At 62.2% G+C, this 56,416-nt stretch carries 53 protein-coding genes, 3 tRNA genes and 1 pseudogene (2 of these 57 running past the window's edge); 35 read left to right on the forward strand and 22 right to left on the reverse strand.

Annotated features, from left to right (window positions below):
- A protein-coding gene (locus NKJ23_RS09110; protein WP_352680084.1) for a LysR family transcriptional regulator crosses the window boundary here: on the forward strand, nt 1-43 show its end. 827 nt of this gene lie to the left of the window's left edge; 43 of the gene's 870 nt are visible here — the last part of the coding sequence; its start codon lies beyond the left edge, outside the window; it ends in the stop codon at nt 41-43.
- A 434-nt stretch (nt 44-477) separates the two neighbouring features.
- Here NKJ23_RS09110 and NKJ23_RS09115 read toward each other — a convergent pair whose 3' ends face one another.
- A complete protein-coding gene (locus tag NKJ23_RS09115) occupies nt 478-1,128 on the reverse strand; it encodes a hydrolase (protein ID WP_352451920.1) in 651 nt (216 codons plus the stop codon).
- 181 nt (nt 1,129-1,309) lie between these two features.
- On the opposite strand from NKJ23_RS09115, the gene NKJ23_RS09120 reads away from it, so the two are divergent.
- On the forward strand, nt 1,310-2,203 hold the full coding sequence (locus NKJ23_RS09120) for a LysR family transcriptional regulator (protein WP_352635520.1): 894 nt from the start codon (nt 1,310-1,312) through the stop codon (nt 2,201-2,203).
- A gap of 510 nt (nt 2,204-2,713) precedes the next feature.
- Here NKJ23_RS09120 and NKJ23_RS09125 read toward each other — a convergent pair.
- Nucleotides 2,714-2,788, reverse strand: a tRNA-Asn gene (locus tag NKJ23_RS09125).
- Nucleotides 2,789-3,008: 220 nt separating this feature from the next.
- Here NKJ23_RS09125 and NKJ23_RS09130 point away from each other — a divergent pair.
- Nucleotides 3,009-3,269 carry a hypothetical protein gene (locus NKJ23_RS09130; protein WP_023676401.1) on the forward strand — a complete coding sequence of 87 codons (261 nt, stop codon included), beginning with the start codon at nt 3,009-3,011 and terminating at the stop codon, nt 3,267-3,269.
- Nucleotides 3,270-3,333: 64 nt separating this feature from the next.
- Here NKJ23_RS09130 and NKJ23_RS09135 read toward each other — a convergent pair whose 3' ends face one another.
- Entirely contained in the window at nt 3,334-3,534 is a 201-nt protein-coding gene (locus tag NKJ23_RS09135) for a hypothetical protein (RefSeq protein ID WP_352451402.1), read from the reverse strand.
- A gap of 217 nt (nt 3,535-3,751) precedes the next feature.
- Between NKJ23_RS09135 and NKJ23_RS09140 the strand changes: the two genes are divergently transcribed.
- From NKJ23_RS09140 to NKJ23_RS09175, 8 genes are all read left to right on the forward strand, one after another.
- Nucleotides 3,752-3,825, forward strand: a tRNA-Cys gene (locus tag NKJ23_RS09140).
- A gap of 89 nt (nt 3,826-3,914) precedes the next feature.
- Complete coding sequence (locus NKJ23_RS09145) at nt 3,915-4,583, forward strand: protein-L-isoaspartate O-methyltransferase family protein (protein ID WP_352635518.1); 669 nt, start codon at nt 3,915-3,917, stop codon at nt 4,581-4,583.
- Nucleotides 4,584-4,769: 186 nt separating this feature from the next.
- Entirely contained in the window at nt 4,770-6,161 is a 1,392-nt protein-coding gene (locus NKJ23_RS09150; protein ID WP_352587844.1) for a TolC family outer membrane protein, read from the forward strand.
- Between the two features lie 196 nt (nt 6,162-6,357).
- Nucleotides 6,358-7,218, forward strand: a complete 861-nt coding sequence (locus NKJ23_RS09155) for a DUF2497 domain-containing protein (protein WP_352680086.1) — start codon at nt 6,358-6,360, stop codon at nt 7,216-7,218.
- A gap of 385 nt (nt 7,219-7,603) precedes the next feature.
- Nucleotides 7,604-10,387 carry a valine--tRNA ligase gene (locus NKJ23_RS09160; RefSeq protein ID WP_352680088.1) on the forward strand — a complete coding sequence of 928 codons (2,784 nt, stop codon included), beginning with the start codon at nt 7,604-7,606 and terminating at the stop codon, nt 10,385-10,387.
- Between the two features lie 426 nt (nt 10,388-10,813).
- Entirely contained in the window at nt 10,814-12,034 is a 1,221-nt protein-coding gene (locus tag NKJ23_RS09165; RefSeq protein ID WP_352470410.1) for an OmpP1/FadL family transporter, read from the forward strand.
- A gap of 279 nt (nt 12,035-12,313) precedes the next feature.
- On the forward strand, nt 12,314-14,038 hold the full coding sequence (gene ilvD, locus NKJ23_RS09170) for a dihydroxy-acid dehydratase (protein WP_352680090.1): 1,725 nt from the start codon (nt 12,314-12,316) through the stop codon (nt 14,036-14,038).
- Nucleotides 14,025-14,861, forward strand: a complete 837-nt coding sequence (locus tag NKJ23_RS09175; protein ID WP_023678939.1) for a tetratricopeptide repeat protein — start codon at nt 14,025-14,027, stop codon at nt 14,859-14,861. Before ilvD ends, NKJ23_RS09175 begins: the two co-directional genes overlap by 14 nt.
- A gap of 24 nt (nt 14,862-14,885) precedes the next feature.
- Here NKJ23_RS09175 and NKJ23_RS09180 read toward each other — a convergent pair whose 3' ends face one another.
- The 4 genes from NKJ23_RS09180 to erpA form a co-directional block, all read right to left on the reverse strand.
- Nucleotides 14,886-15,203 (reverse strand): hypothetical protein, encoded by a 318-nt coding sequence (locus tag NKJ23_RS09180; RefSeq protein WP_023678938.1) that lies wholly within the window; start codon nt 15,201-15,203, stop codon nt 14,886-14,888.
- Nucleotides 15,204-15,280: 77 nt separating this feature from the next.
- Complete coding sequence (gene xth / locus NKJ23_RS09185) at nt 15,281-16,075, reverse strand: exodeoxyribonuclease III (protein WP_023678937.1); 795 nt, start codon at nt 16,073-16,075, stop codon at nt 15,281-15,283.
- 30 nt (nt 16,076-16,105) lie between these two features.
- Nucleotides 16,106-16,495 carry a VOC family protein gene (locus NKJ23_RS09190; RefSeq protein WP_023678936.1) on the reverse strand — a complete coding sequence of 130 codons (390 nt, stop codon included), beginning with the start codon at nt 16,493-16,495 and terminating at the stop codon, nt 16,106-16,108.
- Nucleotides 16,496-16,497: 2 nt separating this feature from the next.
- Entirely contained in the window at nt 16,498-16,845 is a 348-nt protein-coding gene (gene erpA, locus NKJ23_RS09195) for an iron-sulfur cluster insertion protein ErpA (protein ID WP_254818314.1), read from the reverse strand.
- 73 nt (nt 16,846-16,918) lie between these two features.
- On the opposite strand from erpA, the gene NKJ23_RS09200 reads away from it, so the two are divergent.
- The 13 genes from NKJ23_RS09200 to NKJ23_RS09260 all read left to right on the forward strand — a co-directional run bounded on the left by NKJ23_RS09200 (nt 16,919) and on the right by NKJ23_RS09260 (nt 34,016).
- Nucleotides 16,919-18,133, forward strand: coding sequence for a deoxyguanosinetriphosphate triphosphohydrolase (locus NKJ23_RS09200; protein WP_352568860.1), 1,215 nt, complete (start codon nt 16,919-16,921; stop codon nt 18,131-18,133).
- Nucleotides 18,134-18,194: 61 nt separating this feature from the next.
- Entirely contained in the window at nt 18,195-19,952 is a 1,758-nt protein-coding gene (gene argS / locus NKJ23_RS09205) for an arginine--tRNA ligase (RefSeq protein ID WP_352680093.1), read from the forward strand.
- A 103-nt stretch (nt 19,953-20,055) separates the two neighbouring features.
- Nucleotides 20,056-23,673 carry an SPOR domain-containing protein gene (locus NKJ23_RS09210; RefSeq protein WP_352680095.1) on the forward strand — a complete coding sequence of 1,206 codons (3,618 nt, stop codon included), beginning with the start codon at nt 20,056-20,058 and terminating at the stop codon, nt 23,671-23,673.
- Nucleotides 23,674-23,789: 116 nt separating this feature from the next.
- Nucleotides 23,790-24,809: a beta-N-acetylhexosaminidase gene (gene nagZ, locus NKJ23_RS09215; RefSeq protein ID WP_352680097.1), complete on the forward strand. Its 1,020-nt coding sequence runs from the start codon at nt 23,790-23,792 to the stop codon at nt 24,807-24,809.
- Nucleotides 24,810-24,867: 58 nt separating this feature from the next.
- Nucleotides 24,868-25,668, forward strand: a complete 801-nt coding sequence (locus tag NKJ23_RS09220; RefSeq protein ID WP_352680155.1) for a segregation and condensation protein A — start codon at nt 24,868-24,870, stop codon at nt 25,666-25,668.
- Nucleotides 25,665-26,444 carry an SMC-Scp complex subunit ScpB gene (scpB, locus tag NKJ23_RS09225; protein WP_352451389.1) on the forward strand — a complete coding sequence of 260 codons (780 nt, stop codon included), beginning with the start codon at nt 25,665-25,667 and terminating at the stop codon, nt 26,442-26,444. The genes NKJ23_RS09220 and scpB overlap by 4 nt, the downstream gene beginning before the upstream one ends.
- Nucleotides 26,445-26,622: 178 nt before the next feature.
- Nucleotides 26,623-26,844 carry a twin-arginine translocase TatA/TatE family subunit gene (locus NKJ23_RS09230; RefSeq protein WP_023678929.1) on the forward strand — a complete coding sequence of 74 codons (222 nt, stop codon included), beginning with the start codon at nt 26,623-26,625 and terminating at the stop codon, nt 26,842-26,844.
- 45 nt (nt 26,845-26,889) lie between these two features.
- Nucleotides 26,890-27,576 (forward strand): Sec-independent protein translocase protein TatB, encoded by a 687-nt coding sequence (tatB, locus tag NKJ23_RS09235; RefSeq protein WP_352680099.1) that lies wholly within the window; start codon nt 26,890-26,892, stop codon nt 27,574-27,576.
- Nucleotides 27,573-28,436 carry a twin-arginine translocase subunit TatC gene (gene tatC / locus NKJ23_RS09240; protein WP_023678927.1) on the forward strand — a complete coding sequence of 288 codons (864 nt, stop codon included), beginning with the start codon at nt 27,573-27,575 and terminating at the stop codon, nt 28,434-28,436. Before tatB ends, tatC begins: the two co-directional genes overlap by 4 nt.
- A gap of 458 nt (nt 28,437-28,894) precedes the next feature.
- The gene (serS, locus tag NKJ23_RS09245; RefSeq protein ID WP_352680100.1) at nt 28,895-30,388 is read left to right on the forward strand and encodes a serine--tRNA ligase; all 1,494 of its coding nucleotides are present in this window, start codon (nt 28,895-28,897) and stop codon (nt 30,386-30,388) included.
- Nucleotides 30,389-30,632: 244 nt separating this feature from the next.
- Nucleotides 30,633-31,391 carry a 5'/3'-nucleotidase SurE gene (surE, locus tag NKJ23_RS09250; RefSeq protein ID WP_352577592.1) on the forward strand — a complete coding sequence of 253 codons (759 nt, stop codon included), beginning with the start codon at nt 30,633-30,635 and terminating at the stop codon, nt 31,389-31,391.
- Entirely contained in the window at nt 31,388-32,053 is a 666-nt protein-coding gene (locus tag NKJ23_RS09255; RefSeq protein WP_352500868.1) for a protein-L-isoaspartate(D-aspartate) O-methyltransferase, read from the forward strand. Before surE ends, NKJ23_RS09255 begins: the two co-directional genes overlap by 4 nt.
- A 430-nt stretch (nt 32,054-32,483) precedes the next feature.
- On the forward strand, nt 32,484-34,016 hold the full coding sequence (locus NKJ23_RS09260) for a peptidoglycan DD-metalloendopeptidase family protein (RefSeq protein ID WP_352680102.1): 1,533 nt from the start codon (nt 32,484-32,486) through the stop codon (nt 34,014-34,016).
- Between the two features lie 96 nt (nt 34,017-34,112).
- Here the strand turns inward: NKJ23_RS09260 and NKJ23_RS09265 are convergent, their stop codons facing one another.
- Complete coding sequence (locus NKJ23_RS09265) at nt 34,113-34,988, reverse strand: ATP-binding protein (protein ID WP_352680103.1); 876 nt, start codon at nt 34,986-34,988, stop codon at nt 34,113-34,115.
- A gap of 291 nt (nt 34,989-35,279) precedes the next feature.
- Here NKJ23_RS09265 and yajC point away from each other — a divergent pair, with 291 nt between their 5' ends.
- The 4 genes from yajC to NKJ23_RS09285 are packed head-to-tail and all read left to right on the forward strand — an operon-like array spanning nt 35,280 to nt 39,513.
- Nucleotides 35,280-35,621, forward strand: a complete 342-nt coding sequence (yajC, locus tag NKJ23_RS09270; protein ID WP_352451381.1) for a preprotein translocase subunit YajC — start codon at nt 35,280-35,282, stop codon at nt 35,619-35,621.
- A gap of 51 nt (nt 35,622-35,672) precedes the next feature.
- Nucleotides 35,673-38,225, forward strand: a complete 2,553-nt coding sequence (gene secDF / locus NKJ23_RS09275; protein ID WP_352568850.1) for a protein translocase subunit SecDF — start codon at nt 35,673-35,675, stop codon at nt 38,223-38,225.
- Nucleotides 38,226-38,270: 45 nt separating this feature from the next.
- Entirely contained in the window at nt 38,271-38,660 is a 390-nt protein-coding gene (locus NKJ23_RS09280) for an Mth938-like domain-containing protein (RefSeq protein ID WP_352680105.1), read from the forward strand.
- Between the two features lie 25 nt (nt 38,661-38,685).
- Nucleotides 38,686-39,513, forward strand: a complete 828-nt coding sequence (locus NKJ23_RS09285) for a phytoene/squalene synthase family protein (protein ID WP_502902520.1) — start codon at nt 38,686-38,688, stop codon at nt 39,511-39,513.
- Between the two features lie 118 nt (nt 39,514-39,631).
- Here NKJ23_RS09285 and NKJ23_RS09290 read toward each other — a convergent pair whose 3' ends face one another.
- The 5 genes from NKJ23_RS09290 to NKJ23_RS09310 form a co-directional block, all read right to left on the reverse strand.
- Nucleotides 39,632-39,955 carry a type II toxin-antitoxin system RelE/ParE family toxin gene (locus tag NKJ23_RS09290; RefSeq protein ID WP_502902518.1) on the reverse strand — a complete coding sequence of 108 codons (324 nt, stop codon included), beginning with the start codon at nt 39,953-39,955 and terminating at the stop codon, nt 39,632-39,634.
- Nucleotides 39,915-40,205, reverse strand: a complete 291-nt coding sequence (locus NKJ23_RS09295) for a type II toxin-antitoxin system ParD family antitoxin (RefSeq protein ID WP_352454489.1) — start codon at nt 40,203-40,205, stop codon at nt 39,915-39,917. Before NKJ23_RS09295 ends, NKJ23_RS09290 begins: the two co-directional genes overlap by 41 nt.
- A gap of 70 nt (nt 40,206-40,275) precedes the next feature.
- A complete protein-coding gene (trmFO, locus tag NKJ23_RS09300; RefSeq protein ID WP_352680108.1) occupies nt 40,276-41,685 on the reverse strand; it encodes a methylenetetrahydrofolate--tRNA-(uracil(54)-C(5))-methyltransferase (FADH(2)-oxidizing) TrmFO in 1,410 nt (469 codons plus the stop codon).
- A gap of 381 nt (nt 41,686-42,066) precedes the next feature.
- Nucleotides 42,067-42,207, reverse strand: coding sequence for a DUF1127 domain-containing protein (locus tag NKJ23_RS09305; RefSeq protein WP_023678914.1), 141 nt, complete (start codon nt 42,205-42,207; stop codon nt 42,067-42,069).
- Between the two features lie 48 nt (nt 42,208-42,255).
- On the reverse strand, nt 42,256-42,396 hold the full coding sequence (locus NKJ23_RS09310) for a DUF1127 domain-containing protein (protein ID WP_023678913.1): 141 nt from the start codon (nt 42,394-42,396) through the stop codon (nt 42,256-42,258).
- Nucleotides 42,397-42,618: 222 nt separating this feature from the next.
- Here NKJ23_RS09310 and NKJ23_RS09315 point away from each other — a divergent pair, with 222 nt between their 5' ends.
- Nucleotides 42,619-43,737 carry a DUF2157 domain-containing protein gene (locus NKJ23_RS09315; protein WP_352680110.1) on the forward strand — a complete coding sequence of 373 codons (1,119 nt, stop codon included), beginning with the start codon at nt 42,619-42,621 and terminating at the stop codon, nt 43,735-43,737.
- Entirely contained in the window at nt 43,734-44,318 is a 585-nt protein-coding gene (locus NKJ23_RS09320) for a GDYXXLXY domain-containing protein (RefSeq protein WP_352587907.1), read from the forward strand. The genes NKJ23_RS09315 and NKJ23_RS09320 overlap by 4 nt, the downstream gene beginning before the upstream one ends.
- Before the next feature lie 91 nt (nt 44,319-44,409).
- Here NKJ23_RS09320 and NKJ23_RS09325 read toward each other — a convergent pair.
- Nucleotides 44,410-44,494 (reverse strand) — tRNA-Leu (locus NKJ23_RS09325).
- A 343-nt stretch (nt 44,495-44,837) separates the two neighbouring features.
- Here NKJ23_RS09325 and tig point away from each other — a divergent pair.
- From tig to NKJ23_RS09350, 5 genes are all read left to right on the forward strand, one after another.
- Complete coding sequence (gene tig, locus NKJ23_RS09330) at nt 44,838-46,313, forward strand: trigger factor (RefSeq protein ID WP_023678910.1); 1,476 nt, start codon at nt 44,838-44,840, stop codon at nt 46,311-46,313.
- Nucleotides 46,314-46,473: 160 nt separating this feature from the next.
- Complete coding sequence (locus NKJ23_RS09335) at nt 46,474-46,995, forward strand: hypothetical protein (RefSeq protein WP_023678909.1); 522 nt, start codon at nt 46,474-46,476, stop codon at nt 46,993-46,995.
- A gap of 212 nt (nt 46,996-47,207) precedes the next feature.
- Nucleotides 47,208-47,561 (forward strand): c-type cytochrome, encoded by a 354-nt coding sequence (locus tag NKJ23_RS09340; protein WP_502894605.1) that lies wholly within the window; start codon nt 47,208-47,210, stop codon nt 47,559-47,561.
- Nucleotides 47,562-47,707: 146 nt separating this feature from the next.
- Nucleotides 47,708-48,640 carry a heme o synthase gene (locus tag NKJ23_RS09345; RefSeq protein ID WP_023678907.1) on the forward strand — a complete coding sequence of 311 codons (933 nt, stop codon included), beginning with the start codon at nt 47,708-47,710 and terminating at the stop codon, nt 48,638-48,640.
- A gap of 316 nt (nt 48,641-48,956) precedes the next feature.
- Nucleotides 48,957-49,769, forward strand: a complete 813-nt coding sequence (locus tag NKJ23_RS09350; protein ID WP_023678906.1) for a DUF2189 domain-containing protein — start codon at nt 48,957-48,959, stop codon at nt 49,767-49,769.
- A gap of 66 nt (nt 49,770-49,835) precedes the next feature.
- Here NKJ23_RS09350 and NKJ23_RS09355 read toward each other — a convergent pair whose 3' ends face one another.
- From NKJ23_RS09355 to NKJ23_RS09390, 8 genes and pseudogenes are all read right to left on the reverse strand, one after another.
- Nucleotides 49,836-50,309, reverse strand: coding sequence for an aminoacyl-tRNA deacylase (locus NKJ23_RS09355; RefSeq protein ID WP_023678905.1), 474 nt, complete (start codon nt 50,307-50,309; stop codon nt 49,836-49,838).
- A gap of 144 nt (nt 50,310-50,453) precedes the next feature.
- On the reverse strand, nt 50,454-50,858 hold the full coding sequence (locus NKJ23_RS09360) for a cytochrome C oxidase subunit IV family protein (RefSeq protein WP_023678904.1): 405 nt from the start codon (nt 50,856-50,858) through the stop codon (nt 50,454-50,456).
- A 10-nt stretch (nt 50,859-50,868) separates the two neighbouring features.
- The gene (locus tag NKJ23_RS09365) at nt 50,869-51,591 is read right to left on the reverse strand and encodes a heme-copper oxidase subunit III family protein (protein ID WP_352466991.1); all 723 of its coding nucleotides are present in this window, start codon (nt 51,589-51,591) and stop codon (nt 50,869-50,871) included.
- 13 nt (nt 51,592-51,604) lie between these two features.
- A complete protein-coding gene (locus NKJ23_RS09370; protein WP_352466990.1) occupies nt 51,605-52,309 on the reverse strand; it encodes a cytochrome c oxidase subunit 3 in 705 nt (234 codons plus the stop codon).
- Nucleotides 52,306-54,075 carry a cytochrome c oxidase subunit I gene (gene ctaD / locus NKJ23_RS09375; RefSeq protein ID WP_352470447.1) on the reverse strand — a complete coding sequence of 590 codons (1,770 nt, stop codon included), beginning with the start codon at nt 54,073-54,075 and terminating at the stop codon, nt 52,306-52,308. The genes NKJ23_RS09370 and ctaD overlap by 4 nt, the downstream gene beginning before the upstream one ends.
- Nucleotides 54,076-54,167: 92 nt before the next feature.
- On the reverse strand, nt 54,168-54,983 hold the full coding sequence (gene coxB, locus NKJ23_RS09380; protein ID WP_023678900.1) for a cytochrome c oxidase subunit II: 816 nt from the start codon (nt 54,981-54,983) through the stop codon (nt 54,168-54,170).
- Nucleotides 54,984-55,150: 167 nt separating this feature from the next.
- Nucleotides 55,151-55,343, reverse strand: a pseudogene (locus tag NKJ23_RS09385) (efflux RND transporter permease subunit); the annotation flags it as partial.
- A gap of 6 nt (nt 55,344-55,349) precedes the next feature.
- Nucleotides 55,350-56,416 carry the 3' portion of a PQQ-dependent sugar dehydrogenase gene (locus tag NKJ23_RS09390; RefSeq protein ID WP_352680113.1) on the reverse strand. The gene runs 280 nt beyond the window's last position, so only the last 1,067 of its 1,347 coding nucleotides appear in the window; the start codon falls outside the window, past its right edge; it ends in the stop codon at nt 55,350-55,352.

A 56,416-nucleotide genomic window follows, 5' to 3' on the forward strand; every position in this document is an offset into this window, starting at 1 on the left:
GCGCTTCATCGAATTCCTGTCCGCCAGGCTGGTGGAAACTTGACCCAGATCGTTACGCGGAGAAAAGTCGGACGGCGGCGCGCTGCATCGCGCCTTAGCGTAGAAAAGACGGTGGCTCGCCGGAGTCGATGAAGCTGAGAAATATGAATTTGCCATACCCCCTACACCAGAATGCACCAGAGTCGCCAAAAATGCGCAAACGTGACCGGACGGCGCAGAAGCCCTACGCCTCGCCGGCGGGCCGACACCGACGCTCAGGGAGCGGGCCATCGCTCTACCGCGAGGGCGGGGCGAGGTGCGCACGGCAGAACTCACGGCCATCGGCATCCCCGATGCTATCTATCCAGGATGTGCGACGAGGGACTGCTCGTGAAGGTGGGTTCGGCATCACAAGGCTTCCCTGTGAGGTGAGATGGCGAGGGCCGGCAAACGGATCGATTCCGACCCTCACCGAAATGCTCGCCATCCCGGCCCGAATCAGCCTTCGCTCGGCACAGGCGTCTTGAGGAGTTGTTGCTCCCACAGGAAGGCGATGCCGCTGCCGCCGAAGTGCTGGATGAGAATCTCGGTCAGCTCTTCGACATGCTCGGTGCGCGCCCAGTCGCGCTGCCACTCGCCAGCGAGCGCCATCACGGTCATCATGTTTGCGCCAGCCGCGATCATCCGCTGGATGGCGATCTGGTGGGACTCGGTCGAAACGCCGCCCGACGCATCGGTGATCACGGACACGTCCCAGCCTTCGCCGAGGGCTTGGATGACAGGCATCGCGACGCAGACTTCGGTCCAAAGGCCTGCGATAATCAGTTGTTTGCGGCCGGTCGCCTTGACCACGTCCACCACCTTCTCGTCCTGCCAGGTGTTCACCCAAGTCCGGTCGATCACTTCCTGCCCCGGGAAGACGTCAGTGATCTGCTTGAAGAGGATGCCGCCACGACCCGCGATCACGCTGGTGAGAATGGTCGGAACATTGAAGGCTTTTGCTAGCTTCGCCAGCGCGGTCGCGTTGTTGACCACAGCTTGCGGATCGTGGCTGTTCAGGTTCGCGAGTTGGTAAGGCTGGTGGTCGATCAGAACGAGTACCGAGTCTTCAGGACGAAGAAGCGAATCAAGGCCGTTGCGAGGGGTCATCAAGACTTCCTTTCTCTGCCGCCATGGACGGCAATCTTTCTCTGCCGCTATGGACGGCAATGGGTTCACGGGAGACATGCGCCAGCGGGCGAGCGTTGCCTGGACGCAATTTGCCGTTCCTTTTGGTGATGCAGTAGTGCCATAATCAGGCAAGCTGTGTCGCGAAATGAGGAACGCTGAATTGGACATCGAAGATCTACAGACATTCGTCGCAGTGGCCGATGCAGGGGGCGTATCGGCCGCCGCGCGCCGGCTCGGCGTCTCCAAGTCAATCGTCAGTCGGCGGCTCTTTCGGGTTGAAGCGGAACTTGGCGTCCAGCTTCTTGCACGAACGACCCGCGGCGCCGCGCTCACCGAAGCGGGAATCACGTTCAGAGACCATGCGGCCCGGGCCAGCGCAGAGATCGATACGGCTCGGGAAACGATCCTCCCCACCGGTGAGCTGCGCGGCCGCCTGAGGGTTGCCATGCCGCTTACTTTCGGCGCGACCCACTTCGCCCCCGTGCTCGCGGAAATGGCGCGTCTGCACCCGAAGCTTCACATCCATACTTCCTACAGCGATCGCTTCGTCGATCTCATCGCAGAAGGTTTCGATTGCGCGATCCGGGGCGCCTACCTTCAAGACTCCAACCTGATCGCGAAGCGCGTCGGGCCGATCCATGGAAAGCTTGTCGCAAGCCCGGATTATATCGAGGTGCACGGGTCACCCGAGACTCTGGACGAACTCGTCACCCATCAGGCCCTCATGCAGGGAACGGAAGCCTGGCAGTTCATAAATGGCAGCAAGATTGTTACGGTCCAGCCGCAGGGCAGGTTCAAGGCCGATAGCGCCACGGCGCTTGCCGCCGCGGCGGCGGCAGGTCTCGGCATCGCCTGGCTCCCCGATTGCATCACACATGAATATGTGGCCTCCGGCGCGCTGGTCCCGATCATGACACGCTATCCGGTACCTCCGGGGGCCGCGTATGTCGTCCGACCGCCGGGTCAGCATCCCACGCGGAAAGTGCGGGTGCTCACCGAGATGCTGATTGAGTACTTCAAACGGAACACGGATCTTTGGGGTCTTGACAACTAGGACACGAACGGTGCGAAGCCTCCCCACCGGCAGGAGGCACGGGGGTAAATTCTCCAGGCAACGCCGCAGGCGCGACGTCCACGCGGATCATGTTCAACCGAGTAGGCGTTGAGATCTTGCCTGTGCAGATCTGGCGCGAGGCCTCTCCGCTTTGTCCCAGCGACGCCTCGCGCGCGCAGGCTCAAAGCTATGCAATCCGCCGTCCACGAACACCTCGCGCCCGTCTGTAAGCTGCTGTCGTTGAGGCAGCGACGGCAAGTAATAACGGGCGGCAACGTTCGGACGCCGCCGCGGCGAACTGAACGGCGCACTCGGGCGCGAAGCCGCCGGTCATCAGTATTTCCGCGCGGTAGCCGCCGAATAGGCGTGGGCGGGCGAGCCTGCTATTCTACGCCTGATTTCATCGGTCCTCGATGCTCTGACACTCTGGAAGCAGGACTATCGAGATCGACGCGTAGGGAGAAATTGTACGCTGGCGCGCAATATCGCGCTATGGCGTAGAAGAGGCGGTGGCTCCCCGGGCCGGATTCGAACCAGCGACCAACCGGTTAACAGCCGGTTGCTCTACCACTGAGCTACCGGGGAACAGAGGCTCTCATGTGAGTGGGGCAGCCTATAGCAAACCCGTTTCGGCTTTGCAAAGAAGCATTTCGCATTTTTTCGGTGCTTTTTGGCGCAGGGCTTGCTGGCAATGGCCGGCGAGCGCCCTCATATGAGCTGTCTCTCGCCTGTCACGGAACAGAAAAGGCCGTTGCGGCTTTCTCCGGCTGATGGTGCTACTGATGCAAACGGATCGACATTTCACATGACGGCAATGAGCGACGAACAGCCACCGGCCCGGAAAATCTCGGTCTTCGGCCGCCAGTTCACCATGCCGCGCTCGCGCGGCCTCAGGATTGCGATCGGCGTTGTGCTGATCATCGGCGGCATTCTCGGCTTCCTGCCGATCCTGGGTTTCTGGATGGTACCGATCGGACTGCTGGTGCTCTCCTACGAATTTGCCCTGGTGCGTCGTCATCGGCGCCGCTTCGTCGTCTGGTGGGAGCGACGGCGCCGGCCTGACTGAGATTGCCCCGCTGACGGCCGCCAGCCTGCCATATGTCGGCGAGCGGCGTCGTCCGCCCATACGTTTACCGAGGTTGGTCGAAGCAGCTCTCCAGACGTTCGCAAAGCTCCTTGAGAACGGCGGTAGCCGATGCCAGCCGCGCCCGGTCGCGCGGCGGCAGGGTGTTTGCGCCTTCTATGCTGAGGCGGTCGATGGCATAGCGCACAAGCTCTGCAGACTGCGACAATCCGCGCGACGTGCCGTCCTTCGTAGCTGCTCGACGCATGGCGGAGCCTCCTCTTTGCCCAACGTGGCCGCCGGTTTCGGGTTCCCGTCGCCCAGAATCATGCTTAACGATAAGCTAATATGTTATTGCTAAGATGGGCATTGCGTTGATAAGGCAGGGCATGGAATGTCGAGGAACCGTTGGGAATGCATGGTGGCCGCTTGACGGCATTTTCGCCGCAACCTATTGGAGCCGGGTGGAACGCCGGGAGCAATGAGGCCTCGTGGCGGAGTGGTTACGCAGAGGACTGCAAATCCTTGCACCCCGGTTCGATTCCGGGCGAGGCCTCCAATGCCCGAGCTCCCGCGCGTCAGCGCCAGGGGGCTTCAGTTCCGGTCGAAACAGCCGCGGCCTTTGCGCGGCAAGCGGATGGTTGGAACATGAGCGCTGATTTTGCCGAACGCCGGGTGAAGATGGTCGACGGCCAGATCCGCACCACCGACGTGACCAGCGCACCGCTGCTCGAGGCGATGCTTGTCGTGCCGCGCGAGGCCTTTGTCGGCGCCGGCCAGCGTGACCTTGCCTATATCGACGAGGACATCCGCATCGCCGATACGGCCGATGGCCCGCGCTATCTGATGGAGCCGTCGCCATTGGCCAAGCTTATGCAACTGGGCGATATCGGCCCAAGCGATTCGGCACTCGATGTCGGCTGCGGCACCGGCTATGCGGCGGCGATCCTGTCGCGGCTGGCAAGGTCCGTGGTGGCGCTGGAAGGCGATCCGGCGCTGGCCGAGACCGCCACTTCGACGCTTGCGGCGCTGGGTTGCGGCAATGTCACCGTGGTCCACGGGCCGCTGCCGCAAGGCCATGCCGCCAAGGCACCTTACGACGTGATCCTGATCGGCGGCAGCGTCGGGGAGGTGCCGGCGGCGCTGTTCGACCAGCTTGCCGAAGGCGGCCGACTCGTCGCCGTGGAGGGGCAGGGCAATTCGGGCGTAGCCCGGCTTTTTTTTAAGACTGGAGGGGTTGTAACGGGAAGACGCGCATTTAATGCGGCAATTAAGCCACTACCGGGATTCGAACGCATTCCCGCCTTCGAATTCTGAGTGATTTTGCCTTGCAGCGAAGGCGCTGTCATGATCGCTTGCGTTTGAACAATCGTTGCTGATCTGCATAACCGGGCGTTTCTGGGGGCTTTCAGCGGGGGAACGATAAAAAACGCGGCGCCGGCTGATCAGAAGGAGAAGCCAGCGTGGCGCAGTTCCCGTGCAAAACGAATGAGGGAATATAACGTGCCGTCTGTACGCAAGTTGCTTTTTACCGCTGTCCTCGTTTCGGCGACAGCGCTGTCTCCAATGGCCGCCTCGGCTGAAACGATCATCGGGGCCCTTTCAAAGGCCTACCAAAACAATTCCTCGCTCAATTCTTCACGCGCCGGCGTTCGTGTCACCGACGAGGGCGTTGCCATCGCCAAGTCGGGCTGGCGCCCGACCATCACCGGTTCCGCGAGCATCGATTATACCGCCAGCCACAGCAACCGGTTGCACCGAAACATCTCGTTGACCACCGGCAACTTCGGTGTCGAGATCGACCAGACGCTGTTTGACGGTTTTCAGACCAGGAACAATGTGGCGGCCGCCGAATCGCGGGTCCGCGCTTCGTTCGAAAGCCTGCGCAACGCCGAAGAAAACACTCTTTTCAACGCGGCAAGCGCCTATATGGATGTTATCCGCGACCGCCAGGTCGCCGTGCTGACCGAACAGAACCTGCAATTCCTGACCGAGCAGGCGCGTGCGGCGCGTTCGCGCTTCGAGGTCGGCGAAGGTACGCGCACCGACGTCGCGCAAGCCGACGCCCAGCGTGCCTCCGCGGTGGCGCAGTTGAGCGCCGCCCGCGCGACGGCGCTGGCAAGCGCTGCGACCTATCGCCAGATCGTCGGCGACGAGCCGGGCAGGCTCAGGCCGGCTTCGCCGGTGTCGAAGCTGTTGCCGTCGAGCCTCGATGCGGCGATCGCGATCGCATCGGCCGAGCATCCGGCCATCCTCGCCACGGCGCATCTGGTCGACGCGGCGGGGTTTTCGGTGAAGTCGGCAGAGGGCGCGTTGCTGCCGCAACTATCGGCGTCGGCCGGTGTTTCGAGCGCCTTTCGCGGCACCGCGCCCGGCTCGCTCTCCTCGACACAGGATGGCGTAACCAATTCGGCGAACATCGGCGCGACATTGACGATACCGATCTATTCCGGCGGCCGGACCTCGGCATTGGTTCGCCAATCAAAGGAATCACTTAGCCAGGCCCGTATCGAGGTCGATGTCAGCCGCGACACCGTGCGCCAAGCGGTGACCTCGGCATGGTCGCAATACACCGCCGCGCAGCAAAGCGTCACGGCCAACCGGCAGGTGGTCGCCGCCGCGCAGCTTGCCCTGAACGGCGTCATCGAAGAGCGCAATGTCGGCCAGCGCACCACGCTCGACGTGCTCAACGCGCAGGCGACCCTCATCACTGCCAAGATCAATCTTGTCAGCGCCGAACGCGACGTGGTGGTGGCGAGCTATGCCATCCTTTCGGCGGTTGGCCATTTGTCGGCAGACCGCCTTGCGCTCAACGTGACGAAGTACAGGCCCGAAGAGCATTACAACGCCGTCAAGGACAAGTGGATCGGCCTGCGCACGCCGGACGGCCGCTGATCGCCAAGCCGTGTTTTCAGCCGCTCGAACGACGCGCGGGCTTTCAACTCCCGACCCTAATCTGTTGAAATCCGAGATGTCGCCAGATTGGGGATTCTCGCAAGCCGTTCCGTCGGTTACGCTGTTGCCATGATTCGAATCCGGCATTGCCGGACAGGAAATCTGAGAACGAGTCACAAGGGCGGCGGATGTGACGATGGCGACGGCAAGCAGCGTACAGCGCGAACCTTCCATGGAAGAAATACTGGCTTCCATCAGAAGGATCATCGAGGACAGCGATACCGGCCGCAAGCAGCCGGGCGACGCGGACGAGCTGCGCCAGGATCTGCAACCGGCGCCGGCAGCCGGACGGGCAGCGGAGGGGGATGCGTTCCGCTCCGAACTGCGCGGCGGACTGGAGATCGCCAAGCCGGCCACGCGCGCCGAGGTGCAGCCAGCGGCCGCGCCGGTCATTGAGCGCCTGGAAACGCCGCTGCGCGCCGGCCCGGTAAAGGCAGCGGTGACGCTGGCTGAGGTGAACACCGTTCCCGCAAAGCCGGATCGGCCTGCGACAGCCAAGGCTACCGAGACGACCGACACCATCATCGCCGATTGGCGGCGCGAGATCGCCGCGGTCGGCGACGCGATGGCCAAGCCGGAGCGCGCCGAGCCACTCCGGACGCCGGACGCCGAGCCGAAAGCCGAGGTTTTCGAGAACGAGGCGACTGCTGGACCTGTGCCGGAGCCTTCGGAAATTGGGCCGGAGCTTTCGGAAAGCGGCCCGGAATCTTCGAAAATCGGCCCGGAATCGTCGAAAATCGGATTGGCGCGTCCGGCGGCCAGCGAGGCGCCGCCCGCACGTCCGGCAATCCTTTCGGAGCATACGGGCCGGCAGGTTGCCGCCGCCTTCGGCGAGCTTTCCGACGCGTTTGCCAGCCGCAGCAAGAAGACTTTCGACGAGATGGCCGAGGAGATGCTGCGGCCCATGCTGCAGGACTGGCTGGACAACAACCTTCCGACGCTGGTCGAGCGGCTGGTGCGCGAGGAAATCGAGCGCGTCGCGCGCGGCGCGCAGTAGCAATTCGGAGAGCCGCCAATGGGCGGCGCTCGACCGGCGAATTGTCGAAGTCGGCGCTGCCCCTCATCCGCCTGCCGGCACCTCCTCCTGTATAGTGACGGGGAGAAGGGGTTGACCGCAATTTAGGCGCCTTTTCCGCAACGTTCGTGATTGGCGAGAGCTTCAGTACAGGCGTCTTTCTCCCCGTCACTATACGGGGAGAAATGCCCGGCAGGGCAATGAGGGGCAGCGCAAACCTGAAGCGATTGCCGTGCAACATTCAGTTCCGCGAGTTGCACCGAACCATCACGGCGCTATCTATCGGCCATGCCCTTGCGGTTGACTTGGCAACAACCTTCCGATTTACACCGGACCACAAATTCCGGACAGCGCGGACCGTTTTCCCATGCTCGAAAAGACCTACGACGCGAAAGCCGTCGAGCCGAAGATTGCCAGGATCTGGGAAGAGGCCGACGCGTTTCGGGCCGGTGCCGGGGCCGAGGAGGGGGCTGAAGCCTTCACCATCGTCATCCCGCCGCCGAATGTCACCGGCTCGCTGCATATGGGTCATGCGCTCAACAACACGCTGCAGGACATTCTGGTGCGCTTCGAGCGCATGCGCGGCAAGAACGTCTTGTGGCAGCCGGGCATGGATCATGCCGGCATCGCCACGCAGATGGTGGTCGAGCGCCAGCTGATGGAAAAGCAGATCCACCGCCGCGACCTGACGCGAGATGAGTTCATCGACAAGGTGTGGGAGTGGAAGGCCGAGTCCGGCGGCGCCATCCTCAACCAGCTGAAGCGGCTCGGGGCCTCGGCCGACTGGAGCCGGGAGCGCTTCACCATGGACGAGGGCCTGTCCAAGGCCGTGCTCGAAGTGTTCGTGACGCTCTACAAGGAAGGGCTGATCTACAAGGACAAGCGCCTTGTGAACTGGGATCCGAAGCTGTTGACCGCCATCTCGGATCTCGAGGTCGAGCAGCAGGAAGTCAACGGCAACCTCTGGCACTTCCGCTATCCAGTCGAAGGCATGACCTTCGATCCGGAAAATCCGAAGACCTTCATTACCGTTGCGACGACCCGCCCGGAGACGATGCTGGGCGATACGGCTGTCGCCGTCCACCCCGACGACGAACGTTTCCGGCATCTCGTCGGCAAGAACCTCATCCTGCCGATCGTCGGCCGCAGGATCCCGGTGGTGGCGGATGAGTATTCCGATCCCGAAAAAGGCAGCGGTGCGGTCAAGATCACGCCGGCGCATGACTTCAACGACTTCGAGGTCGGCAAGCGCCACCGGCTGCCGGCGGTCAACATCCTTACCGTCAATGCGGCGGTGAGCCTCAAGGACAATGAGGACTTTCTCGCCGGACTGGACGTGACGCCGGAGCGCCAGACCGTCTGGGACGGCCTCGACGGCCTGGACCGTTTCGATGCGCGCAAGAAGATCGTCGAGCTGATGGAGGCGGGCGGCTTTCTCGAAAAGGTCGAGCCGCATCGCCACGCCGTGCCGCATGGCGACCGCGGCGGCGTGCCGATCGAGCCGTTTCTGACCGACCAGTGGTATGTCAATGCGGCGGAACTGGCCAAGCCGGCGATCGCCTCGGTGCGCGAGAGCCGTACCAATTTCGTGCCCAAAAACTGGGAAAAGACCTATTTCGACTGGATGGAGAACATCCAGCCCTGGTGCATTTCGCGCCAGCTCTGGTGGGGCCACCAGATCCCTGCCTGGTATGGGCCGGATGGGCATGTCTTTGTCGAAAAGACCGAGGAAGAGGCACTCGGTGCCGCCGTCGAATATTATCTGGCGCTGGAAGGGCCGTGGAAGGCCTGGGTCGAGGACAAGCTCGAGAATTTCCAGCCTGGCGAGATCCTGACCCGCGACGAGGACGTGCTCGACACATGGTTCTCGTCGGCGCTGTGGCCGTTCTCGACGCTTGGCTGGCCGGACCAGACGCCGGAGCTGAAGACCTATTACCCGACCGACGTGCTGGTGACCGGTTTCGACATCATCTTCTTCTGGGTCGCCCGCATGATGATGATGGGCCTGCATTTCATGGATCAGGAGCCGTTTCATACCGTCTATGTCCATGCGCTGGTTCGCGACAAGAACGGGCAGAAGATGTCGAAGTCGAAAGGCAACGTCATCGATCCGCTCGAGCTGATCGACGAATACGGCGCCGATGCGCTGCGCTTCACCTTGACTGTGATGGCAGCGCAAGGGCGCGACGTTAAGCTCGATCCGGCCCGCATTGCCGGTTATCGCAATTTCGGCACCAAGCTGTGGAACGCGACGCGCTTCGCCGAGATGAACGAAGTGGCGCGCGACGACGATTTCTGGCTGCAGGACGCCAAGCTGGCGGTCAACCGCTGGATCTTGACGGAGCTGACGCGAGCCGCGCGGGACATAACGGACGGTATCACCTCATACCGCTTCAACGAGGCGGCGGGTGCCGCCTACCGGTTCGTCTGGAACCAGTTCTGCGACTGGTACCTGGAACTGCTGAAGCCGGTGTTCATGGGCACCGACGAGGCCGCCAAGGCCGAGAGCAGGGCATGCGTCGCCTTCGTACTCGACGAGATCTACAAGCTGCTGCATCCGATGATGCCGTTCATGACCGAGGAACTGTGGGCCGAAACCGCCGGCGAGGGCAGGCAACGGCAATCGCTGCTTTGTCATGCGGCATGGCCGTCGCCCGACTTCGAGGACGAGGCGGCCGCCGCCGATATCAACTGGCTGGTCGACCTTGTCTCCGGCATCCGCTCGGTGCGTTCGGAGATGAACGTGCCGCCGGCGGCTATCGCACCGCTCGTGGTGATCGGCGCCAACGAAACGACACGCGAAAGGCTCGAGCGTCAGGACTCGGCCATCAAGCGTCTGGCGCGGGTCGGCGACATCTCGCTCGCCGAGGCGCCACCGAGGGGATCCGCCCAGATCGTGGTCAACGAGGCGACGATCTGCCTGCCGCTCGGCAGCCTGATCGACCTTGCCGCCGAGGCAGCGCGCCTGCACAAGGAGCTTGCGAAGGTGACCGAGGAAATAGCGCGGCTCTACAAGAAGCTGTCCAACGAGAAATTCGTCGCCAACGCGCCGGAAGAGGTGGTGGAGGCCGAGCGTGAAAAACTCGCCGAATATCGCGAGGCGCAAGAGAAGCTTTCGGTGGCATTGGCGCGGGTGCGCGATGCCAGTTGATCGAACCAGATTGGGCCGGTTGATCGAACAGATTGGGCCGGCTGATCAAACAAATTGGGCCTGCTGGCCACAATAGATTCGCCGGTCACGAATCTGCCTTCCAGACAGGCCGCCTGCCACGAAAACAGGCATTCCGCAGCGTAAATCTTGAGGCAAACTGAATGTTTTTGCCCCATTGTTGCCATAATGTAACAATGGCTGACTGGGCACGCAAAATGCCCTGTTCTGTAGTGATTTAGGGGTTTTTCCCGAGTTTTCTCGTCGATCTGTATTGTGGCGGCCATTTTCCCGCCTCGGTAAGAAGGCCGACACCTTGTCGGAAATGCGTTCAGCCAAGGTGTACATGTACGCACGGCGAATTCGTTGTTGCGCCGTTAACCTGAATTGGTTCTAGCTTGATGCAAGGATGTTTCGGGGAGGAGATTCATGTGTTATTCGCGTCTGAAAGTGCTGCTGGGCGCGGGGGCTTTTTCGCTGGCTTTGGCTGGGACGGTGCAAGCCGGGGGCTTTGACCGGGGCGGCGTCAATATCGACCAGCTGTTCGACGCGGCGCCATATTCGTTCGACGCAGGCGTCACCTATGTTTCGCCACAGCGCAAACTCAAGAATGTGCAGCGCCTCGATGGCTCGGGTTTGTCGACATCAGCGGTGGACGTTGGTGGCGACTATGCGGTGCCGCATGTCGGCATCAAGGCCAACATCTTTGAGCCCGTAGACTGTCTTGCCACCTATACGAGACCGTATGGTGCGGACGCGAATTTCGGCATGAACAACGCCTATTCGCCGACAGCGGTCAAATACGCCGTCGACACAGACGATTTCGGTCTCACCTGCTCCTACAAGGTGAACGTCGGCAAGGGCGCCATACGATTCATCGGCGGTGTCTCCTACCAGCAGGTCGACGCGTTTCTGTCCCGCCAGACACTGCTCGCCTTCGGCAATACCGGCCTCGGCGTATTCAAGCTATCCGACGAGGCATGGGGTTGGCGTGCGGGCGCAGCCTATGAGATCCCCGAGATCGCCCTGCGCGCCAGCCTGATGTACTCTTCAAGCTACAAATATGACGGGCTATCGGGAACCGTCGACACTACCGGCTTCAGGGGCGCCTTTCCGGCGGATCTGATTCCTGGCTCTACCGGCGTGTACCCAGTCTCGGCGTCGGCTGAGATACCTCAGGCTCTGGAATTCAAGCTGCAGAGCGGTATAGCTCCTGGCTGGCTGGCCTTTGGTTCCATCCGCTGGCAGGAGTGGAGCAAGCTTGGCGTCATTGCCATCAATGGCGTGCGCAGTCCGGTAACCGGTTTGCCCTCGCCCGTTTCATTCGACCTGCTTTATCGCGACGGCTGGACGGTCACGGGCGGTATCGGGCACAAGTTCACCGATCAATTGTCGGGCGTGGTTTCGCTGACCTGGGATCGCGGCACCTCGACGACCTCCGGCTATCAATCGGATACCTGGGCCGTTGCCAGCGGCGTCTCCTATTCGCCGAACGACCAGGTCGAGGTCAGGCTCGGCGGCTCGATCGGTGTGCTGACGAGCGGGTCATCGACTTTCAGCGGTGTCGGCGACGTGGCAAATGCCGTTACCTATACCTACGGCAACGACCTGCTTCTCGCTGGTTCGGCTTCCGTCAAGATCAAGTTCTAACTATTAAATTTTAAACGACAAAACGGCCGGGCACTGCCCGGCCGTTGGTTGGATGCGTGGCGTCCGGCATTCGGCCGGCGCAACAATTGTCCCCATGATATTCGCTTCTGTAATTGTGACGTTTTGGCAACAGTTTCTGAACAACCCTCGCGCCACCCGGCCGCCCGGGAACATTGCCCATTTCCCGCCATAAACCCGGCGCACCTCGAACTTGTCTCGGGACATGCGCCAAAAGGCTAGGCGAAGAGGCAGGCCGCACCGCCCGCGGCAAGGACGAGTATGGACGCCAGAGCGATCTCCAAGGCCAAGCTGCCGAGCCGCCACGTGACCGTTGGTCCCGAGCGGGCGCCGCATCGCTCCTACCTTTATGCTATGGGGCTGTCGGCGGCCGAGATAGCGCAGCCTCTGGTCGGTGTCGCCAGCTGCTGGAACGAGGCTGCGCCCTGCAACATCTCCCTGATGCGCCAGGCGCAAGTGGTCAAGAAGGGCGTGGCGGCGGCCAACGGCACGCCACGCGAATTCTGCACCATCACCGTCACCGACGGCATCGCCATGGGTCATCAGGGCATGAAGTCGTCGCTGGTGTCGCGCGAGGTCATCGCCGACTCGGTCGAGCTCACCATGCGCGGCCATTGCTACGATGCGCTGGTTGGATTGGCCGGTTGCGACAAGTCGCTGCCCGGCATGATGATGGCCATGGTGCGCCTCAACGTACCGTCGATCTTCATCTATGGCGGCTCGATACTGCCCGGCAGCTACCGTGGCCGGCAGATCACCGTGCAGGACGTGTTCGAGGCGGTCGGCCAGCATTCGGTCGGCACGATCGGCGACGCCGAACTGCTCGAGATCGAGCAAGCCGCCTGTCCGTCGGCCGGCTCCTGCGGCGCCCAGTTCACCGCCAATACCATGGCCACCGTCGCTGAGGCGATCGGCCTGGCGCTGCCCTATTCCTGCGGCGCGCCGGCACCCTACGAGATGCGCGACCGCTTCAATTTCGCTTCCGGCGAAAAGATCATGGAGCTGATCGCAAGGAACATCCGCCCGCGCGACATCGTTACTATGAAAGCGTTGGAAAATGCCGCGACCGTGGTCTCGGCCACCGGCGGCTCGACCAACGCGGCGCTGCATCTGCCGGCGATCGCGCACGAGGCCGGGATAAAGTTCGACCTTTTCGACGTGGCCAGGATATTCGAGAAGACACCCTACATCGCCGACCTCAAGCCGGGCGGCAAATACGTCGCCAAGGACATGTTCGAGGCCGGCGGCATTCCGCTGTTGATGAAGACGCTGCTCGACCATGGCTATCTTCACGGCGATTGCCTGACGGTGACCGGCCGCACTTTGGCCGAAAATATGGAACATGTTGCCTGGAATGACAGCCAGGATGTGGTCCGTCCCGCCAACAGGCCGATTACCCAGACCGGCGGGGTCGTGGGCTTGAAGGGTAACCTTGCCCCCGAAGGCGCGATCGTGAAGGTCGCAGGAATGGCGGAACTCAAATTCTCGGGTCCGGCACGCTGCTTCGATTCGGAAGAGGAATGTTTCGAGGCTGTTACGCACCGTAACTATAGCGAAGGCGAGGTTCTCGTCATCCGTTACGAGGGTCCGCGCGGCGGCCCGGGCATGCGCGAAATGCTGTCGACGACGGCGGCTCTCTACGGCCAGGGCATGGGCGGCAAGGTGGCGCTCATCACCGACGGGCGTTTTTCGGGCGCGACGCGCGGTTTCTGCATCGGCCATGTCGGGCCGGAAGCGGCTGTCGGCGGCCCGATCGGGCTGCTGAAAGACGGCGACTTGATCTCGATCGACGCGGTGAACGGCACGATCGAGGTTGCATTGTCTAAAGCCGAATTGGCTGCGAGGGCAAAGGCATGGAAGGCGCGCACGACCGACTATCAGTCGGGCGCGATCTGGAAATACGCACAGACGGTCGGATCTGCCCGCGACGGCGCGGTCACCCATCCCGGCGGTGCCAAAGAAACACACTGCTATGCGGACATCTGAGTTGTTGAGGTCGTCTGTCCTTTCGGCACTGGTTGCGCTCGCCACGTTTGGCGCGACCTTGGGCGCCGTCGGCCAGGCCATGGCCTTCGACGACAAGGTGTTCGACGACAAGACCGGCGTGAAGCCGCAGTCGAGCCCGTGGGCGGTGTTCCAGTTCGGCTTTTCCGCCTACAAGAACGGCCATAAGGAGCAGGCCGCGGAAGCCTATAAATATGCCGCGGAGAACGGCCAGATCGGCGCCACCTGGAAGCTTGCGCGCATGTATGCCGAAGGCGATGGCGTGGCGCGAGACGACTACGCGGCATTCAAGTTCTTCAGCGAGATCGTCGACCAGGATGTCGAGCCCGGTTCGCCCGAGGAAAGCTATGTTTCGGACGCGCTGGTGGCGCTTGGCGACTATCTGAGGAAGGGCATTCCCGGCAGCCCCGTCGAGGAGAACGAGGTGGCGGCCCAGGAATATTACATGCGTGCCGCCGCCAACTACCGCAATCCGAACGCCCAGTTCGAGATGGGCCAGATGTTCCTCAAGGGTGAGGGCGGCGTCAAGGCCAGCGTCAAGCAGGCCGGACGCTGGTTCCAGCTGGCGGCCGAAAAGGGCCATGCGGGCGCGCAGGCGACGCTCGGCAACCTGCTTTTCCAAAGCGGCAAGATCGTGCGGGGGCTGGCGATGATGACCGCGGCGCTCGAACGGGCCTCACCCGCCGACCAGCCATGGATCCGCGGCATGCAGGAAGAAGCGTTTGCGGCCGCCGGCGAAGCCGACCGCCGCACCGCGATCTCGCTGGCCGACGACATCCTCACCAAGGGTGGCGGCGACCAGTAGGTCGGCAGAATTTCCGTTTTGAAATCAATTGTCGGTCGGTTCCGCCGGCATGCCGCTGGGCGCCGGTGTTGAGATCGGCGTGCCCTGCAGATGTGGGGCCAGCGTGTTCTCCGGGCAGCCATCCCGCTGCTTTGTCCAGGACGTGTTGTTGAGCACCATCTCGCAACGGGCGAGGTAGCTTTGGCCGGCAAGCGTCAGGCAGGCGACCCGGCCGATCTGGAATGATTTGCCGTTAGCCAGGCACTCTGCATCGGCAAAAGCCGGCGTCGCCACCGCCATCGCAAGCGCGCAGCCGATCGGGCAGAGTGCAAATCGAGTAGTCATGGGAACCCCAGCCACCATGATGATTTCTCATCAAGCACGCGATTTGTGGCGATAAGAGGTCAACTTATCAATGTGCCGCCGGACAGCAGCTGCGGTCAGGCCGGCTGCAGCGCCAGATCGATCGCCACCGGCACGTGGTCGGAGGGTTTTTCCCAGGCGCGCACCTGTTTTTCGATCGAAGCCGAGGAAAACCAGTTGGCGGCTTCGGGCGACAGAAGCAAATGGTCGATGCGAATGCCGTTGTTCTTCTGCCAGGCGCCGGCCTGATAGTCCCAGAACGTAAAAATGTCCGGGGCGTCGGTGACGGCACGCACGGCTTCGGTGAAGCCGAGATTCTTCAGCCGCCGGAACGCCTGCCGCGTCGCGGGCTGGAACAGTGCATCGCTTAGCCAGTTTTCCGGATACTTCGCGTCGATCGGCTCGGGAATGACATTGTAGTCGCCGGCCAGGACCAGCGGCTCTTCCAAAGCAAGCCGCTCCTCGGCCCAGCGCTCAAGTCGCGCCATCCAGGAAAGCTTGTAGGAGAACTTCTTCTCGTCGTCGATCGGGTTGCCGTTCGGCAGATAGATCGAGGCAACGCGCAAGGCGCCCTTGTCGGTCGAGAACACGCCCTCGATGAAACGCGCCTGCTCGTCGGCATCGTCGCCCGGCAAGCCGCGATTGACCTCGTCGAAACGCAGCTTCGACAGGATGGCGACGCCGTTGAAGCCTTTTTGGCCGTAAGTCTCGACATTGTAGCCGAGCGCCTCGATCTCGGCGCGGGGAAACTGCTCGTCGACCGTCTTGATCTCCTGCAGGCAGGCGATGTCGGGCGCGCTTTCCGTCAGCCAATGGGTCAAATTGCCGATGCGGGCGCGAACGCCGTTGATGTTCCAGGTGACGATTTTCATGACGGCCTCGATAGGCTGGTGGTCCGGAGACTAGCGATCCGGTGGATGACGTTCGACAAGGCCGATCGTATTGCCTGCCGGGTCCTTTAGGAAGGCCATCCATTCGCTTTCCCCCGCCTGGCCGAACAGGCCTTCGGTGTCGCGATGGACGAGCGCCGGCGGCGCGGTGAAGGGAACACCGGCGACCCTTGCCGAAGCGTGGAACTCGTCGAGGCCCGATATGTCGAGATAGACGGTGCCGGCAGGCAGGCCGTCGGTGAAAAGCAGGCGCACGTCACCGGCCATGATAAAGGCGATGCCCGGCGGATCGAAACGCGCATGCAGGTTCATGCCGAGCACCTCGCGCCAGAACGCCAGCGTCGCATCGAGGTCGCGCCCGGCGGAAAGCGCGACCTGACGGACCGCGCCGATGTCGGGCATTTCTAGATCGAGAAGCTGGTGCCGCAGCCGCAGGAGGCGACCGCATTGGGGTTTCTGATCTGGAACGACTGGCCCATCAGATCGTCAACGAAATCGATCACCGAGCCGCCCATATAGACCAGCGACAGGTCGTCGATCAGGACGGTGGCGCCGTCCTTTTCGATGGCGACGTCGTCGTCATTGCGCCTGTCGACCAGGTCGAACTTGTAGGAGAAGCCGGAACAGCCGCCGCCCTCGACCGAAACGCGCAGGGCCGTCTTACCGGCTTCGCTCGCCACAATCTTGGCGATCCGCCTGGCGGCGGCGTCGGTCATCTCGACTTTCATGGCGGTCTTGGCATCAGCGCCCATGGGCGTCACCTTGCATTCGGTTTCGTATGATAGGTATGAAGCGCGACGGGGCAAGTCAACTGCGGCATACGCTATGACCAACGAGTTTGGCGACATCGGATTCGGCTATCGACCGCGCGCGGCCTATGCCAGCGACCCGGCGAAGTCGCGCGGGCGGCTGTTCGACGAGGTGGAAAGCCCGACGCGTACGCCGTTCCAGCGCGACCGCGACCGCATCATCCATTCGACGGCGTTCCGCCGGCTGAAGCACAAGACGCAAGTGTTTGTCGCGCACGAAGGCGACCATTACCGCACGAGGCTGACGCATTCGATCGAGGTAGCGCAAATCGCACGCGCTCTGGCGCGGGCACTGCGCGGCGACGAGGACTTGGCCGAGGCGGTGGCCCTGGTGCACGACTTCGGCCACACGCCCTTCGGCCATACCGGCGAGGACGCGCTGAACGAGAAGATGGCCGCCTGGGGCGGCTTCGACCACAATGCGCAGTCGCTGCGTGTGGTGACGCGGCTGGAGCGGCGCTATGCCGAGTTCGATGGGCTGAACCTCACCTGGGAAACGTTGGAGGGGCTGGTCAAGCACAATGGCCCGCTGACCGATGCCAAGGGCAAAGGGCTGAAGGGGCCGGTGCCGCAGGCTATCCGCGACTATTCCGAACTGCACGACCTCGAACTCGACCGCTTCGCTGGTATCGAGGCGCAGTGTGCGGCGATTGCCGACGACATCGCCTACAACACCCACGACATCGATGACGGCTTGAGGGCAGGGCTGTTGACGCTGGATATGCTGGAGGGCGTCTCGCTGCCGGGGTCGATCCTCAAGGGCGTGCGTCAGCGCTATCCGGCGCTCGATGACGTACGCACCGGCCACGAGCTGATGCGCCGGCAGATCACCATCATGGTCGAGGACGTGATCGTCTCGACGACAGCCAATCTGGCGCGCATCAAGCCCGGCAGCGCCGAAGCGGTAAGGGCGGCCGGCGAGCCGATGGTGAGCTTCTCCGCCGAGACGGCCGTATTGGAAAAGGAGCTGAAGGCCTTTCTCTACAAGCACCTCTACCGGCATGCGGAGGTCATGCGGGTGCGCGCCGATGCCGACCAGATCGTCAGGGACCTGTTCGACGTCTATTTCGCCGATCCGCGCGCTATGCCGGATGGCTGGCGCGAAGGGCTCGACCGGGCAGAGGACCGCGTCAAGGCGCGCAGTGTTGCCGATTTCCTAGCCGGCATGACGGACACTTATGCGCTCAAGGAACACAGGCGTTTGTTTGACCATACGCCGGATTTGAGCTAGGGCGGGCGCGATTTTGCCGGCCAACGAGCCGGATCCCTGCAAAACCGTCAGAGCCACAGCAATGAACATCTTCGCCGATTTCAACGCGCGAATCATAAAGGCCGTCGAAGCGCTTGATTTGAAAGACAAGGATGGCGTGTCGCCGGACCTGTCGCGCATCGCCGTCGAGCCGCCGCGCGATGCCAGCCATGGCGATCTCGCGACCAACGCAGCCATGGTGTTGGCCAAGCCGACCGGCCAGAACCCGCGTGCGCTGGCCGAAAGGCTGGCCGAGGCGCTGCGCGCCGACGAGGATATCGCGGCCGCCGAGATCGCCGGCCCGGGCTTCGTCAATCTCAGGCTCAAGGACGGCTTCTGGCAGGCGCATCTGACGGCGCTGCTCGGCGAAGGCCGCAACTATGGCCGCTCGACTATCGGCGACGGCAAGAAAACCAATGTCGAATATGTCTCGGCCAACCCAACCGGCCCGATGCATGTCGGCCATTGCCGGGGTGCTGTAGTCGGCGACGCGCTGGCCAATCTGATAGCCTTCGCCGGTTACGACGTGACCAAGGAATACGTCATCAACGATGCCGGTTCGCAGATCGACGTGCTCGGACGCTCAGTCATGCTGCGCTACCGCGAAGCGCTCGGCGATGAGATCGGCGACATTCCGGCCGGGCTTTATCCAGGCGACTATCTGATCCCCGTTGGTCAGGCGCTGGCCAGCGAATTCGGCCGCTCCCTGCTGCAGATGCCGGACGAGGAGGCGCTTGCCATCGTCAAGGACAGGACGATCGACGCGATGATGGCGATGATCCGCGAGGATCTGGCGCTGCTCAACGTGCATCACGACGTCTTCTTCTCCGAGCGGACGCTGCATGCGAACAACGCCCGCAAGATACGCTCGGCGATCAGCGACCTGACGCTGAAGGGCCACATCTACAAGGGCAAGCTGCCGCCGCCCAAGGGCGAGAAGCCGGACGACTGGGAGGACCGCGAGCAGACGCTGTTCCGCTCGACCGCGGTCGGCGACGACATGGACCGGGCGCTGGTCAAGTCGGACGGCACCTTCACCTATTTCGCCGCCGATGTCGCCTACCTCAAGGACAAGGTCGATCGCGGCTTCGTCGACCTGATCTATGTGCTTGGCGCCGATCATGGCGGCTACGTGAAGCGGCTGGAAGCGCTTGCCCGGGCGATTGCCGGCGACGAGGTCAAGCTTACCGTGCTGCTTTGCCAGTTGGTGAGGCTGTTTCGCGCCGGCGAGCCGGTGCGTATGTCGAAGCGGTCGGGCGAGTTCGTGACCTTGCGCGAAGTGGTCGAGGAGGTCGGCCGCGACCCGATCCGCTTCATGATGCTCTACCGCAAGAACGACGCGCCGCTCGACTTCGACTTCGCCAAGGTAACCGAGCAGTCGAAGGACAATCCGGTGTTCTACGTGCAGTATGCCTCGGCGCGCTGCCATTCGGTATTCCGGCAGGCGAGCGAGCAATTGGGCGAGGCCATGTTCGACCGCAACCAGCTGGCCGCCGAAGTGGCTTTGCTGACCGATGAGGGGGAGATCGGCCTGATCAGGAAGCTCGCCGAATATCCTCGGCTGATCGAAGCCGCGGCGCTCGCGCTCGAGCCCCACCGGCTGGCATTTTACCTCTACGAACTCGCTTCCAGCTTCCACGGACACTGGAACCGGGGCACCGATAATCCCGACTTACGTTTTGTTAAGGTTAACGACCGACAATTGACGCATGCCAGACTAGGGCTGGTGCAGGCTGTTTCGGACGTTTTGACGTCCGGCCTGACGCTGATCGGAGCCAATGCGCCCACCGAAATGCGTTAGGTTTGAGTAAAAAACCTGTCACCTTTTGCCCACATTGCGCTGGTAAGGGCCAACCCTACGCGACGTCCATGGCGTCCGAATGAGTGCGAGTTCGGGAACAATAATGGCAGACAGAACCCAGCTGAGAGCAGCCGACCACAACGACATCGCCAACGATGATCCGTTCGCGGAACTGACCAGGATCATGGGGTTCGACCCGCGCCAGCCGGTCAAACCGCAAACCCCGGCCCAGTCGAAAACCGCTGCCGCCGAACCGTCGGTGGACGAGGGCGATTTCGAGATCGATCTCGAGAAGGAGTTGATGGGCGAATTCGGCGCCGACGCCAACGACAATGCTTCCCCTGCCAAGCTTCGCGAGCCGACACCCGAACCGGCCGCCGCCGACGAAATGGAGGACGCGCTTGCTGCCTCGTTCGAACAGGATTTCGCGTTCGACGACAGTGCGGCGGATGATGCTGCTCCTGTTGCAGCCACTCCTGTTGCCGCCGACGAAATTGCCTCCGCCCCCGAAAGGGCGTTCGCTCCCGCCGTCGAGCCGGAGCTCGACGACGATTTCGATAACGCCGTCGCCGGCTCGCTCGAAGACGTGTCGCCGTTCGAGGACGACCTTTCGAGTGACGACGAACTTGCCGCCTCGCTCGACCAGGATTTTCGGCACGACGACGGTGTGACGGCCAAGATCGCGGTGACCGGCGAGGATGAACCCAGGGCCGCAGCCGAGGCGATCGAGCCGGTCGACGAGCCCGCCTTCGACGATGAGTTCGACAACGCCGTGGCAAGTTCGCTCGAAGACGAGCTGATGCTCGAAGAGCATGAGCCGATGGAGCAGACCGTCGCCGTTGAAACCGCCGCGCAAGCGGCCGCGTTCGATGACGAGTTCGACGATGCCGTTGCAAGCTCGCTCGAAGACGAGCTGATGTTCGACGAGCATGAGCCGGCGGAAAACGTCGCCGCCACGTCATCGCCGGTTGAGGCGGTTTCGGCCGATGAGGATCTTGCCGGCCAATTCGATGATGCCATGGCCGATGTCGACATGGACTTCGATGTTCGCTCGAACGGGCCTGCCGAAATCGAAGAACCAGAGTTTATCGAAGAGCAGTCGATCGAAGAGCCAGAGGCCGCCCGGCTTTCCGGCGCGGCCGCTGAAGCGGCGTTCGACGACGATTTCGATCTGAGCTTCGACGATGCGCCTGCCGAGGAAGCCGAAGAACCCATGGCGCAAGTTGCGGCCGAACCAGTGGCGCCGGCCGCTGTCGTCCCGACGGCCCCAGTGGCTGAGGAACGCAGCCTGGAAGACGAACTGAACGCGCTGCTCGGTGCGATGAGCACACGGCCGGCACAAGCGGTCAACGAACCTCAGACAAGCCCGCAGACTGCCCAGAAGCCCGTGATGGCTGTTCAGCAGCCTATCGCGCCGGTAGTTCAGAAGCCAGCAGTGGCCGCTGAACAGCCAATGGCGGCGGTCAAAGACGTCGCCAACGAACCGGTGCATGCTGTCGACGAGCTGGATTGGGAACTCGACGAGCACGAGCCCGCTGAGCCGCAGCAGTCCAGTGCCGCCGATGACGCCGATCTTGGCAGTGTCCTCCTCGATGAGCTTGAAGGCGAGGATTTCGGTGTCGAAGCCGCTGCCGGACGCGCGGATGATCTCGACAGCGATGCGCTCGATGCCGACTTCGCCAGGAATATCGGCCTGGATCACGACTCGGCCGACAAGAGTGCGGCAGCTGCTGCCGAGGAAGACCCGCTCGATGCGCTGAACTGGCTGACAACACGCGCCACACCGCCCGAGCCGGCCCGCTCGTGGAGCCGCGTGACACCGGTCGCACAGCCTCAGCCCGCTTTTGCAAGCCAGCCGGTGGCTTCGGCGCGTCCGGCACCACCGCCGCAGCCGGCCGCAACGCCGTCCTATCGGGCCGCACCGGTCGAAGAGAGGCCGTCCTATGAAGATCGGCCCGCCTACACGGAAGCTGCACCAACCTCGCATCAACAGCCTTCCGCCTATGACGAGATGCCCGATGTCGAGACGGTCGACGTGCCCGAGCGCGTGGTGGCGCTGGCGGACGATCTCGACATTCCGGAGCTCAACTTCGACGATGACGAGCCGGTGGCGCCCGCCTACGACGATCTCGATGCCGATTTTGCCAGCCTTCTCACCGAAATGAATGCAACTGACATCGCGCCTGCCCCGGTGCGCAGTGCTGGCTATGACGATGAATACGATGCCGGCTTCGCGTCTGGCTACAAGCAAGATCGTAGCGAGACGCGCGCCTATGGCGCCAAGCCTGCGGAAGCCCCCGTCAGCGCGGCGGCCGCTTCCTATGCCGATGCAGCGGACGGTTTCGATCTGGGCCCATTGCCCGGTGGCCAGCCGGTTTCGCAGGCCGACGATTTCACCTTCGATGAGCTCGACTACGATCCCGAACTGGACGAGGAGATGTCGGTTCCGGGCCTTGCCGAACGCGGGGCCGAAAGGCAGCCGCGCAGGCGCGGGCTGCTGATAGGAGCGGTGGTCGGCGCCGTGGCGATCGCCGGAGGCCTTGGCGCCTTTGCGTTGACCCTCGGCGGCAAGAGCGGCGGCGATGCGCCGGTTATCGTCAAGGCCGACAACAGGCCGATCAAGATCAAGCCGGAAAATCCAGGCGGCACCGTCGTGCCGAACCAGGACAACAAGGTTTATGACGCTGTGGTCAAGGGCGCCAAGCCCGCCGAGCCGGTTCAGCAGAAGCTGGTCACCAACACCGAAGAGCCCGTGGACCTGAAAGCCAACGAACCGGAGAGCCGCGTCGTCGATCTTTCGCCCAATGACCCCGATGCCGCGGACGATATCGACGCGCCCGGCACCGAGGCGTCTGATAGCAATGCGTCTGGCACCAACGCGCGTGACACCAGCGCGCCTGACACCAATGCGCTTGGCGCCAATGCGGCTGGCGCTACCGAAACCGTCGCCGCACCGGCACCCAAGTCCGAGGATCGCATCGCGCAGGTTCTGCAGGAGGCCGAGAAGGGTGCAACCCCCGAGATCGTCGCCGTTGCGCCGCGCAAGGTACGGACCATGGTCGTGAAACCTGACGGTTCGCTGGTGGCGCGCGAGGATCCGGCGCCTGCCGCCCCGCAGATGGCTGCTGCCGAGCCGGCCGATCCGGCGCCGCAGCATGTCGCTCCGTCGGCCCAGGCCGACGCCGCCGCGCAGACCGGCACCGTGCCCCTGATCGACCAAATCACAAGTGATCCGAAGATTGGCGACCAGCCGAGTGGCGACCAGGCGAGCGGCGATCAGGCCGAAACCTCCAAGCTGCAGCCGGCGCCCAAGCCCGACACAAAGGCTGAAGCTAAGCCGTCAGCCAGCAAGCAGTCCGCCAGCACCCCGGCCACGGTTCCGGTGGCGCCGCAGCGTCCGTCCGACCAACCGGTCGATGTGGTTGGCGAGGTCAAGCCCGATCAGGTTGCTTCCATCGATCCGGCCGCGGCCGGGGCTGGTTCGTGGTCGATACAGATCGCTTCGCAGCCGACAGTCGAAAGCGCCCAGGCGACTTACCAGGATCTGCAGCGCCGCTACGGCAGCGTGCTTTCCGGCCGCACCGCCAACATCGTCAAGGCCGAGATCGCCGGCAAGGGCACCTTCTACCGCGTCCGCGTTCCGGCGCAGTCTCGCAACGAGGCGATCAAACTGTGCACCAGCTACAAGGCTGCCGGCGGCAATTGCTTCGTGTCCCACTAGGCACCAAAACCTCTCGAAAAGTCGGCGTCCGCGCCGGCTTTTTTGCGTGAACGGAAACCTCTGATGGCAATTGTGGGCGATTCCCTTTGTCGGCGCGAAGCTCTAAACTGTTCCGCATGACCGAATCAAAATCCATGATCCTCGGCTGCGCCGGGAAATCACTGACCCGCGACGAGATCCGTTTCTATCGCAACGAATGCCCGTGGGGCTTCATCCTGTTTGCGCGCAATATCGGCGAGACCGAGCAGATCCGCGATCTGGTCGCCGCGATGCGCGACTGCGTCGGGCGTGCGGACGCGCCGGTATTCGTCGACCAGGAGGGCGGGCGGGTGCAGCGCCTACGGCCGCCGCTGGCGCCGAACTATCCGGCTGCCGGTGCACTCGGCGTCTTGTGGCGCGACGACCATGACGCCGGCACCCGTGCCGCATGGCTGATGGCGCGGCTGCATGCCTTCGACCTGCTGCGCTACGGCATCACGGCTGATTGCCTGCCGGTGCTCGACGTGCCGATCGAGGGCGCCAGCGACGTTATCGGCGCGCGCGCCTATGGCAAGGAGCCGCGCGCCGTCATCGAATTGGGTCGCGCCGCGGCGGAAGGCCTGATAGCGGGCGGCGTGCTGCCGGTGATGAAGCATATTCCCGGTCATGGAAGGGCCTTCGCCGATACGCATTTCGAACTGCCGACCGTCGACGCCTCGATCGGCGACCTGCAGCGGCATGATTTTGCCCCGTTCAGGGAGCTCAACCATTTGCCGATGGCGATGACGGCGCATGTCGTCTATAGCGCGATCGACCCGAAGAACCCGGCCACGACTTCCGGCAAGGTCATCGAAAAGATCATCCGCGGCGAAATCGGCTTCGACGGGCTGTTGATGAGCGACGACACCTCGATGAAGGCACTTTCTGGGGATTTCCCGTCAAAGGCGGCGGCGATCCTTGCGGCGGGCTGCGATCTGGTCCTTCACTGCAACGGCGTGTTCGAGGAGATGGCCGGCATTGCATCGCGCACGACCGGGCTGGAAGGCAAGTCGTTTGAGCGCGCGGAGCGGGCGCTGACCTATATCAGGAACCGCGACGTGGCGGACGAGACCGAGATTCGGGCCGAATTTGCCAGTTATTTCGACGCGGTGGCCTAGCATCAAAGGAAGCGAAGTGGCGGAAACATTGGACCTGAAGGCCGGCAAGGCCGCACCGATGGACCGCTTGTGGGCCGAGAACGACGATTCCCGGCTGACCGGCGATCCGGCGTTGGTCGTCGATGTGGCCGGTTTCGAAGGTCCGCTCGATCTTCTGCTGCATCTTGCCCGCAACCAGAAGGTCGACCTGTCGCGCATCTCGATCCTGGCGCTGGCCGAGCAATATCTGGCCTTTGTCGAGAAGGTGAGGGCGCTGAGGCTGGAGCTTGCTGCCGATTACCTGGTGATGGCGGCATGGCTGGCTTTCCTCAAGTCGAAGCTTCTGATCCCCAAGCAGCCCGGCGACGAAGGCGAAAGCGGCGAGGAGCTGGCGGCGGTGCTGCAGTTCCGGCTGAAGCGGCTGGAGGCGATGCGCGACGCGGCGGCACGGCTGGTCAACCGCAACCGGCTCGGACGAGACGTGTTTGCACGCGGCATGCCGGAAATGGTCATCGTCGAGAAGCGCAATGCCTATTCGGCCTCGCTCTACGACCTGTTGACCGCCTATGCCCAGCAGCGCCAGAAGCAGGCAATAACCCATGTGACGATCGCCAGGCGCGGCGTGTGGTCGCTCAAGGATGCGCGCGACGTGCTGACCAGGCTGATCGGGTCGCTGCGCGACTGGACGGCGCTCGACAGTTTCCTGGTCGAATATCTGGCCGGCCCGGAAGAGCGGCGCACCGCGGTTGCCAGCTCGTTTGCGGCGACGCTGGAACTGGTGCGCGAAGGCAAGATGGAAATGCGGCAGGACCAGGTGTTCGCGCCGCTTTATCTGCGCGGCCGCGCCCAGGCCATCAAGATAGTCGAGGTAACACCATGAGCGAACGCGCCAACGCTTCGGTCATTCCGTTCAAGGTCGACGACGATGCCGAGCAAGGCGCGGTCGCCGAAAACCCGGCACAAAATCAGGGGCAGAATTTGTCGCGGAATCCTGGCGAGCGGCTGCATATGGCGGAGGCCGTACGGATGGCCGAGGCGATCGTATTCGCCAGCGCCGAGCCGGTCAGCGAAAAACAGCTCACTTCGCGACTGCCCGACGGCATCAACATTGCCGCGGCAATGGCCGAACTGCAGCAGATCTATGCGCGGCGCGGCGTCAATCTGGTGCGCGTCGGCGATGCCTGGGCGTTTCGCACCGCCGGCGACCTCGCCTTCCTGATGAGCCGTGACACGGTGCAGCAGCGCAAGCTGTCCCGCGCTGCCCTCGAAGTGCTGGCGATCATCGCCTACCACCAGCCGGTAACGCGCGCCGAGATCGAGGACATCCGCGGCGTCGAGACGTCAAAGGGGACGCTCGACACGCTGATGGAGACCGAATGGGTGAGGATGCGCGGCCGGCGTCGCACGCCCGGCCGTCCCGTCACTTATGGCACGACCGACATTTTCCTCGACCATTTCGCACTGGAGGAGATACGCGATCTCCCCGGCATGGAGGAATTGAAGGGTGCGGGGCTGCTGTCCGGCCGCATGCCGTCGAATTTCTCGGTGCCGCTGCCGCCGGCCGACCCCGATGCGCTCACCGACGACGAGGATCCGCTGACCGACATCGACCTCGAAGAACTCGGCCTTTTGACGCCGCGCGTCACGGAAGATTGAGCCGAGCGCCATCTTAAAGCCACAGGCAGGATGGAACTGCGCCGATTGGTAGCGGGCCGCCGTGCCGAAAGTGCGTGACTTCGGCGACTCATTCATGAACTCTGTCGCAGTTCTGTTTGAATCCGAACCCGAAAGCGCATAGATCAGCGTCTGGGAAACCGTTCGAGAGAGATTTGCTATGGGTTCATTTTCGATTTGGCACTGGATGATCGTTCTGGTGATCGTGCTGCTGGTGTTCGGCCGCGGCAAGATCCCCGAGTTGATGGGCGACATGGCCAAGGGCATCAAGAGCTTCAAGAAGGGCATGGCCGACGACGAGACAGCCGAGGACAAGCGCACCGTCGAACACCGTTCCGACGAAACCGTTTCGGTACCGAAGGAAAAGGCCAGCAAAAGCTGAGCCCAAAACTTTAGTCGGCCAAAACTTGAGTCGGAACGTATAGCCATGTTCGAAGTCGGCTGGACCGAGATGCTGGTGATCGCGATCGTCATGATCGTGGTCGTCGGGCCCAAGGATTTGCCCAACATGCTGCGCACCTTCGGCCGCACAACTGCGAAGCTGCGGAGCATGGCGTCCGATTTCCAGCGGCAGTTCAACGATGCGTTGAAGGAAGCCGAGCTCGACGACGTCAAGAAGTCGGTCGATTCGCTGAGAAGCCTCAATCCGGCAGCCGAGATCAGGAAGCAGCTCAATCCATTCGAGCAGGCCGCCGCCGACGTCCGTTCCGGCGTCGACGCAGTGATGAAACCCAAGCCGGCCGTCGATGCCGCCGCTTCGACGGAGCAGGCGGCCGAGCCGCTTAAGAACGGCGCAACGACGATGCCGGGCGTCAGCCCGCCGGAGCCGACGCCGGCCACGCCGATCTTTCCGGCGATGACGGACGAGTCCGTCGTAGCGCCGGCAGTGCAGGCGCAAACGGCTGCAGCGGCCGTGCCGAAAAAAGCACCTGCGGCAAAGAAGAAGCCAGCGCCCGCGAAAGCCGCGGCCGCCGTCCCGGCCAAGCCGGCAAAGACCGCTGCGCCAAAGCCTGCCGCAAAAGCTGAGCAAAAAGCGCAGTTGTCAGCAGCGAAGAAGCCGGCGTCAGCAACGAAGAAGCCGGCCGCCAGGAAAACGGCGGGAGCCGCCAAGTGAGCGTTTCGGACAAGGAAAAGGACGAGATAGAAAAATCGTCGGCTCCGCTGATGGAGCACCTGATCGAGTTGCGCCGGCGGCTGATCTGGTCGATTGGCGGTTTTTTTGTTGCCTTCCTGGTCTGCTTCTTTTTCGCCAAGCGGCTGTTCAACCTTCTGGTCATTCCGTTCAGATGGGCGACCCAATGGGCCGGGCTCGACCCGCACAAGGTCGAGCTGATCTATACGGCGCCACAGGAGTTCTTCTTTACCCAGGTCAAGCTCGCCATGTTCGGCGGCATGGTCATCGCCTTTCCGCTGATCGCCACGCAGATCTACAAATTCATCGCGCCCGGCCTCTACAAAAACGAGCGCAACGCCTTCCTGCCGTTCCTGATCGCCTCGCCGATCCTGTTCCTGATGGGCGCGTCGCTGGTCTATTTCTTCTTCACGCCGATGGTGATGTGGTTCTTCCTCGCCATGCAGCAGACCGGCACCAACGACCAGGTGCAGATTTCGCTGCTGCCGAAAGTGTCCGAATATCTCAGCCTGATCATGACGCTGATCTTCTCCTTCGGCCTGGTGTTCCAGCTGCCGGTGGTGACAAGCCTGATGACGCGGGTCGGCATGCTGTCGTCCACGGCCCTGGCCGAGAAGCGCAAATGGGCGATCGTCATCGCCTTCGTCGTGGCGGCGGTGCTGACGCCGCCCGACCCGATGAGCCAGATCGGCCTCGCCATTCCGACGATCCTGCTCTACGAGGTCTCGATCTGGTCGGCCCGGCTGATCGAACGCAGCAAGGAGCGCGACCGTGTGGCCCGCGAAAAGCAGGACGCCACCGAAGAGGTGGCCGAAAAGCCGGCAGACGCGTCTTCGACGTAGTTGGGGGCGAGTGGTCTTTCGCCGGCACTGTCGTATTTTGTTCTTGCTTTGTGCCGGCAGCTATGCTATTAATTTGGGTATGGTGCTGATTCGGCGCCGAGGACCCGCCCACTGAGGCGGGTTTTTTGGTTCAGATTCCTTTCGACCAAATGTTGCGAGTGCTGCCGACATCAATGTCGGCGGGACAGCGCCCCCCTCTGTCCTGCCGGACATCTCCCCCTCAAGGGGGGAAATCGGCCGTCATCGCGGCTTTCGCAGATCTCCGGCGCTGAAAAAGCAAGCCGTCGGCGAAGCTGCCGATCTCCCCCCTTGAGGGGGAGATGTCCGGCAGGACAGAGGGGGGCGCGAAGGAACTCGGCTTGACATCTTGCATCGATCAGGGATGCGGTTTACGCCCTCTGGTCTTTGTTTTGGGCATTTCCTTACCCCGAAACCGCCGTGCCGAGGACGAACAGACCATGCTTGACATCAAATGGATTCGCGACAACTCGAAGGCCCTTGTCGAAGCGCTCCAGAAGCGCTCGTGGTCGGCCGGGGATGCGCAGTCCACGGTCGACGACCTGATCGCCGCGGATGAGGCGCGGCGCGAGCATCTGACCGAGCTGCAGACCAGGCAGGAACGCCGCAACGCCGCATCGAAGGAGATCGGCAATGCCATGCGCTCGGGCGATGCAGCTCTTGCCGAAAGGCTGAAGGCCGAGGTCGGCGAGATCAAGGCCTTCATCCAGAATGGCGAGGCGCGCGAGCGCGAGCTCGACAAGGCGCTGAACGATGCGCTGGCAGTGCTGCCAAACGTGCCGTTCGACGACGTACCGGTCGGCAAGGACGAGCACGACAACGTCGTCAAGCGCGTCGTCGGCGAGGTGCCGACGCGGCCGAACTGGGTGAAGGAGCATTTCGAGATCGGCGAAGCGCTCGGCATGATGGATTTCGAGCGGGCAGCACGGCTTTCCGGCTCGCGCTTCACCGTGCTCAAAAGCGGCCTGGCGCGGATGGAACGCGCGCTCGGCCAGTTCATGCTCGACCTGCACACGACCGAGCATGGCTATGAGGAGATTCAGCCGCCACTGATGGTGCGTGACGAGGTGCTTTTCGGCACCGGGCAGCTGCCGAAGTTCGAAGACGATTTGTTTTTTACGGACCCTCGGAGAGGAGGGTGGGCCGATGATCTAACCGATGCGTTACCGAAATTGGTGAGTGCGTGGATTCGAAGCAATCCGCAGCATACGCCTAACGAGCTTGAACATTTTATTGCAAGGTTCTTACACGACATTTCGCACGGTGCTCGGGTCGAGATCGTCGAGGCTGAAATCGGCGGTCTCGAATATGACTTGAGAAACCGTTTCGGTCTCATCCCCACAGCCGAAGTGCCGCTCACAAACCTTGTCCGCGAGGAAATCACGCCGCATGAAAAACTGCCGCTGCGCTATACCGCGCTGACGCCTTGTTTCCGTTCGGAGGCGGGTTCGGCCGGGCGCGACACGCGCGGCATGCTGCGCCAGCACCAGTTCTACAAGGTCGAGCTAGTGTCGATCACCGACCAGGAGACTTCGGTTGCCGAGCATGAGCGCATGACCGAATGCGCCGAGGAGGTGCTGAAGCGGCTCGGCCTGCCGTTCCGCACCGTGACGCTGTGCACCGGCGACATGGGCTTTGGCGCGCGCAAGACCTACGACATCGAGGTCTGGCTGCCCGGCCAGAATGCCTATCGCGAGATATCGTCGTGCTCGGTATGCGGCGATTTCCAGGCGCGGCGCATGGACGCCCGCTACAAGGACAAGGACGGCAAGGGCAACCGCTTCGTCCACACGCTGAACGGTTCCGGCACCGCCGTCGGTCGCGCTCTCATTGCCGTCATCGAAAATTACCAGAACGAGGACGGCAGCGTAACCATTCCTGAAGCGCTTCGGCCTTACATGGGCGGTCTCGCAAAGATCGAATCATCGAAGTGACAAGCTTGTCGGCCCCGCGTTCCTTCGCGCCCCCCTCTGTCCTGCCGGACATCTCCCCCTCAAGGGGGGAGATTGCGCCGTCATCACAGCTTTCGCCAACTGTTGGCGTAGCAAGGAAGGCGGCGGCTACGGAATTGCCGATCTCCCCCCTTGAGGGGGAGATGCCAAGTGGTGGAAAAGAGGGCAGGACAGAGGGGGGTATCGTAGAGCGCTGCCGTCAATCCAATTCTGCAAAGGCGGTCTCATGCGCATCCTCCTGACTAACGACGACGGCATCCATGCCGAGGGCCTTGCGTCGCTCGAACGCATCGCCCGCACGCTGTCGGACGACGTCTGGGTGGTGGCACCGGAACAGGATCAGTCCGGCTATGCGCATTCGCTGTCGATCTCGGAGCCGCTGCGGCTCAGGAAAATCGGCGAAAAGCACTTTGCGGTGCGCGGAACGCCGACCGACTGTGTCATCATGGGCGTGAAGAAGATCCTGCCCGAAGCGCCTGACCTGATCCTGTCCGGCGTCAATTCCGGCGCCAACATCGCCGACGACGTCACCTATTCGGGCACGGTCGCCGGCGCCATGGAAGGCGCGCTGCTCGGCGTGCGCTCGATCGCCATCAGCCAGGCCTATTCCTATGTCGGCGAGGACCGCGTCGTTCCCTACGAGACCACCGAAGCGCTGGCGCCGGCCCTGCTCGAAAAGCTCGTTGCCATGCCGTTGCCGGACGGCGTGCTGCTCAACGTCAATTTTCCGAATTGCGAGCCGCAAGAGATCGCCGGCACTGTGGTCACTTCGCAGGGCAAGCTGGTCCACAGCCTGTGGGTCGACGAGCGGCGCGACGGGCGCGGCCTGCCTTACTACTGGCTGCGCTTCGGCCGCGAGCCGGTCGAGGGCAAGCAAGGCACCGACCTCCATGCCTTGCGCAATCGGCTGGTGTCGGTGACGCCGCTGCAGCTCGATCTCACCGCGCATGAAATCCGCGATCAACTGGCCAAGGCGCTCGCATGAACTTGAACCACGCTGCAACGGTCGACGAGCGCGAAGGTTTCGCTGCCTTCCTGCTTCGCCTGCGCGGCAGGGGGACGGTGCCGAAGGCGCTGATCGCCGCCTTCGAGGCGACGCCGCGGCGCGGCTTTCTGTCTCCGCATTTCCACTCGATAGCCTGGTCGGACCGTATGCTGCCGATCGAATGCGGCGAGGCCATCGAAGGCGCCGACCTGCAGGCGGCGGTGATCGCGGCACTTGCCATCGAGCCGGGCAACCGGGTGCTCGAGATCGGCACCGGGTCCGGCTACACGGCGGCGGTGATGTCGCGGCTTGCCGCGCGGATCGTCACCATCGACCGTTACAAGACACTCGCCGAACAGGCCCGGCAGCGGCTCGAGGCGCTCGCCATCGGCAATGTCATCGTGCGCCAGGCGGACGGTTCCAACGGGCTGGCCAACGAAGCGCCGTTCGACCGCATCGTCGCCTGGGCGGCCTTCGACAGCCTGCCGCGCTTTCTCCTCGACCAATTGTCGAGCGGCGGCATCGTCATCGCGCCGATCGGACCCGACGAAGGCGAGCAGGTGTTGGCCAAGCTGACCAAGGTCGGCAGCCGCTTCGAACGCGAGGATATCGGCCTGGTGCGCCTGCAGCCGATCCTGCACGGTGTCGCCGCGGTGATCTAATGCATGTCGCGCAAAAGTGTGCAGCGGTTTTGCGGTAACGACATGCATAAAAACACGAATCTGAAGCGCGTCGCATGAGACCGATCGAACGCGACGCGCTTTAGACTGTGTCGATATTCAGGTGAGGCCGGCCTGCAAATGGCGGCTTCCTCCGCTTCCGGCCTTCGCCGGCCGAAGCATTCATAAGAGGTCGCGGCAGTTAAGGCTATGGCCGGCGTAGGCCGGTGCTCACGTACCCAAAAGTACGCTCCGCTCCGGTTCTCGGAACCCACCATTTTCGGCTCGGCCTGACCTGAATCTCGACACACCCGGCGCTCGATCCTCGAATATTTTAAGAAAATTTGCGTCTGATTCTACAGGTTTAACCGACCGGTAACATTAACGCGCTTTAATCACACTCAGTTGTACCGGGTCTGTGCGGGTTAGTGCGATGCAATTCAGTGTTTTGAAGGCAAACGGACGCAATCTGGCGCGTGGCTGCGCCGTCCTCATGATCGCAGGCGCTGCGACGGGGTGTAGTTCCCAGGTGGCGCGGTTCAACAGCGTCGATGACGTGTTCACCGCCTCGACCAACAACCAGCGCGCCATCATCGACAAGCAGGATGCTGCCCAGCCCTATCCGGGCGATGTTGCGGCCGCGCCGATCGACGGCAGCCACACCCAGTCGGTCAGCCGCTCAAGCCTCGAACCGGTTACGGCACAGCAGTTGCCACCGCCGGCTCCCGCCCTGGCACCCGCCGCCCGTCCGGTGCGTACCGCTGCCGCGCCGGCCCTGGCGCCTGCCGCCCCTCGTGTCGACAGGACGGCAACCGGCACCGTCGCACCGGCGGCAAGGCCGTTCAAGAACGCCGAGCCCGACGCGCCGCGCATGGCGACGGCCGCCGGCGCGCCACATGCAACCGAGATCGTCGTCAAGGATGGCGAGACCATTTCCGGCCTGTCACGGCGCTACGGCGTGCCGGCCGATGCCATCATGAAAGTCAACGGGCTGAGCGCGACCAAGGGGCTGAAGACCGGCCAGAAGCTCGTCATCCCGGCCTATGCGTATTCGAGCAACGGCGCCACGCCGAAAGTCGCCGACGCCAAGCCCGCGAATGGCACCAGGCACGACCAGCCGGCCGACGCGCCGGAGAAGGTGGCCGTGCTGCCGCAGCAGCCGAAGCTCAGGGAAGGCAAGTCCGCCGCGCAGGTGGACGCCTCGGCTGCCGCAAGCCAGCCGAAGGATGGAAAGACCGCGCCCAAAGTGGCTTCGGCGACGGCCAAGCCAGCCGGTGCCGGCGGCACCTACACGGTTCAGCAAGGCGATACGCTGTCGGCCATCGCCAGAAAGACCGGCGTCGGCGTCGTCGCGTTAAAGCAGGCGAACGGCATGCAGGATGGACTGCTCAAGATCGGCCAGACCCTGAAAGTGCCGGCAGGCGGAACCGCTGTCGTCGCCGGCGTGAAGCCGGCAAAGGTCGATCCGGTGACGACGGCCACCACCCAGCCGCCTGCCAAGGCCACGCCGACGCAGACGCTCGCCTCCTACACGCCGCCAAAGAAGGACGCGAAAGTCATCCAGCAGGCCGAGGACGACGATGCGGTGGCGCCGGACGCAACCGGCATCGGCAAGATGCGCTGGCCGGTGCGCGGCCGCGTGATCTCAAGCTTCGGCGGCGGCAAGGACGGCGTCGACATTGCCGTGCCCGAGGGGACGCCGGTCAAGGCGGCTGAAAACGGCGTCGTCATCTATGCCGGTGACGGCCTCAAGGAATTCGGCAACACAGTGCTGGTGCGGCACGAAAACGGTCTGGTCACCGTCTACGGCCACACCAGCTCGATCGAGGTGCAGCGCGGCCAGAAGGTCAAGCGCGGCCAGGAAATCGCCCTGTCCGGCATGAGCGGCACCACCGACTCGCCGAAACTGCATTTCGAAGTGCGCAAAAACTCGGCGCCGGTCGATCCTTCGACCTATCTCGAATAGAAGACGAAAGCGATTTGCGGGCCACTTGACCTTCAGCCCGCCGAGGAAGTCCGCTCCGCAAGGTGCGGGCTTCTTCTGCTGTTAGTCCTTGAGCGGCTAATCCTTCAGCGATTTGCCGAGCCGGCCTGCCAGATCCTGGGTGAACTGCCAGGCGACGCGGCCCGAACGGCTGCCGCGCGTCGTCGCCCATTCCAGCGCCTCGGCGCGCAGCGTCTCGGGATCGATGGCGAGATTGTGATGGCGGACATAGCCGTCGATCATGTCGAGATATTCGTCCTGCGAACATTTGTGGAAGCCAAGCCACAGGCCGAAACGGTCCGACAGCGAAACCTTTTCCTCGACCGCTTCGGACGGATTGATCGCCGTCGAGCGCTCATTGTCGATCATGTCGCGCGGCAACAGATGCCGCCGGTTCGAGGTGGCGTAGAAGATGACGTTGGCCGGGCGGCCCTCGACGCCGCCTTCAAGCGCTGCCTTCAGCGACTTGTAGGAGGTGTCGTCGTGGTCGAATGACAGATCGTCGCAAAACAGGATGAAGCGGAAGGGCGCTGCCTTCAGCAGGCCCATCAGCTTTGGCAGCGTGTCGATGTCTTCGCGATGGATCTCGATCAGCTTGAGCGGCAGGTCGGGCTTCGCCGAAGCGTTTACCGCGGCGTGCACCGCCTTGACCAGCGACGATTTGCCCATGCCGCGCGCGCCCCATAGCAGCACGTTGTTGGCGGCGTAGCCGGAGGCGAAGCGCTCGGTGTTGTCGACCAATATGTCGCGGACGCGGTCGACGCCGCGGATCAGGCCGATGTCGACGCGGTTGACCTTGCGCACCGGCTCCAGATAGCCGGGATCGGCCTGCCAGACGAAGCAATCGGCCTCGCCCAGGTCGGTTTGCGGCACCGGCGGCGGGGCGAGGCGGGCGACCGCCTCGATCAGGCGGTCGAGCTTCTGGCTCAGGGTATCGATGGTACTGTCGGTCATCTCTTGTCTTTTTGTTTCGCTTTCAGGATGGTGCGGCAGGCCAACCTACCTGATTTCAGCGGTTTCGAAACTCGTCCCAAGCATTTGTTCGGGCATGATCTTTTGCGAAAACCGAGCGTCGCTTTTCGGGATCACCCTCTAACACGGCTCACCAGGCCGCAAAAGCAGCCGATTTGCCCGGCCGCGCAGTTGCATTGGCAACGTTACCGACTATATTCCGGCCAAATTTGGCGGGGCCGTCAAATTCCCAGAACGGTTTGGCGGCTGTTTTTAAAATTCAGGAGTACCTCGATGTTCGTGACACCGGCATACGCCCAAGGCATCGGCGGGGACTCGTCCGCAATGTTTATCCAGATCGTGCCGTTTGCTCTGATTTTCGTGATCATGTATTTTCTGATCATCCGGCCGCAGCGTACGCAGCTGAAGAAGCGCGGCGAGATGCTGGCGGCGGTTCGCCGCGGCGACACCGTTGTCACCGGCGGCGGCTTGGTCGGCAAGGTGACCAAGGTGATCGACGATAACGAGCTGGAGATCGACCTTGGCGGCGGCACCAAGGTGACGGCGCTGCGCTCGACGATCGCCGACGTGCGCGTCAAGGGCGAGCCGGTGGCGAACCAGAACGCCAAGAAATAACCGAATTGTCGGCGGAACGATCCGCCAGTACGCCCTGACGGACGACGCCATATGCTTTATTTTTCGCGCTTCAAGATGATCCTGATCTGGCTGGCCGTGGCCGCCACAGTGGTCCTCGCTGCGCCCAACCTTTTTTCTGCCAGCACGCTGGCCAAGCTGCCCGACTGGGTGCCGAAGCGGCAGATGACGCTCGGCCTCGACCTGCAGGGCGGCTCGCACATCCTGCTCAGGATGGATCCGAACGATCTGATCAAGGACCAGCTGGAGACGACGCGCGACGAAATTCGAACGCTGCTGCGCAATGCCAAGGTCGGCTATACCGGCCTTTCCGGATCGGGCCGCAGCGTTCAGGTCCGCATCACCGATGCCAATCAGGTCGATGCCGCCAAGAATGCGTTGAAGACATTAACCGATCCGGTGCAAGCTGGCCTGTTCAGCGGCGGCTCCATCCGGGAGATGACGCTGGATGAATCCCAGCCCGGCCTGCTCAAGTTCACCGTCACCGATGCCGGCATCAAATACCGCACCTCGGCGGCGCTGACGCAGTCGATCGAGGTCGTCGGTCGCCGCGTCAACGAGCTCGGCACCACCGAGCCGATCGTGCAAAGGCAGGGCGACGATCGCGTTCTGGTCCAGGTGCCGGGCCTGCAGGATCCGCAGCGGCTGAAGGAGATCCTCGGCCAGACCGCCAAGCTGACCTTCCAGATGGTCGACCAGTCGATGCCGGTGCAGGATGCGCTCAAGGGCCGCCCGCCGGCGGGGTCCTCGGTGCTCTATTCGCAGGACGATCCGCCCGTTCCCTATCTGATCGAGAACCGCGTCATCGTCTCGGGTGAAGACCTCGACAAAGCGAGTGCGACCTATAACTCCCAGACCAACGAGCCGGTGGTTTCGTTCACCTTCAATTCCAGGGGAGCGACGCGGTTCGGCCAGGCGACATCGCAGAATGTCGGCAAGCTGTTCGCCATCATCCTCGACAATCAGGTGATTTCGGCGCCGCAGATCCGCGAACCGATCCTTGGCGGCAGCGGCCAAATCTCGGGCAATTTTACTGCCGAGAGCGCCAACGACCTCGCCGTGCTGCTGCGTGCCGGCGCTTTGCCGGCGACGCTGACTGTGATCGAGGAGCGCACCGTGGGGCCTGGTCTCGGCCAGGATTCCATCCATGCCGGCAAGGTCGCGGGTATCATCGGGTCAATCCTAGTGGTGGCGTTCATGTTCGTCGCCTACGGTTTCCTCGGCTTCCTCGCCAACATCGCGCTGGCGGTGCATGTCGCGATGATCGTCGGGCTGCTGTCGCTGCTTGGCGCGACGCTGACCTTGCCGGGTATCGCCGGTATCGTGCTGACCATCGGCATGGCGGTCGATTCGAACGTGCTGATCTATGAGCGTATTCGCGAGGAGCGACGTGCCGGCCGCTCGGTCATTCAGGCGATCGATACCGGTTTCAGCAAGGCGCTGGCGACCATCGTCGATTCCAACGTGACCTCGCTGATCGCAACCGTGGTGCTGTTCTGGCTCGGAACCGGGCCGGTGAAGGGCTTTGCCGTCACCTATGCCATCGGCATCCTGACCACGGTCTTCACCGCCTTCACCTTCACCCGCCTGCTGGTGTCGATCTGGCTTCGCCGCGCCCGTCCGAAGGAGTTGCCGCGGGCGCCAGTGACGTTCATTCCACCCGGCACGAAAATTCCGTTCATGGGCATCCGCCGCTGGACGTTCACACTGTCCAGCGTGCTTTCGGTGCTGTCGGTCATCGGCTTCATGACCATCGACATCAATTACGGCATCGATTTCAAGGGCGGCTCACTGATCGAGGTGCAGGCCAAGACCGGCAATGCTGATCTCGCCGACATCCGCGGCAGGCTGACGGAACTCAACATCGGCGAGGTGCAGGTTCAGCAGTTCGGCGAACCGAACGACGTGCTGATCCGCGTCGGCACGCAGGAGGGCGGCGAGAACGCCGAACAGACCGTCATCGACAAGGTGCGCGGCGAGCTGCAGGACCAGTATGATTTCCGCCGCGTCGAAGTGGTCGGGCCGACGGTCTCGGGCGAGCTTGCCAAGCAAGGCACCATTGCCATGCTGGTCGCGCTGCTCGGCATCCTGATCTATGTCTGGTTCCGCTTCGAATGGCAGTTCGCGGTCGGCGCCATCGTTGCGACCGTGCACGACGTGGTCATGACGATCGGCTTCTTCGTCATCACCGGCCTCGAATTCAACCAGTCGTCGCTGGCGGCGATCCTTACCATCATCGGTTATTCGCTCAACGATACGATCGTCGTCTATGACCGCGTTCGCGAGGATCTGCGAAAATACAAGCGAATGCCGCTGCCGCAATTGCTGAACAACGCCATCAACGAGACGCTGTCGAGGACGACGCTGACCTCGGTGACGACGATCCTGGCGCTGCTGGCGCTGGTGCTGTTCGGCGGCGAGGTGATCCGCTCGTTCACCATGGCGATGCTGTTCGGCGTCGTGTTCGGCACCTATTCGTCGATCTTTATCGCCGCGCCGCTGCTTATCCTGTTCAAGTTGCGGCCGCAGGCCACAGCGTCGGACGAGGAAAAGCCGGTGGGCGGCGGCAAAGCCATAGCCACCTGACGGCCTGCCGCACGGCTTGCCGCGCCAGTTAGAATCGGACCACTAGTGGCCAAAGGCATCGTCATCCGCGAGGCGCATTTCCCCGGCCGCGCGCCGATCGAAGCTTACGGCAATGGCGGCTTCCGCTTTGCCGATATGTCGCATCGCGGCTCGTTGCTGTGCCTGCCTTCGGGCATCTATGGCTGGGAACCGGCCGATCCGCTGGCGCTGATGGCGGCGGATTTCACCAAGCTGTTTGACGAGGCCGCCAAGGTCGAGATCCTGCTGGTCGGCAGCGGCAAGGATCTGAGGCCGTTGCCTGCAGCGCTGCGTACGGCACTGAAAGAAGCGGGCATTTCCGCCGATCCGATGTCGACGGGGGCGGCGGTGCGGACCTATAATGTGCTGCTGGCTGAAGACCGCGCCGTGGCCGCAGCACTCATCGCCGTCGACTGACGTGGCCGAAAACACCAAAGTCGTCATGGAGACGGTGCGCGCCGCCGATCATGACCGCTATCTGACCGCGCTCTACGCGCCCGAAGACAAGCGGGACGCGCTGTTTTCGCTCTATGCCTTCAACGCCGAAATTGCCGGCATACGCGATCGCATCCGCGAAGCGCTGCCGGGCGAGGTCCGGCTGCAATGGTGGCGCGATGTCATCGCCGCCGAAGAGGATGAGGCAGAGATTGGCCATCCCGTGGCGGACGCGCTGAAGGCGACGATTTCCACTCACCGCCTGCCCAAGGCCGCTTTCGACAATATGCTCGAAGCGCGCGTCTTCGATCTCTATGACGACCCGATGCCGTCGCGCACCGATCTCGAAGGCTATTGCGGCGAGACTGCCGCCGCGCTCATCCAGCTTGCGGCGATCGTGCTCGATCCGGCCGAAGCACCGCGCTTTGCCGAACTTGCCGGCAGGGCAGGTTGTGCGCAGGCGATGACCGGTCTGCTGCTTCTGCTGCCGCTGCATCGCAAGCGGGGACAGTGCTTTGTGCCGGCCGACATTTTGGCAGCGGCGGGATCCTCGCCGCAAGAATTCGTTACAGGCGACGGCGGGCCGGGCGCGGAACGCGCCGTTGCCGCGATGATCGCGCTGGCACGCGAGCATCTTTCCGCTTTCGAGCAGGGGGCGTCCGCTCTGCCGGTTTCGCTGCGCCCGGCGTTTCTGCCGCTGGCTCTGTTGGGCGCCTATCTCGACAAGATGGAGACTGCCCGCCGCTCGCCTCTCAAGGATGTGGCTCGGCTGTGCGTCCTGCGCCGGCATTGGCTTTTGTTCCGGCGAGCGACGCGAGGCTGGCCGGCCACATGAAGGCTGATGACCAATGAGGAAGTCCGGGGAGGCCGCCAAGCCTGGACTGCAGGCGGCGAGCATTGCCCCGGCCGAGTAGTTTTTCATCACGATGGATTACTCGATCCGCCATCGCGCATCAGCGTCTCATAATCGCGACCGCCGTAGAAGATGTTGACGATGCGAACAAGATCGTCGCTGACAACATAGGGATAATAGCCGAGTGCTCGAACGGCACCGTTCGCAACCCTGGTGCAATGTCATCGCGCGGCCGGCCGCCACGCGGTGCATTGCCGATGCTTCGGCAGCGATCTTCGATTCGAAGCACGAATTTCAGCGCTATGTCCGGATTTCCGCCGGCCTCGATGATGTGCTTGAAAATGTCAGCCAAATCGTTTCTGGCGGTTTCACGATAGTCGACCTCAAGCCGCTGAATCATCAGCGCGGCCTGAATACCGAGCAAACAGTCCTCGGAGATGATCGCGCACCTCTTCTCCGGTATAGCCAGGCCTCGTATCCTCGATCGACGCCTTTACACGCGCCCTGATCGAGGCCATGCGCTCGGCATGTTCTTCCTCCTCGCGCTGGAAGGCGCGAAGCGCTGCGCGGATGACTTCGCTGGCCGAACCGAAGGAGCCGTCTTCAACCTTTTCGCGGATCATACGCGCCATGGCGGGCGTTACGGTGATTGACAGTTTCTCAGCGGATTCCATGGAATTTGGCCTCGCGATACAAAGTAGGATGTTATCCTACTTCTGCGCCGCGCAATCCGCAAGCAGGGAGCTACTCCGCCGCTTCCGCCCGAAAAGGCAGCCCCAGCCATTCGCGGCAGTCGGCGAGCGCGCGCGATGTCACCGCATGCCGCTTGGCGACCGTCTTGTCCTTGCCGCGCAGCCGCTTGCCTTCGATCTTCGGCGCGTCCACCGGCGGGAACAGGCCGAAATTGACGTTCATCGGCTGGAAGGAGTGCTTTCCCGGCTCGTCGTCGGAGACAATATGGCCACCGGTGATATGGTTGAGCAAGGCGCCGAAGGCGGTGGTCAAGGGCGGCAGCGACGGCGCATGGCCAAGCCTTTCGGCGGCCGCGAAACGTCCGGCAAGCAGGCCGATGGCGGCGCTCTCGACATAGCCCTCGCAGCCGGTGATCTGGCCGGCAAAACGCAAGCCGGGCCGCGATTTCAACTGCAGCGACGCATCGAGCAGCGTCGGCGAATTGATGTAGGTGTTGCGGTGCAGGCCGCCTAGGCGGGCAAATTCGGCGTTTTCCAGCCCGGGGATGGTGCGGAATATGCGCACCTGCTCGGCATGCTTCAGCTTGGTCTGGAAGCCGACCATGTTGTAGAGCGTGCCCAGTGCGTTGTCCTGGCGAAGCTGGACGACGGCATAGGCCTTTACAGACGGATTGTGTGCATTGGTCAGCCCCATCGGCTTCATCGGCCCGTAGCGCAATGTCTCGACGCCGCGCTCGGCCATCACCTCGATCGGCAGGCAGCCGTCGAAATAGGGCGTGCCTTCCCATTGCTTGAATTCGGTTTTCTGGCCGTCGACCAGTGCCTGTACGAAGGCAAGGTACTGCTCCTTCTCCATCGGGCAGTTGATGTAATCCTTGCCGGTGCCGCCGGGGCCGACCTTGTCGTAGCGCGACTGGAACCAGCAGATGTCCATGTCGATCGTGTCGAAATGGACGATCGGGGCGATGGCGTCGAAAAAGGCGAGCGCGTCGGCGCCGGTTGCGTCCGCAATCGACTGGGCGAGCGACGGCGCCGTCAGCGGGCCGGTGGCAACGATCGCCTGGTCCCAGTCCGCCGGCGGCAGGCCGGTCACTTCCTCGCGTCGGATGGTGATGAGCGGGTGGGCTTCGAGCTTCTTGGTGACCGCTTCGGAAAATCCGTCGCGGTCGACGGCGAGCGCACCGCCGGCCGGCACTTGGTGCGCATCGCCGGCGCTCATGATCAGTGAACCGGCCAGCCGCATTTCGGCGTGCAGCAGGCCGACGGCATTGGTTTGCGCATCGTCGGAACGGAAGGAGTTGGAACAGACGAGCTCGGCCAGCCCGTCGGTCTTGTGCGCATCGGTGCCGCGGACGGGACGCATTTCATGCAGGACAACGGAAACGCCGGCTTCGGCCGCCTGCCAGGCGGCTTCGGAGCCGGCAAGTCCGCCGCCGATAACGTGAATGGGGTTCTTGTCCATGAGCGCCGAAATAGTCGCTTGGCGCAAGGATTGCAATTGCCAGGGATCGCACCGCAAGTGGGCTGCCTAGGAAAGACCGCCCAAAACAACAACACCCGCCGAGGGAGGAGATCCGGCGGGTGTCGTTTTGTTGGTCGATCCTCGGGAGGAGGTGAAGATCGACCGTATTCGCCATCGCCGGGGAGGAGGTCGGCTTTGACGAAATTCCTTTCGCCATTTGAAAGGGCGCGAAACCCTTTTTAGAAACAACTTAGAAACAGCGCCCGCCGGGGGAGGAGGTCCGGCGGGCGCCGTTTTTGTGGTCAACCCTCGGGAGGAGGTGAAGGCTGACCGTATCCGTCAGGGTCGGGGAGGAGGTCGACCCTGGCGAAATTCTTGTGGTTAGATCGCCCTGCGAGCGACCATCTTGATCTCGTCGCGGACGATGCCGAGATCGTTGAGCTGGCGATTCGACAGGCGACCCAGCTCGGTAACCGTCTCGCGGTAGACGCGCCAGTTACGATAGTTGCGGATCAGGTTCATTGTCGTTCTCTTTTCAAAACTGGTTCGGACCATTTGCGGCCCGAAGGATTAGACCGCCTTGCGGGCGACGTAGTGAATGTCGCTGCGGCTGATGCCGAGGTCGGTCAGTTCACGGGTGCTCAGGCGGTTCAGCTCGGACACGGTGTCCCTATAGCGGCGCCAGTTGCGATAGTTGCGGATCAGGTTCATGGTAGTCTCGTTTCGTCTTTCTTTCGGATCATTCCGTCTTTGTGTGCACCGTGAAAATAGGTGGGGTTATATCGATTTAAAAGCGCTATTGGTGCATGGCAGCAATGCAAATTGTGCAATGCAGCATTAACGCGCGTCCGGTTTTCCGCCCAGATCGGAAAATGCCGTTAGGTCAAACGCTTGGCCGGACGAGCTAAAAGGACCAAGCAAAGGGGGAGGGGCATGGCGAGCTATTCGTCACGGGTCAGGTCGGATATCGCGCGATGGCAGCAGGCTGGCCTGATCGACGCGCCGACGGCCGATGCGCTGACGCGCGACGTCGAGGCAAACGAACGCAAATCGCTGAGTTTCGGCTCGATCCTGGCGATGATGGCGGCGCTGCTGTTCGGCGCGGCTATCCTGATCTTTATCGCCGCCAACTGGGAAGTCATCCCGCGGCTGGTGCGGGTCGCGGCACTTTTTGCCGTTATCCTTGCCGGCTATGTCGGCGGCGCGGTGCTGAAGATGCGCGACCATGCGGCGATCGGCGAGGCGCTGTGGATCGTCGCGGCAGCAGCGTTCGGCGGATCGATCGCGCTGATCGGCCAGATGTATCATTTGTCGGGCGACGAGGCCTCGGCCTTGATCACCTGGGGCGCCGGCACGGCGCTGGCGGCGGTGGCGCTGCGCTCAAACCCGCTGACCGTCGCTGCCGTCGGCATCGCCGATGCCTGGCTGTTCCTGAGAGGGTTCGACTACTTCCGGCGCACGGAATTTCCGCATCTCTTCGTGGTCATGGCGCTAATTCTGTTCGCCGTTTCGTTCTGGACGCGCAGCCAGGCGGCGCGCCACCTGATCATCCTGTCGGTCCTTTTCTACCTCGTGCTGTTGGCCATGGAATACGACACGCTGCAAGTCGCCATCCCGCTCGTTGCCGCATCGGTGCTGCTTTTTACCGCTGCGATCTTTGCTGCCGGGCCGGTCGAGAGGGTTTTGCAACTCGGCGGCAGGTTGCCCTTGCACGCGCTGATCGGCTTTCTCACCGGCCTGGCGATGATCCAATTCGAACTGGCGGATGAAAGCAGCTACAATAGCGGCTTCGCCATTGCCTCGGCTGTTGCGCTGGCCGGCATCGTCGCGGCGATCGTGCTGGGCGGCCGCGAGAGCCGGGGACTGCGCTGGATTGCCTATGCGGGCTTCGCCTTCGAACTCGCCATCATCTATGTGGTGATGCTGCAATCAATGCTCGACACGGCAGGCTTCTTCCTTGCGGCGGCGGTGCTTCTCGCCGTTCTTGCTTTCATTATCATCCGCATAGAAAAGCGCATGAACGCCTCGAACATGACAGGAGCGGCGGCATGATGACCGGCAAAAGACTGATCATCTCGGCGCTGGTCCTGGCGCTCGTCCAGATCGGCTTTCTGAGCTGGATCATCGCCGGACGCGCGGCGATCCTGCGCGATGGCAAGCAGGTCCTGCTCAGGGTCGAGCCGATCGATCCGCGCGATCTCTTGCGCGGTGACTACATTCTGCTCGGCTACGATATTTCGCGCATACCGGTGAAGCTGATCGGCAACATTCCGGCCGGCAAGCTTTCCAGCGAGGAAACGTCGATCGTGGTCAGGCTGAAGCAGGGCGCCGACGGCTATTGGGGGCCGACCGCGGCTTGGTTCGGGCAAGCGCCGGCGCCGGCAGCATCCGATGAAGCCGATATCGTCGGACACGTCTCCGAGGGCTGGAATATCAGCCAGGGAGCAACGACGATCGCGCCGGATTACGGCATCGAGCGCTTCTATCTGCCGGAAGGCGAGGGGATGGCGATCCAGAACGACATGCGGGTGCGGCCGTTCGGCATCCGGGTGGCGATTGCGGCCAACGGCACCGCGCAGATCAAGGCGCTGGTGGACGGCGACAAGACACTGTTCGAGGAGCCGCTTTACTAGATCGCGCTACGGCCTTGGCAATGATCCTCCTTCGCCAAGGCTTTGGAGGAGCTTCGAGTGGCCTGCCACCCGAAGCTCGAAGAGCGAAGGATGGTGCGGATGAAGGGACTCGAACCCCCACGCCTTTCGGCACTGGAACCTAAATCCAGGGCGTCTACCAATTCCGCCACATCCGCATTGCCCGGCCAATCCCATGTAGCCATCATTCTGTCAATGTCAGAGCCCACATCGGCATCCTTGGCCGGAATGCAAAGATGGTTGAAAATCGGCCGCGCCTGTGACAAAAGGCGTGTCGAATGTGACGGGACGCGACGATCCGCTTCTGCAGAATGTGATAAGAAGTAGGAAAAACAAAGACTTATTCACATTTTGGAGCGTATTTCTGGAGGATTTGTGCCGCGTTGAGCGGACAGATCGCCAAGTCCCGCACCAAAAGCCATTCCCGGCAAGATCATACCGGCAGGCTGTAAACGGCAGGGGCCGTTTGACGGCCTCATTGGTGGAAACAAAGGTTTTATGATGCAGGTCACCGAAACGCTCAACTCCGGTCTCAAGCGCGAGATCAAGATCACCGTGCCGGCCGGTGACATGGAAGCCAAGCTGATGGCGCGGCTCTCCGACGCCAGGAACAAGGTCCGCATCAACGGCTTCCGCCCCGGCAAGGTGCCGGTGCAGCATCTGCGCAAGGTCTACGGCAAATCATTCATGGCCGAAGTGGTCAACGAGATTCTCAATGATTCGACCCGTTCGATCATCACCGGGCGCGGCGAAAAGGCCGCCATGCAGCCTGAAGTGATCATGACCGAGGACGAGAAGGAAGCCGAGAAGATCCTGGCAGGCGGTGCCGATTTCGAGTTCCGCCTGAACTATGAGGTCATTCCGCCGATCGAGATCAAGGATTTCTCCGACATCAAGGTGACGCGCCAGGTGTTCGACGTGCCGGATGAAGAGATCGACGAGCAGGTCAAGCGTGTCGCTGAATCCGCCCGCACTTACGAGCCGAAGACCGGCAAGGCCGCCGAGGGCGATCGCGTGACCATCGATTATGTCGGCAAGATCGACGGCGAAGCCTTCGGCGGCGGCGCCGGCACCGATCAGCCGCTGGTGCTCGGCTCGAAGGAATTCATCCCCGGCTTCGAGGACCAGCTGGTCGGCAGCAAGGCCGGCGACGAGAAGCAGGTCACGGTTACCTTCCCGGAAAACTACCAGGCGGCGCATCTGGCCGGCAAGGAAGCCACTTTTGACGTGACGATCAAGGAAGTGTCGAAGCCCGGTGCGCTTGAGATCAACGACGAGATGGCCAAAAATCTCGGCCTTGAATCGCTGGAGCGCCTGCGCGAGGTGGTGCGCGGTCAGATCGAGAACCAGTTCGGCTCGATAACGCGCCAGAAAGTCAAGCGGCAGTTGCTCGACCAGCTCGACGCTGCTTACTCGTTCGAGGCGCCGTCCAAGCTCGTCGAGGCCGAGTTCAACAACATCTGGAACCAGGTCAACCGCGACCTCGAAGCTGCTGGGCGCACCTTTGCCGACGAAGAGACGACGGAAGAAGAAGCGCGTGCCGAATACATGCGGCTTGCCGAGCGCCGCGTGCGTCTCGGCCTGGTTCTCGCCGAAATCGGCGAGAAGGCCGGCGTCACCGTGACGGACGAGGAATTGCAGCGCGGCCTGTTCGAGCAGGTGCGTCGCTATCCGGCCAACCAGCAGCAGGAAGCCTTCGAATTCTATCGCAATAATCCCGAAGCGCTGAACACGTTGCGCGCGCCGATGTTCGAAGAGAAGGTGGTTGACCATCTGCTCGGCCAGATTTCGGTCACCGATGTCAAGGTCAGCAAGGAAGAGCTGCTGGCCGACGACGAGGATACGGAGACAACCAAGGCCAAGCCGGCGAAGAAGGCGGCTGCGAAAAAAGCGGACACCAAGAAGGCCGACGACGACGCTGAAGAGCCGAAGAAAAAGGCCGCGCCGAAGAAGAAGGCCGCCAAGGACGCTGAATAACGTCCCTGCTGAATTCCGAAAGGCCGCCTTCTCGAGGCGGCCTTTTTCGTTGTGGCGCAGACGCAACGGATTTCACGCATCTGGCGGTCGAGGTAGCGATATGAAGCTTTGATGATTATCTGCGCTGGGTTGCTGACCGCAGCGGTTGTTGGAGGCATCGTTGAGACAGTTCTTCGGTATCGGAAGCGTGGCGGCGGCGTTCCTGCTTGCGTCGGTCTGCGGCATTGCCCAGGCTGATACGGTTCTCGACAACTGGCGGTTCGACAAGAGCAGCGATGGCCTTGTCACCGCCTCGCTTTACGCGACCAACAAGCTCATCACCGGTGGCGGCGCATTGAGCTACAGCCCGGTTTTGACGATCGCCTGCCGGACAGCCGGCGAACCGCGTTGGAGCGAATGGCTGCAACTGAGCGACACCGTTTCCGCCAGCCGAACCATCGCCATGTCGGTGACTGTCGGCCAATCCGGCAAGCTCAACGAAAGCTGGTCGGTCGGCCCGCGCAGCAGAATGCTGGTCCGCGACGGTGCCGACGGCATCAGGCGACTGATTTCCGCGGACCGGCTGCTGCTGTCCTGGCGGTTCGGGCTGCTGTCGGGGCGCGGCAAAGCCGAGTTTGACCTCACCGGAGTTGAAGAGGCGATCGGCCGGATCGCCGCCAGCTGCAACACCAAATTGCCTTGAGCAGATTGTCCGCATTAAACCTTTGCATGGCCGAACTCTACCTGCCGGCCGGGTTCTGTGGTATGTAGGTGCCGCAACCCCAGGCATTGGATATCCGTTCTGCCATTCAAGAGCGCATGCCAGCGGACTAAATGTCGGCCTGTGCAGGTCAGCCAGGGCAAATTGGCGATCAGGGAGGAAATGCCATGCGTGCCATTGTGTTTTTCATCATCATGTCCGTCGCCACCGTCATTGCCGGCCCCTCGCGGGCACAGGATGCCGCGGCGGGTGAGAAGGTCTTCGCCAAATGCAAGGTCTGCCATATCGCGGACAAGGATCAGAACAAGATCGGTCCGTCCTTGAACGGCGTCATCGGCCGAACGGCCGGCACGCATCCAGGGTTCAGCTATTCCAAGGCTATGACCGAGGCCGGAAAATCCGGCGTTAAATGGGACGAAGCCACGCTGACGACCTACCTTCGCGATCCCAAGGCGATGGTCAAAGGAACCAAGATGGCGTTTGTCGGCCTCAAGAAAGACGAGGACATCGCCAACGTCATTGCTTATCTGAAGCAATTCTCCAAATAGCCCGGCTCTTCCGCCGGATCTTGGCATAGCAAACAGGTCGAGGCATAGCCTCGGCCGCAATCTGCCGGCAGTGTCGGTGGGAGGGCGGCTCGTTGCAAAAAAGACATTGGCCGGCTAGGCTGCCATTCCCATCGGTGGTCGTCTGAATGTCGACTGAAGAAAGCCGTCTCAAGGATACCGGCATCCGCCTCTCGGAGGCGACGGCGGGTGATTTCTTTGCGCTTTTGAAGCCACGCGTCATGGCGCTTGCCGTGTTTACTGCCTTCGTCGGCCTGATGATGGCGCCCGGCGTGATGAATCCAGTTATCGCCGTAATTGCCATCGGCGCAATCGCGGTTGGAGCGGGAGCCGCCGGCGCGCTCAATATGTGGTACGACGCAGACATAGACGCCTTGATGTCTCGCACGTCCAAGCGACCAATTCCGTCCGGTCGCGTCACGCCTGGCGAAGCTCTCAGCTTCGGTCTGGTGCTTTCCGCACTGTCGGTCATGACGCTCGGCGTGCTGGTGGGGTGGCTCGCCGCATCGTTGTTGGCGTTCACCATCTTTTTCTATGTTGTTATCTACACGATGTGGCTGAAGCGCTCGACGCCACAGAATATCGTCATAGGCGGCGCGGCAGGCGCCCTTCCTCCGGTGATCGGGTGGGCTGCTGCAACCGGCGCAATCGGCATTGAAAGTCTCATCCTGTTTCTGATCATTTTCCTCTGGACGCCGCCTCATTTCTGGGCGCTGGCCCTTTTCAAGGTCGGTGACTATGCCGCGGCGGGGGTCCCGATGATGCCGAATGTGGCCGGCCAGCACTCGACCAGAAAACAAATCTTCGCCTATTCGCTGCTCTTGGCGCCAATCGGCGTGCTTCCTTGGGGCTTCGGCTTCGCGAGCGGATATTACGGCACTGTTTCAGCCGCGTTGGGTGCAGGTTTCATTTGGCAGGCCTGGAAGGTTCTCGTCGCCGACAAGGAGATGAAGCCGGCAAAGGCACTGTTTGCGTATTCGATTGTCTATCTTTTCGCAATATTTGCGGCGTTGCTTGCCGACACCATTGTAATGCGAGTGATCGCTTCAGCCGACTATTGACCCCGGCTCAAAACATCACGTTGGCAGAGCACAAAATCCCAGCAACAGCAGAATAATGACGCCAAGGCCGAGTATGAGAACTGTCCTTCCGTCCATGACCTTCACCTTCGACTAGAAGAGCATATCGAAGAACGGCGTCCGTAGCTAGTCAGGCTACCCGGGAGCTCCTACTCCCGGGCCTTCCTACAAAGCGCGACAAGTCCCCCGCATGAGAGTATATTGATCATGGTGCAGGTCGCGGTTTGCGTGGGCCAATCATGCAGAACGGCAGCACCGTAAAACGCGACCTTACCGGACCTGGTCTGGAGGAATGGTCATGGCAAGCTTTCACGTGATAGCAGGCGCCAGCGAGACGCTGGAACACACCAGAATTCGAAAAATCGGTGTCTCCGATCTTTTTGATGCGCTCAGGCGTGGCGTCGATGATTTCATGGTCAAACCGTCGCACATCGTTTTTCTCTGCCTGATCTATCCGATTGCGGGAGTCGTGCTTGCTGTCTGGACATCAGGTAACAACACGCTGCCATTGCTGTTTCCGCTTGTATCCGGCTTTGCACTGATTGGTCCGTTCGCGGCGATCGGCCTCTATGAGATCAGCCGGCGACGGGAAGCCGGGCTCGACGCCTCGTGGAGGCACGCCTTTGAAGTCAGGAGTTCTCCGGCACTGCCGGCTATTGCAGCGGTCGGCGTCATGCTGCTTGCGATCTTTATCGCCTGGCTTTTGACGGCCCAGATATTCTACCAGACCCTGTTCGGCCCGGCGCCGCCGCAATCGCTGTCCAGCTTCATCAGTGAAATATTCGCCACGGGACGCGGCTGGACGCTCATCATCCTGGGTCACGCCATCGGCTTCGTGTTCGCCGCGGTTGTGTTGTGCACCACGGTCGTCGCATTCCCGTTGTTGCTCGACCGCGATGTCGGCGCCTACGAAGCCATCCACACCTCGGTGCGCGTTGTCCTGGCCAACCCGATCGTGATGGCCGTGTGGGGCCTTATCGTCGCCGTCGCCCTGATCGTCGGCTCGCTGCCAGTGTTCGCCGGGTTGGCAGTCGTGCTGCCGATCCTTGGTCATGCGACCTGGCATGTCTATCGGAAAGTTGTGGAATCGCCGCCGGCCACCAGACCGTGAGCTGAAAAAAACCTGCCCTGCGCGCACCGGTGAAAGTGCCGGTGCGGGCAGGGTGGGGCAGAGCTTTCAATAGGCCGGGTGGCTGAAACGGGCCTGGCGCGCGTCCTTTGTCAGGTCGCGGAAATCCTTGCCGCTCACATGCACCAGCGTCCTATGGTCACCGCCCTCGAAATAGACTTCGGGAGCGTCGCCGAGGCTTTCATCGAGGACCACTGGCACATCATAGGCAGCGCCGATCGGCGGCACAGCGCCGACATCGCAATCGCCGAACAACGAGACCACCTCGTCTTCGGAGGCAAGTCCAAGAGGCTTGTCCATGACATCCTGCAATGTCGCGAGTTCTATCCTGTGCGTGCTTGGAACCACGGCGAGCGCGTAGCCACGGTCGTGGTGAACGACCACCGATTTGGCCATTATGCTGCCAGGCACATGTGCCGCAATGGCGGATTGTCTGCTTGTCGCCGTGCGGTGATGCTCGACGGTGTCGTAGGAAATTCCTTTTCTGTCGATGAAGTCCTTCAGTCTGTTTGCGATGGTCATCTTGGGCGCCCCTTGCTGGTGTTCGCGACGCATGTGGAAACGCCGGCATTGCCTGTCGTTTCCGATACCAACAGAAATGGACCAGCCGTGGATTGTTTCAAGGCGAAGGCTCCAGGACCGGACCGCCTGGATCCGGATTGCATGTCAGGGCCCGGCCCCGAAAAACGCCATTCGGGTGAGAAGCGTGTAGTCCGCTTCGAAGACCATCATCGTCACGAACACCAGCACCAGCACCGGCGGCAGGATGATTGCATATGTCAGCGCCAGCCGTTCCCAGGCCATGTGCATGAAGATGGCGACGATCAGCCCTGCCTTGAGGATCATGAAGATCAGGATCAGCGACCATCTGAGATAGCCGTGGAGACCGAAATAGTCGACCAGATAGGAGCAGGTGCTGAGGATGAACAACCAGGCCCAGACCACCAGATAGAGCTTGATCGGGTGCTCTTGATGAACCTCCGCCGGGGTAAACCCGGTCGTCGTCGCATCATGGGTACGGGCGCTGTCCAGCGCATGCTGTCCCAGGCCGTTTGCGGTTGCTTCAGCCATGTCCTGCCTCTCACCAAAGATAGAAAAATGCGAAAATGAACACCCAGACCAGGTCGACGAAATGCCAGTAAAGCCCCATGATTTCGACGTTCTCGTAGCGGCCCCTCCGGCTGGTGAAGAAGCCGGGCCGTCCGACGTCGTAGTCTCCGCGCCAGACCTTTCGCGCCACGATGATCAGGAAGATCACCCCGATCGTCACGTGCGTGCCGTGGAAGCCGGTAATCATGAAAAAGGATGCGCCGAACTGGGCAGCGCCCCAGGGATTGCCCCAAGGCCGCACGCCCTCGGTGATCAGCTTGGTCCATTCGAAGGCCTGCATGCCGACGAAGGTCGCGCCGAGTGCTGCGGTCAAGAGCATCAGCACTGCCGTCTTGCGGCGGTCGCGGCGGTAGCCGAAATTGACCGCCATGGCCATCGTTCCGCTGCTCGAGATCAGCACGAAGGTCATGATGGCGATAAGGATCAGTGGAATGTCGGAGCCGCCGATGCGCAGGGCGAAGACCTCGCTCGGATTGGGCCACGGCACGCGTGTTGAGATACGCGCGGTCATGTAGGAGAGCAGGAAGCAGCCGAAGATGAACGTGTCGCTGAGCAGGAAGATCCACATCATGGCCTTGCCCCAGGACACGTTTTTGAACGCCCGCTGATCCGAGGACCAGTCGGCGGCGATGCCTTGCAAGCCTGCGGGCCGCAGCTCTGTTCGGCCGATGTGGGCCAGTGTCGTCTCTGCCATCCGCCCATTCCTCCTAGGTCAGCAACCCTCGGCAAATGTCGATTAAAGTCGAAGCCCAGCCGGCCAGAAGCGCAAAGATGGCGAGCCAGATGAAAAGCAGGAAATGCCAGTACATGGCGCACAGCTCGACACTGAGGCGAAGCCGCTGCGGCTGCGCTCCGTTCCAGGCGCCGACGCTCGTTCTGCCCAGCCCGACCAGTCCTCCCAGTATATGCAGGCCATGCATTCCCGTTAGCAAGTAGAAGAAGCTGTTGGCCGGATTGGATGCCAGAAAATAGCCGTCCGCACTCAGTTCCCGCCATGCCACAAGCTGTCCAATCAGGAAGACGAGCGCCGTGAGTCCAGCGGTGGCGAGGCCAAGCCTGACCATGTCCACTTGACCCTTGCGCGCCGCGAGCGAAGCGCACTGTATCGCAATGCTGCTCAAGACCAGTACGCCGGTGTTAAGCCAGAGCAGGGGCGGGATGGGCAGCGGCCGCCAATCCGACAGCGCCATGCGCATGAAGTAAGCACTGGTGAACAGCGCGAACAGGCAGCCGACGACGGCAAGGAAGACGCCGAGACCGATCTTTGCGGTCGGCAGCGCCGATCGGTCCAGAGCGACAAAATCCCCGATCATACCTTGCTCGAGCCACGGCTTCGTCATTAGCCGCTGATGGGAAAGCCACCACCCGGCAATACCGGCGATCACGAGCAGGAAGACCAGGATTACGCTCATGCCGGCTCCCTGGAGGGCGCGAAGGAGCCCGGAACGTTTTGCGGTATGAAGTCCTCCTTGGCTCCCGGTACGCTGTAGTCATAGGCCCAGCGATAGACGATCGGCAGATCCTTGCCGAAATTGCCGTGGGCGGGCGGTGTTTCGGGCGTCTGCCACTCGAGCGTCGTTGCCCGCCACGGATTGCCGCCAGCCTCACGGCCATGGCGGATGCTCCAGATGAGATTGAACAGAAACACAATCTGAGCAAAACCGACTATAAAAGCCATGATGCTGATAAACGAGTTCAGGTGGTGGGCCGATTCCGTCATGATCGTCATGTCGGTCAATTCGTTGTACCGCCGCGGCACGCCCATCAAGCCGAGATAGTGCATGGGAAAGAAGATCAGATAGGCGCCGAGGAAGGTGACCCAGAAATGGAACCGGCCCAGTGTCTCGTTCAGCATCCGGCCGGTGACCTTCGGATACCAGTGATAGATCGCGCCGAAGATTACGATGATCGGGGCAACCCCCATGACCATATGGAAATGGGCGACGACGAACATCGTGTCCGACAGCGGAACGTCGACGACGACATTGCCAAGAAATAGCCCAGTCAACCCGCCATTGACGAAGGTGACGATGAAGGCCAAGGCAAAAAGCATCGGGATGGTGAGGTGGATGTCACCGCGCCACAGCGTCAGCACCCAATTGTAGACCTTGATGGCTGTTGGGACGGCGATGATCAATGTCGTTGTGGCGAAGAAAAAGCCGAAATAGGGATGCATGCCACTGACATACATGTGGTGCGCCCAGACCACGAAGCTCAGCGCGCCGATGCCGACGATGGCCCAGACCATCATGCGGTAGCCGAAGATGTTCTTGCGCGCATGGGTGCTGATCAGGTCGGATACGATGCCGAAGGCCGGAAGCGCCACGATGTAGACCTCCGGATGGCCGAAGAACCAGAACAGATGCTGGAACAGGATCGGGCTGCCGCCGCCGTGCTGCAACTGTTCGCCCATCTCGACGATCGCCGGCATGAAGAAGCTGGTGCCGAGCGCCCGGTCGAGCAGCATCATCACGCAAGCAACGAACAGCGCCGGGAAGGCGAGCAGCGCCATGACGGTGGCGGTGAAAATACCCCAGACAGTAAGCGGAAGGCGCATCAGCGTCATGCCGCGCGTGCGCCCCTGCAGCACCGTCACGACATAGTTCAAGCCGCCCATGGTAAAGCCGACGATGAACAGGATCAGCGAGACAAGCATCAGGATGATGCCCCAGTCCTGGCCGCCTGGCGTACCGGTCATGATCGCCTGCGGCGGATAGAGCGTCCAGCCGGCACCCGTCGGTCCGCCGGGCGCAAAGAAGCTCGACACCAGGACCAGCACGGCGAGCAGATAGATCCAGTAGCTCAGCATGTTGACATAGGGAAAGACCATGTCGCGAGCACCAACCATCAACGGGATCAGATAGTTGCCGAAGCCGCCCAGGAAGAGTGCCGTGAGCAGGTAGATCACCATGATCATGCCGTGCATGGTGATGAACTGGTAGTAGGCTTCCGGGGTGATGAAGTCGAATGTGCCGGGGAAGCCGAGTTGCAGCCGCATCAGCCAGGATAGCACCAGCGCGACCATGCCGATCGCTGTCGCCGTCGCCGAATACTGGATGGCGATGACCTTGGCGTCCTGCGAGAAAACGTATTTCGTCCACCAGCTGTGCGGATGGTAGAGTTCCATTTCCGCGACTTCGGCCGGCGGTACCGCATCTGCAGGTGTGATATCGACCATAGGAACACCTCCGTGCCCTTTTTCGGCCAGCCCGACAGTTCGGGCTTGCCGCATTAATTTCAATCCCGACGGCGCGCCGTCGTTCCGGCTTCCTACTCTGCCGAGCCCATCTGCTGGGGTGCGGACAGCTGCGCAAAAGTCTGCTGCTGGCCAAGCCACGCCAGATAGTCTTCCTGAGTATCGACCATGACCACGCCATGCATCATCGGATGTCCCTGGCCGCAGAGTTCGGCACACAGGACCTGGAAGGTTCCGGTCTTGGTCGGAGTGAACCAGAAATAGGTGACCGAGCCCGGGATCATGTCCATCTTGGCGCGGAATTCCGGCACGTAGAAATCGTGCAGCACATCGACCGAGCGGAGCAGCATCTTGACCGGTTTGCCTACCGGGAGGTGCAGGTCGGCCGCTTCCACTACGACATCGTCCTGACCGTTGGCATCGGTGGCGATGACGCCGAGTGGATTTTCAGCGTTGACGTCGCGAGTGTCGGATGTGCCGAGCTTGCCGTCCTTGCCGGGGAGGCGGAAACTCCATTGCCACTGCTGGCCGACGACTTCGACCTCGGTTGCGTCGCTTGGAACGTTAACGAACCGGCTCCAGACGAACAGGCCCGGAACGAGCAAAGCGGTGACGCCAACCGCGGTGACGACCGTCAGCCAGGATTCGAGCCGCCTGTTCTCAGGTTCATATGCCGCCTGATTGCCTTCCCGATGACGGAAGCGGAAGACGCAATAGGCCATGAAAAGAACCACGGCGGCGAAGACGACACCGGTGATCCAGAAAGTTATGATGATGGTGTTGTCGATATAGTCCCAGTTCGAGGCAATCGGCGTCCACCACCATGGGCTCAGGAAGTGGAACAACACCGAGCCCACGACTATCAGAACGAGTACAAGCGCAACGGCCATGTCCCGGTTCCTCCCGGTATTCCAAGCGGCGCAAGCCGTCCCGGGAAATACCAAGTGCATCATAACTTGATTTGCGATGAAAATTCTAGAGCCGGCTGTGGGAAGGGCAAAAATACCATTTCGGCGCTGGCGGTCCTTCGGTTCGGCGGTGATCAGCGGCAGCGCGTGGCAAACATCGTCAGCGTCGAGTAACCGGCAAGGGCGGGCACGCCGAATGTGCCCGGCAGAACCACCGGAACGGCGATCGTCGGGGATCGTCGCGCGCAGGTTCTGCAGGAACAGCAGCATGACGAAGAACGTCAGCACGATTGCTTCGACCAGTGTCCGTTCACCTGCTCGACGCTCGACGAAGGGAGTGGAGCCACTTTATTGGCCGGCAGATGTCACCCGCCAAACTGTGTTGCCGACGTCGTCGGCGATGAGCAGGGCCCCGGTTTTGTCGACAGCCAGGCCGACAGGCCGGCCGCGCGCCTTGTTGTCCTTGTCCAGGAAGTCAGTCACCACGTCGGTAGCGACGCCGCTCGGACGGCCGCCGCTGAATGGTACGAACACTACCTTGTAGCCATTAAAGCGCGTGCGGTTCCAGCTGCCATGCTCGCCAACGAAGGCGCCGCCGCGATATGCCTCGGGAAGGCTGGTTGCCGTATAGAAGGCCAGTCCCAGAGGGGCGACGTGGGAACTCAGTGCATAATCCGGAACGATCGCTTTTGCGACCAGGTCCGGACGTTGGGGCATGACGCGGGGATCGAGATGCTGGCCGTAATAGCTGTATGGCCATCCGTAGAAGCCGCCATCCTTTACCGCGGTCAGATAATCCGGCACGAGATTGGGGCCGAGCTCGTCGCGCTCATTGATCACTGCCCAGAGCGCCCCGGTCTGCGGCTCCCAGCTCAGGCCGTTTGGATTGCGCAAACCGCTGGCGAAAATGCGCGACCGGCCGGTGGCCCTGTCTACCTGCCAGATGGCGGCGCGGTTCTTCTCCGCCTCGATGCCGTTTTCGGCGACGTTGCTGTTCGAGCCGATGCCGACATAGAGCAGCGAGCCGTCGGGGCTTGCCACCAGGCTCTTCGTCCAATGGTGGTCGATCGGGCCGCCGGGCAGGGCGGTTAGCGGCGTCCCGGGCGCGGTGATCTTTGTGTCACTGGTGCTGTAGGGATAGCGGACGATGGAGTCGGTATTGGCGACGTAGAGATCGCTTCCCACCAGCGCCACGCCAAAGGGGGAGCTCAGGTGGTCGAGGAATACGCTGGTCAGCTCCGGCTTGCCATCGCCATTGGTGTCGCGCAGCAGCGTAATGCGGTTGCTTGGGCCGCTGTCGCCGCCCGAGGTGACCCAGGATTCGATCCAGCCCATCACCAAATCTTTGGGCCGTTTGATCGGTTCGCCACCCGGCGCCTTGGACTCGACCACCAGGACGTCGCCATTGGGCAGCA

Origin of the sequence: Mesorhizobium sp. M0184 (assembly GCF_040322215.1) — a bacterium.
Classification (GTDB): Bacteria; Pseudomonadota; Alphaproteobacteria; order Rhizobiales; family Rhizobiaceae; genus Mesorhizobium.

Coding starts and splice junctions, on each gene's coding strand:
- scpB (WP_352451389.1), top strand. CDS start 25,665: ATGAGCGAACGCGCCAACGCTTCGGTCATTCCGTTCAAGGTCGACGAC.
- secDF (WP_352568850.1), top strand. CDS start 35,673: ATGCTTTATTTTTCGCGCTTCAAGATGATCCTGATCTGGCTGGCCGTG.
- NKJ23_RS09355 (WP_023678905.1), bottom strand. CDS start 50,309: ATGACCATCGCAAACAGACTGAAGGACTTCATCGACAGAAAAGGAATT.
- NKJ23_RS09190 (WP_023678936.1), bottom strand. CDS start 16,495: ATGCCCGACATCGGCGCGGTCCGTCAGGTCGCGCTTTCCGCCGGGCGC.
- NKJ23_RS09315 (WP_352680110.1), top strand. CDS start 42,619: ATGGCGAGCTATTCGTCACGGGTCAGGTCGGATATCGCGCGATGGCAG.
- NKJ23_RS09145 (WP_352635518.1), top strand. CDS start 3,915: ATGAGCGCTGATTTTGCCGAACGCCGGGTGAAGATGGTCGACGGCCAG.
- NKJ23_RS09160 (WP_352680088.1), top strand. CDS start 7,604: ATGCTCGAAAAGACCTACGACGCGAAAGCCGTCGAGCCGAAGATTGCC.
- trmFO (WP_352680108.1), bottom strand. CDS start 41,685: ATGGACAAGAACCCCATTCACGTTATCGGCGGCGGACTTGCCGGCTCC.
- NKJ23_RS09360 (WP_023678904.1), bottom strand. CDS start 50,858: ATGGCTGAAGCAACCGCAAACGGCCTGGGACAGCATGCGCTGGACAGC.
- NKJ23_RS09230 (WP_023678929.1), top strand. CDS start 26,623: ATGGGTTCATTTTCGATTTGGCACTGGATGATCGTTCTGGTGATCGTG.
- NKJ23_RS09175 (WP_023678939.1), top strand. CDS start 14,025: ATGCGGACATCTGAGTTGTTGAGGTCGTCTGTCCTTTCGGCACTGGTT.
- erpA (WP_254818314.1), bottom strand. CDS start 16,845: ATGGGCGCTGATGCCAAGACCGCCATGAAAGTCGAGATGACCGACGCC.
- nagZ (WP_352680097.1), top strand. CDS start 23,790: ATGACCGAATCAAAATCCATGATCCTCGGCTGCGCCGGGAAATCACTG.
- tig (WP_023678910.1), top strand. CDS start 44,838: ATGCAGGTCACCGAAACGCTCAACTCCGGTCTCAAGCGCGAGATCAAG.
- NKJ23_RS09115 (WP_352451920.1), bottom strand. CDS start 1,128: ATGACCCCTCGCAACGGCCTTGATTCGCTTCTTCGTCCTGAAGACTCG.
- NKJ23_RS09295 (WP_352454489.1), bottom strand. CDS start 40,205: ATGGAATCCGCTGAGAAACTGTCAATCACCGTAACGCCCGCCATGGCG.
- NKJ23_RS09365 (WP_352466991.1), bottom strand. CDS start 51,591: ATGGCAGAGACGACACTGGCCCACATCGGCCGAACAGAGCTGCGGCCC.
- NKJ23_RS09320 (WP_352587907.1), top strand. CDS start 43,734: ATGATGACCGGCAAAAGACTGATCATCTCGGCGCTGGTCCTGGCGCTC.
- NKJ23_RS09210 (WP_352680095.1), top strand. CDS start 20,056: ATGGCAGACAGAACCCAGCTGAGAGCAGCCGACCACAACGACATCGCC.
- NKJ23_RS09345 (WP_023678907.1), top strand. CDS start 47,708: ATGTCGACTGAAGAAAGCCGTCTCAAGGATACCGGCATCCGCCTCTCG.
- ctaD (WP_352470447.1), bottom strand. CDS start 54,075: ATGGTCGATATCACACCTGCAGATGCGGTACCGCCGGCCGAAGTCGCG.
- NKJ23_RS09135 (WP_352451402.1), bottom strand. CDS start 3,534: ATGCGTCGAGCAGCTACGAAGGACGGCACGTCGCGCGGATTGTCGCAG.
- NKJ23_RS09350 (WP_023678906.1), top strand. CDS start 48,957: ATGGCAAGCTTTCACGTGATAGCAGGCGCCAGCGAGACGCTGGAACAC.
- yajC (WP_352451381.1), top strand. CDS start 35,280: ATGTTCGTGACACCGGCATACGCCCAAGGCATCGGCGGGGACTCGTCC.
- NKJ23_RS09285 (WP_502902520.1), top strand. CDS start 38,686: ATGGAGACGGTGCGCGCCGCCGATCATGACCGCTATCTGACCGCGCTC.
- NKJ23_RS09370 (WP_352466990.1), bottom strand. CDS start 52,309: ATGAGCGTAATCCTGGTCTTCCTGCTCGTGATCGCCGGTATTGCCGGG.
- coxB (WP_023678900.1), bottom strand. CDS start 54,983: ATGGCCGTTGCGCTTGTACTCGTTCTGATAGTCGTGGGCTCGGTGTTG.
- NKJ23_RS09200 (WP_352568860.1), top strand. CDS start 16,919: ATGACCAACGAGTTTGGCGACATCGGATTCGGCTATCGACCGCGCGCG.
- serS (WP_352680100.1), top strand. CDS start 28,895: ATGCTTGACATCAAATGGATTCGCGACAACTCGAAGGCCCTTGTCGAA.
- NKJ23_RS09340 (WP_502894605.1), top strand. CDS start 47,208: ATGTCCGTCGCCACCGTCATTGCCGGCCCCTCGCGGGCACAGGATGCC.
- NKJ23_RS09260 (WP_352680102.1), top strand. CDS start 32,484: ATGCAATTCAGTGTTTTGAAGGCAAACGGACGCAATCTGGCGCGTGGC.
- ilvD (WP_352680090.1), top strand. CDS start 12,314: ATGGACGCCAGAGCGATCTCCAAGGCCAAGCTGCCGAGCCGCCACGTG.
- NKJ23_RS09305 (WP_023678914.1), bottom strand. CDS start 42,207: ATGAACCTGATCCGCAACTATCGTAACTGGCGCGTCTACCGCGAGACG.
- NKJ23_RS09265 (WP_352680103.1), bottom strand. CDS start 34,988: ATGACCGACAGTACCATCGATACCCTGAGCCAGAAGCTCGACCGCCTG.
- tatB (WP_352680099.1), top strand. CDS start 26,890: ATGTTCGAAGTCGGCTGGACCGAGATGCTGGTGATCGCGATCGTCATG.
- NKJ23_RS09255 (WP_352500868.1), top strand. CDS start 31,388: ATGAACTTGAACCACGCTGCAACGGTCGACGAGCGCGAAGGTTTCGCT.
- NKJ23_RS09130 (WP_023676401.1), top strand. CDS start 3,009: ATGACGGCAATGAGCGACGAACAGCCACCGGCCCGGAAAATCTCGGTC.
- NKJ23_RS09310 (WP_023678913.1), bottom strand. CDS start 42,396: ATGAACCTGATCCGCAACTATCGCAACTGGCGCCGCTATAGGGACACC.
- surE (WP_352577592.1), top strand. CDS start 30,633: ATGCGCATCCTCCTGACTAACGACGACGGCATCCATGCCGAGGGCCTT.
- NKJ23_RS09180 (WP_023678938.1), bottom strand. CDS start 15,203: ATGGTGGCTGGGGTTCCCATGACTACTCGATTTGCACTCTGCCCGATC.
- NKJ23_RS09165 (WP_352470410.1), top strand. CDS start 10,814: ATGTGTTATTCGCGTCTGAAAGTGCTGCTGGGCGCGGGGGCTTTTTCG.
- argS (WP_352680093.1), top strand. CDS start 18,195: ATGAACATCTTCGCCGATTTCAACGCGCGAATCATAAAGGCCGTCGAA.
- NKJ23_RS09155 (WP_352680086.1), top strand. CDS start 6,358: ATGGCGACGGCAAGCAGCGTACAGCGCGAACCTTCCATGGAAGAAATA.
- NKJ23_RS09220 (WP_352680155.1), top strand. CDS start 24,868: ATGGACCGCTTGTGGGCCGAGAACGACGATTCCCGGCTGACCGGCGAT.
- xth (WP_023678937.1), bottom strand. CDS start 16,075: ATGAAAATCGTCACCTGGAACATCAACGGCGTTCGCGCCCGCATCGGC.